The 57,671-nt window shown below is 45.3% G+C and carries 46 protein-coding genes, 1 riboswitch and 1 other annotated feature (1 of these 48 running past the window's edge); of the genes, 14 read left to right on the forward strand and 32 right to left on the reverse strand.

What is annotated here, in order from left to right; translation table 11 throughout:
* Positions 1–407: 407 nt before the first annotated feature.
* The 4 genes from serS to AC6H04_RS03725 form a co-directional block, all read right to left on the reverse strand.
* On the reverse strand, positions 408–1,682 hold the full coding sequence (gene serS, locus AC6H04_RS03710; protein WP_497570413.1) for a serine--tRNA ligase: 1,275 nt from the start codon (positions 1,680–1,682) through the stop codon (positions 408–410).
* A gap of 276 nt (positions 1,683–1,958) precedes the next feature.
* A complete protein-coding gene (locus tag AC6H04_RS03715; protein WP_497570414.1) occupies positions 1,959–2,597 on the reverse strand; it encodes a deoxynucleoside kinase in 639 nt (212 codons plus the stop codon).
* Between the two features lie 372 nt (positions 2,598–2,969).
* Complete coding sequence (locus AC6H04_RS03720) at positions 2,970–4,436, reverse strand: amino acid permease (RefSeq protein ID WP_497570415.1); 1,467 nt, start codon at positions 4,434–4,436, stop codon at positions 2,970–2,972.
* An 84-nt stretch (positions 4,437–4,520) separates the two neighbouring features.
* Positions 4,521–4,698: riboswitch (Lysine riboswitch) on the reverse strand.
* Positions 4,699–4,739: 41 nt separating this feature from the next.
* A complete protein-coding gene (locus AC6H04_RS03725) occupies positions 4,740–5,270 on the reverse strand; it encodes a GNAT family N-acetyltransferase (protein ID WP_497570416.1) in 531 nt (176 codons plus the stop codon).
* A 114-nt stretch (positions 5,271–5,384) separates the two neighbouring features.
* Between AC6H04_RS03725 and AC6H04_RS03730 the strand changes: the two genes are divergently transcribed.
* The 4 genes from AC6H04_RS03730 to AC6H04_RS03745 all read left to right on the forward strand — a co-directional run bounded on the left by AC6H04_RS03730 (position 5,385) and on the right by AC6H04_RS03745 (position 9,468).
* Positions 5,385–6,185: a lp_1002 family arylesterase gene (locus AC6H04_RS03730; protein ID WP_497570417.1), complete on the forward strand. Its 801-nt coding sequence runs from the start codon at positions 5,385–5,387 to the stop codon at positions 6,183–6,185.
* Between the two features lie 120 nt (positions 6,186–6,305).
* Positions 6,306–6,533: a binding site (T-box leader), on the forward strand.
* Between the two features lie 30 nt (positions 6,534–6,563).
* Positions 6,564–6,689 carry a hypothetical protein gene (locus AC6H04_RS03735; protein WP_497570418.1) on the forward strand — a complete coding sequence of 42 codons (126 nt, stop codon included), beginning with the start codon at positions 6,564–6,566 and terminating at the stop codon, positions 6,687–6,689.
* Positions 6,690–6,716: 27 nt separating this feature from the next.
* The gene (locus AC6H04_RS03740; RefSeq protein ID WP_497570419.1) at positions 6,717–8,348 is read left to right on the forward strand and encodes a peptide ABC transporter substrate-binding protein; all 1,632 of its coding nucleotides are present in this window, start codon (positions 6,717–6,719) and stop codon (positions 8,346–8,348) included.
* Between the two features lie 13 nt (positions 8,349–8,361).
* Entirely contained in the window at positions 8,362–9,468 is a 1,107-nt protein-coding gene (locus AC6H04_RS03745; protein WP_497570420.1) for an amidohydrolase, read from the forward strand.
* A gap of 60 nt (positions 9,469–9,528) precedes the next feature.
* Here AC6H04_RS03745 and AC6H04_RS03750 read toward each other — a convergent pair whose 3' ends face one another.
* A complete protein-coding gene (locus AC6H04_RS03750; protein WP_497570421.1) occupies positions 9,529–10,194 on the reverse strand; it encodes a phosphatase PAP2 family protein in 666 nt (221 codons plus the stop codon).
* Positions 10,195–10,421: 227 nt separating this feature from the next.
* On the opposite strand from AC6H04_RS03750, the gene AC6H04_RS03755 reads away from it, so the two are divergent.
* Positions 10,422–11,264 (forward strand): sulfite exporter TauE/SafE family protein, encoded by an 843-nt coding sequence (locus tag AC6H04_RS03755; RefSeq protein ID WP_497570422.1) that lies wholly within the window; start codon positions 10,422–10,424, stop codon positions 11,262–11,264.
* A gap of 4 nt (positions 11,265–11,268) precedes the next feature.
* Positions 11,269–11,658, forward strand: coding sequence for a DUF1634 domain-containing protein (locus tag AC6H04_RS03760; protein WP_497570423.1), 390 nt, complete (start codon positions 11,269–11,271; stop codon positions 11,656–11,658).
* 224 nt (positions 11,659–11,882) lie between these two features.
* Here AC6H04_RS03760 and AC6H04_RS03765 read toward each other — a convergent pair whose 3' ends face one another.
* Positions 11,883–12,365 (reverse strand): threonine/serine exporter family protein, encoded by a 483-nt coding sequence (locus AC6H04_RS03765; protein WP_497570424.1) that lies wholly within the window; start codon positions 12,363–12,365, stop codon positions 11,883–11,885.
* Between the two features lie 10 nt (positions 12,366–12,375).
* On the reverse strand, positions 12,376–13,125 hold the full coding sequence (locus AC6H04_RS03770) for a threonine/serine exporter family protein (protein WP_497570425.1): 750 nt from the start codon (positions 13,123–13,125) through the stop codon (positions 12,376–12,378).
* Between the two features lie 162 nt (positions 13,126–13,287).
* Between AC6H04_RS03770 and AC6H04_RS03775 the strand changes: the two genes are divergently transcribed.
* Positions 13,288–13,620: a hypothetical protein gene (locus AC6H04_RS03775; protein ID WP_497570426.1), complete on the forward strand. Its 333-nt coding sequence runs from the start codon at positions 13,288–13,290 to the stop codon at positions 13,618–13,620.
* Between the two features lie 116 nt (positions 13,621–13,736).
* On the opposite strand, the gene AC6H04_RS03780 is transcribed toward AC6H04_RS03775, so the two are convergent.
* From AC6H04_RS03780 to AC6H04_RS03800, 5 genes are all read right to left on the reverse strand, one after another.
* Positions 13,737–14,384 (reverse strand): metal-dependent transcriptional regulator, encoded by a 648-nt coding sequence (locus tag AC6H04_RS03780; protein WP_497570427.1) that lies wholly within the window; start codon positions 14,382–14,384, stop codon positions 13,737–13,739.
* 16 nt (positions 14,385–14,400) lie between these two features.
* Positions 14,401–15,324, reverse strand: coding sequence for a cation diffusion facilitator family transporter (locus AC6H04_RS03785; protein WP_497570428.1), 924 nt, complete (start codon positions 15,322–15,324; stop codon positions 14,401–14,403).
* 110 nt (positions 15,325–15,434) lie between these two features.
* Positions 15,435–15,980 carry a GNAT family N-acetyltransferase gene (locus AC6H04_RS03790; RefSeq protein ID WP_497570429.1) on the reverse strand — a complete coding sequence of 182 codons (546 nt, stop codon included), beginning with the start codon at positions 15,978–15,980 and terminating at the stop codon, positions 15,435–15,437.
* 676 nt (positions 15,981–16,656) lie between these two features.
* On the reverse strand, positions 16,657–17,982 hold the full coding sequence (locus AC6H04_RS03795; RefSeq protein ID WP_497570487.1) for a cytosine permease: 1,326 nt from the start codon (positions 17,980–17,982) through the stop codon (positions 16,657–16,659).
* Positions 17,983–18,211: 229 nt separating this feature from the next.
* Positions 18,212–18,622: a hypothetical protein gene (locus AC6H04_RS03800; protein WP_497570430.1), complete on the reverse strand. Its 411-nt coding sequence runs from the start codon at positions 18,620–18,622 to the stop codon at positions 18,212–18,214.
* A 194-nt stretch (positions 18,623–18,816) separates the two neighbouring features.
* Between AC6H04_RS03800 and AC6H04_RS03805 the strand changes: the two genes are divergently transcribed.
* On the forward strand, positions 18,817–19,761 hold the full coding sequence (locus AC6H04_RS03805) for a dihydroorotate oxidase (RefSeq protein WP_497570431.1): 945 nt from the start codon (positions 18,817–18,819) through the stop codon (positions 19,759–19,761).
* Between the two features lie 73 nt (positions 19,762–19,834).
* Here AC6H04_RS03805 and AC6H04_RS03810 read toward each other — a convergent pair whose 3' ends face one another.
* The 5 genes from AC6H04_RS03810 to AC6H04_RS03830 all read right to left on the reverse strand — a co-directional run bounded on the left by AC6H04_RS03810 (position 19,835) and on the right by AC6H04_RS03830 (position 24,665).
* Positions 19,835–20,557, reverse strand: coding sequence for a DUF1003 domain-containing protein (locus AC6H04_RS03810; RefSeq protein WP_497570432.1), 723 nt, complete (start codon positions 20,555–20,557; stop codon positions 19,835–19,837).
* 175 nt (positions 20,558–20,732) lie between these two features.
* Complete coding sequence (locus tag AC6H04_RS03815; protein ID WP_497570433.1) at positions 20,733–21,431, reverse strand: B3/B4 domain-containing protein; 699 nt, start codon at positions 21,429–21,431, stop codon at positions 20,733–20,735.
* Between the two features lie 229 nt (positions 21,432–21,660).
* Positions 21,661–21,852 carry a hypothetical protein gene (locus AC6H04_RS03820; protein WP_098823952.1) on the reverse strand — a complete coding sequence of 64 codons (192 nt, stop codon included), beginning with the start codon at positions 21,850–21,852 and terminating at the stop codon, positions 21,661–21,663.
* Between the two features lie 171 nt (positions 21,853–22,023).
* Entirely contained in the window at positions 22,024–22,896 is an 873-nt protein-coding gene (locus AC6H04_RS03825; protein ID WP_497570434.1) for an RluA family pseudouridine synthase, read from the reverse strand.
* Between the two features lie 17 nt (positions 22,897–22,913).
* Entirely contained in the window at positions 22,914–24,665 is a 1,752-nt protein-coding gene (locus tag AC6H04_RS03830; RefSeq protein ID WP_497570435.1) for a thiamine pyrophosphate-dependent enzyme, read from the reverse strand.
* Between AC6H04_RS03830 and AC6H04_RS03835 the strand changes: the two genes are divergently transcribed.
* Positions 24,664–25,155 carry a hypothetical protein gene (locus AC6H04_RS03835; RefSeq protein WP_497570436.1) on the forward strand — a complete coding sequence of 164 codons (492 nt, stop codon included), beginning with the start codon at positions 24,664–24,666 and terminating at the stop codon, positions 25,153–25,155. The two genes, AC6H04_RS03830 and AC6H04_RS03835, sit on opposite strands and share 2 nt — an antisense overlap.
* Positions 25,156–25,216: 61 nt before the next feature.
* Here the strand turns inward: AC6H04_RS03835 and AC6H04_RS03840 are convergent, their stop codons facing one another.
* Positions 25,217–27,751: a M1 family metallopeptidase gene (locus AC6H04_RS03840; RefSeq protein ID WP_497570437.1), complete on the reverse strand. Its 2,535-nt coding sequence runs from the start codon at positions 27,749–27,751 to the stop codon at positions 25,217–25,219.
* Between the two features lie 136 nt (positions 27,752–27,887).
* Positions 27,888–28,643: a sulfite exporter TauE/SafE family protein gene (locus AC6H04_RS03845; RefSeq protein WP_497570488.1), complete on the reverse strand. Its 756-nt coding sequence runs from the start codon at positions 28,641–28,643 to the stop codon at positions 27,888–27,890.
* A 75-nt stretch (positions 28,644–28,718) separates the two neighbouring features.
* Between AC6H04_RS03845 and AC6H04_RS03850 the strand changes: the two genes are divergently transcribed.
* Positions 28,719–29,285: a TetR/AcrR family transcriptional regulator gene (locus AC6H04_RS03850; RefSeq protein WP_497570438.1), complete on the forward strand. Its 567-nt coding sequence runs from the start codon at positions 28,719–28,721 to the stop codon at positions 29,283–29,285.
* A 127-nt stretch (positions 29,286–29,412) separates the two neighbouring features.
* Here the strand turns inward: AC6H04_RS03850 and AC6H04_RS03855 are convergent, their stop codons facing one another.
* The 8 genes from AC6H04_RS03855 to AC6H04_RS03890 all read right to left on the reverse strand — a co-directional run bounded on the left by AC6H04_RS03855 (position 29,413) and on the right by AC6H04_RS03890 (position 38,349).
* Entirely contained in the window at positions 29,413–30,372 is a 960-nt protein-coding gene (locus AC6H04_RS03855; RefSeq protein WP_497570439.1) for a serine hydrolase, read from the reverse strand.
* Between the two features lie 208 nt (positions 30,373–30,580).
* Positions 30,581–31,999 (reverse strand): NAD(P)(+) transhydrogenase (Re/Si-specific) subunit beta, encoded by a 1,419-nt coding sequence (locus AC6H04_RS03860; protein WP_497570440.1) that lies wholly within the window; start codon positions 31,997–31,999, stop codon positions 30,581–30,583.
* Positions 31,999–32,310: an NAD(P) transhydrogenase subunit alpha part 2 gene (locus tag AC6H04_RS03865; RefSeq protein ID WP_497570441.1), complete on the reverse strand. Its 312-nt coding sequence runs from the start codon at positions 32,308–32,310 to the stop codon at positions 31,999–32,001. The genes AC6H04_RS03860 and AC6H04_RS03865 overlap by 1 nt, the downstream gene beginning before the upstream one ends.
* A gap of 1 nt (position 32,311) precedes the next feature.
* Positions 32,312–33,526: an NAD(P) transhydrogenase subunit alpha gene (locus tag AC6H04_RS03870; protein WP_497570442.1), complete on the reverse strand. Its 1,215-nt coding sequence runs from the start codon at positions 33,524–33,526 to the stop codon at positions 32,312–32,314.
* A gap of 183 nt (positions 33,527–33,709) precedes the next feature.
* The gene (locus AC6H04_RS03875; protein WP_497570443.1) at positions 33,710–34,831 is read right to left on the reverse strand and encodes an NAD(P)-dependent alcohol dehydrogenase; all 1,122 of its coding nucleotides are present in this window, start codon (positions 34,829–34,831) and stop codon (positions 33,710–33,712) included.
* A 420-nt stretch (positions 34,832–35,251) separates the two neighbouring features.
* Complete coding sequence (locus tag AC6H04_RS03880; RefSeq protein ID WP_497570444.1) at positions 35,252–36,538, reverse strand: MATE family efflux transporter; 1,287 nt, start codon at positions 36,536–36,538, stop codon at positions 35,252–35,254.
* A 163-nt stretch (positions 36,539–36,701) separates the two neighbouring features.
* Complete coding sequence (locus AC6H04_RS03885; protein WP_497570445.1) at positions 36,702–37,382, reverse strand: type 1 glutamine amidotransferase; 681 nt, start codon at positions 37,380–37,382, stop codon at positions 36,702–36,704.
* A gap of 40 nt (positions 37,383–37,422) precedes the next feature.
* Positions 37,423–38,349 carry a LysR family transcriptional regulator gene (locus tag AC6H04_RS03890; protein WP_497570446.1) on the reverse strand — a complete coding sequence of 309 codons (927 nt, stop codon included), beginning with the start codon at positions 38,347–38,349 and terminating at the stop codon, positions 37,423–37,425.
* A gap of 240 nt (positions 38,350–38,589) precedes the next feature.
* Between AC6H04_RS03890 and AC6H04_RS03895 the strand changes: the two genes are divergently transcribed.
* The gene (locus AC6H04_RS03895; RefSeq protein WP_497570447.1) at positions 38,590–39,453 is read left to right on the forward strand and encodes an NAD(P)H-dependent flavin oxidoreductase; all 864 of its coding nucleotides are present in this window, start codon (positions 38,590–38,592) and stop codon (positions 39,451–39,453) included.
* 71 nt (positions 39,454–39,524) lie between these two features.
* Here the strand turns inward: AC6H04_RS03895 and AC6H04_RS03900 are convergent, their stop codons facing one another.
* Together AC6H04_RS03900 and AC6H04_RS03905 are read right to left on the reverse strand one after the other, a co-directional pair.
* Positions 39,525–40,307, reverse strand: a complete 783-nt coding sequence (locus tag AC6H04_RS03900) for an ABC transporter permease (RefSeq protein WP_497570448.1) — start codon at positions 40,305–40,307, stop codon at positions 39,525–39,527.
* On the reverse strand, positions 40,300–40,956 hold the full coding sequence (locus AC6H04_RS03905) for an ABC transporter ATP-binding protein (protein WP_497570449.1): 657 nt from the start codon (positions 40,954–40,956) through the stop codon (positions 40,300–40,302). The genes AC6H04_RS03900 and AC6H04_RS03905 overlap by 8 nt, the downstream gene beginning before the upstream one ends.
* 293 nt (positions 40,957–41,249) lie before the next feature.
* Here AC6H04_RS03905 and AC6H04_RS03910 point away from each other — a divergent pair, with 293 nt between their 5' ends.
* From AC6H04_RS03910 to AC6H04_RS03920, 3 genes are all read left to right on the forward strand, one after another.
* Positions 41,250–42,296 carry an ornithine cyclodeaminase family protein gene (locus AC6H04_RS03910; protein WP_497570450.1) on the forward strand — a complete coding sequence of 349 codons (1,047 nt, stop codon included), beginning with the start codon at positions 41,250–41,252 and terminating at the stop codon, positions 42,294–42,296.
* Between the two features lie 12 nt (positions 42,297–42,308).
* Complete coding sequence (locus AC6H04_RS03915; RefSeq protein ID WP_497570451.1) at positions 42,309–43,433, forward strand: aminotransferase; 1,125 nt, start codon at positions 42,309–42,311, stop codon at positions 43,431–43,433.
* A 230-nt stretch (positions 43,434–43,663) separates the two neighbouring features.
* Positions 43,664–44,440 (forward strand): MBL fold metallo-hydrolase, encoded by a 777-nt coding sequence (locus AC6H04_RS03920; RefSeq protein WP_497570452.1) that lies wholly within the window; start codon positions 43,664–43,666, stop codon positions 44,438–44,440.
* Between the two features lie 319 nt (positions 44,441–44,759).
* On the opposite strand, the gene AC6H04_RS03925 is transcribed toward AC6H04_RS03920, so the two are convergent.
* The 3 genes from AC6H04_RS03925 to AC6H04_RS03935 all read right to left on the reverse strand — a co-directional run.
* Positions 44,760–45,236 carry an AP2 domain-containing protein gene (locus tag AC6H04_RS03925; RefSeq protein ID WP_497570453.1) on the reverse strand — a complete coding sequence of 159 codons (477 nt, stop codon included), beginning with the start codon at positions 45,234–45,236 and terminating at the stop codon, positions 44,760–44,762.
* A gap of 44 nt (positions 45,237–45,280) precedes the next feature.
* Positions 45,281–46,246, reverse strand: coding sequence for a glycosyltransferase family A protein (locus AC6H04_RS03930; RefSeq protein WP_497570454.1), 966 nt, complete (start codon positions 46,244–46,246; stop codon positions 45,281–45,283).
* Positions 46,247–46,403: 157 nt separating this feature from the next.
* Positions 46,404–57,671 carry the 3' portion of a KxYKxGKxW signal peptide domain-containing protein gene (locus AC6H04_RS03935; protein ID WP_497570455.1) on the reverse strand. The gene runs 468 nt beyond the window's last position, so only the last 11,268 of its 11,736 coding nucleotides appear in the window; the start codon falls outside the window, past its right edge — the gene reads right to left on this strand; the stop codon is at positions 46,404–46,406.

Raw genomic sequence — 57,671 nt, forward strand, 5'->3', positions numbered from 1 at the left:
ATGCTCAAAAGGTGAACAATTACGATCGACCTCTTTGAAACAACTATTATAGTTTATCATCCAGCAAAACTGCTGTCAACAACTTTTTTAAAATTGGTGAATAGTTATTCAGAGCAAAGTGTTCTGTGTTTCAACTGCAAAAACTATATTACACGTAATCTCCAAAAAAAGCTACCCCTTTTTCAAAATTATTTAAACTATTTTAGAACGCGTATTAGTTGCTCCGTATTGTTTTCAAACTTCAACCATCTTTTCACCGCACACCATTCTTTCATGCTGATGCTTGCTAATACCATCCTCAGTCCCAATGTATAAGTTATCCATTTAGCTTTATAAAAATGTATTTATCGGTAAACAAATAGTCGACACCAGCTAAATTGCTGGTATCGACTATTGAATTAACACGCTTATTCTTTAACGATCTTCGTTTGACCACCCATGTAAGGTTGCAAAACTTCTGGGATATCCACTGTACCGTCCGCATTTTGATAGTTTTCCAAAATTGCAGCAACGGTCCGGCCAACTGCCAGTCCAGAACCATTCAAAGTGTGGACATACTGCAACTTACCATTCTCGTCACGATATTGAATATGTGCACGACGGGCTTGGAAATCAGTACAGTTAGAACAACTTGAAATCTCACGATACTTGTCTTGGAATGGTAACCAAACTTCAAGGTCATGGGTCATAGCAGCAGTAAAGCTCATGTCACTGGTGGTCAACGTGATCACGTGGTGAGCTAAGCCTAATTGCTTCAGTAAGTCTTCAGCATGGTTAGTCATCTTCTCCAAGGCGTCCCATGATTGTTCAGGTTTTGTAAATTGAACCATCTCAACCTTGTTAAATTGGTGTAACCGAATCAAGCCTCGGGTATCACGACCAGCACTACCAGCTTCTGAACGGAAGGCAGGCGTTAACGCTGTAAACTTCACTGGCAACTTTTCAGTATCGATTACGTCATCACGGTAGTAGTTTACTAATGGTACTTCAGCGGTTGGAATCAACGTTTCATCCGCTTCCTTCAACGAATAAACGTCTTCGGTAAACTTAGGGAACTGACCGGTACCAAACATCGAAGCACTGTTGACCATGTAAGGTGGCAATACTTCAGTAAAGCCGGCCTTTTCGTTTTGATCCAGGAAGAAGTTATAGATGGCACGTTCCAAACGCGCACCCTGACCAATGTAGTACAGGAAGCGACTGCCTGAAACTTTAGCACCACGTTCGAAGTCTAAAATTCCCAGTGCTTCACCAATCTCCCAGTGAGACTTTGGCTTAAAATCAAAGCTTGGAATTTCACCCCATTTACGTAACTCAACGGAGCCATCCTCAGTTAATCCAACTGGCACGTTGTCATTAGGAATGTTTGGCAAACGCGAAGCTTTATCGTGAACTTCCTCAGCAATCTCAGTCAGCTGTTCATCCATGGCCTTGATATCGGCACTCACCTGCTTCATTTGGTTGATCTTATCTGAAGCATCTTCTTTATTGCGTTTCAGTTGAGAAATTTCATCAGAGACTTGGTTACGTGTGGCCTTCATGGTTTCACTCTTAACGATCAAGTCACGTCGCTTTTGATCAACTGCTAGCAGCTCATCAATTTCAGCTGCCTCAACACCACGGGTAGCTAACTTTTCCTTCACAAAATCAGTTTCGTTTCTAACTAACTTTAAATCAATCATGATAATACCCCTCTCATTATTCTGGCCCGCAAAAAAAGCTTCCGCCCCAAAAAATTGGGACGAAAGCTCGCGGTACCACCCAAGTTTACAGACTAGCTGCACACTCAATTTCGGTAACGGTGATTAACCGTACAGGATTAACTGTCCGCTTTAATGTACTGGAGTTTCGATGAACGGTTCTCAGCAACCCGTCTCTCTGCGCATCTACTAAAAGGTACATCGCGTTTTATCATTGCATTCATTGTAAAATATTTACCCGTTAAAAGCAACTCACGGTTAAAGATTCAGTTCAGCCATCTTTTCGTCAACCAATGACAGCACCTTTTTTTGCGCCGTAGGATCCTCAACAAAGTCTAACTCATCCCCATTGATGCTCATCTTGGGTGACTTGTCGTAATTCTTGTACCAGTCGATGTAACGAGCGTCCAGCTCTTTGTAATAATCGTATAACTCAGGATCCTTATCAATTTGTTCATATGACCGGCCACGTTTTTGAATACGTGACAGCATAGTGTCAAAGGAAATATTGATGTGAATCAGTAAATCTGGATTCTTCTTTTCCTGAGTATTCGGTAATTCTTCCATCATGTTTTGAAGTAGAGAATTATAGATATCAGATTCAGTCTGAGTTGCACGCCCTAAATCAGCATTCAACTTGAATAACAGGGAGTCCTCAAAAATCGAGCGGTCTAAAACGGATTCGTCATCTTTAGCAGCGGCTTTGATACTATCTAAACGCTTGTTTAAGAAGTAGATTTGCAGTAAAAAACCGTATTTTTTAGGATTTTGATAGAACAACGGTAAAATTTCGTTATCCTCTACTGATTCATAAAAAGCTGGTTTATTCAAGTGACGTGCAAGTAGCTGGGTTAAACTGGTTTTACCAGCCCCAATGGTTCCTGAAAGTACGATCATTAATAATTTCTCCTTTAACCTCAAAAGTCAGTACTTCATATTGTATCATTGCTGACGGTAAAAGCAATATGTTGTGGGTAATTTTAAAAAGAGTGTGAGAACAAGCGTTTAGAGAGTGAAAAATAAGGGCCAAACAACGGAAATCCTGGTTTTGGATTTCTGTTGTTTGGCCCTTATTTGCAACTCTCTGCTTGTTTGAGCACGTTTAAACAATGTAAAATTCTGAAATCTACCGAATCGTGCCACACTCATAAACGTGCTCAAATAAGCAAAGAGTTGCATGTAAAGGGTCCCAGCACAAATCCCAAACCCATGGATTTATGCTGGGACCCTTTACACTCCACTCTTTAAACGCTTATTTTCACACTCTGCTTAATCTTCAACTTCCTGCCGCTTATGAGGTGCAACATCCACCTCATCCAGCGGAATCATATGCGTATGGTGTCGAATCTTATAGTAGAAAAACAGAATGAAGAACAATGGCACACTGAGGTACGTCACTGCAATCTGTTCCCAATCAAAATGCGCAAAGGCAGAAGTATTCTGTCCCACGATGACTAACACACAGAGTACTAACGCCAGAATAGGTCCAAATGGGAACATTTTAGCGTGAAACTTCAATTCTGATAACTGATGTCCCTGCTTGATAAAGGCTCGCCGGAACCGGAAATGAGAAATGGCGATCCCTAACCACGCGATAAAACCAGTCAAGCCTGAAGCGGCAACCAGCCAGGTATACACTTCTGGCCCCGCAATACTTGTAATAAAGGCAATCGCGCCCACCACCGTTGTTGCAACCTGAGCTCGTAATGGCACCCCATTTTTAGTGGTGTGCTGGAAATACTTAGGTGCAAAATCATCCAGTGATAACGAATAAAGCATCCGTGATGATGCATACATCCCTGAATTAGCTGCTGAAATAACGGAAGTCAAAATAACGGCATTCATCACACTCGCTGCTGCAGCTAGCCCTGCACGTTGGAAGACCAGCGTGAATGGACTAATGGCAATATCGCTTGCGGATGACCCCAGCAATTTTGGACTGGTATACGGAATCAAGCACGCAATCACAAAAATGGCCAAGATATAGAACAGTAAAATTCGCCAGAACACTTGGTTGATTGCCTTTGGGACACTCTTCTCCGGCGTAGCAGATTCACCGGCTGTGATGCCGACCAATTCAGTTCCTTGAAATGAGAATCCAGCGACAACGAACACACTCAGGATAGCTGGCGCGCCACCCACAAACGGTGCTTGCTTATAGGTGAAATTACTTACACCCACAGCGTGACCACCCATAATGCCAAAAATCGTTAAGAAACCAACAATCAGGAAGACGATAACGGTCACGACCTTGATCATGGCCATCCAATATTCTGTCTCCCCGAAGGCTTTGACGGTCAGTGCGTTAATCAGAAAGATGATGACTAAGACTGATGTACTCCAAATCCATCCCGGTACGTTTGGTAGCCAGAACTTCATCACCAAAGCAGCGGTACTGATATCCACCGCTAATGTAATCGCCCAGTTAAACCAATAATTCCAGCCCATAGCAAAGCCTAAAGCCGGATCGACATACTTTGTTGAGTAGGTCGCAAATGACCCTGATACTGGCATATTAGTTGCCATTTCACCAAGGGAGGTCATCAAGAAGAACACCATGACCCCTAAAGCAACGTAGGCCAGTAGACCACCGCCGGGACCTGCCTTTGAGATTGCTGATCCGCTGGCAACGAATAGTCCCGTACCGATACTACCGCCCAAGGCAATCATTGAGATGTGGCGCGTTTTCAGTGAACGCTTAACCTCATTGTCGTTGCCGCCTGTTTGATTCGCCATTTATTTACACTCACTTTCACATTTATTTTACGCAATAAAAAAGGCCGCCTGCAGCTACCTGCGAGACGACCTTAAAGTCATTCTACCGTAGGAAGCTCTCCGCAGCACATCACTGCGACAGTCCTAGTTTTATTAAAACTAGTCCCAGCTCCCCGTGTTATCAGTCACGTCGAGCTTCGGCAAATTACCCTTTCACTTTCAATCACAGAACCTGACCGTTCTCCTGAAAGCTACTCTTTCAATTCGCGCCTCTTCTTAATATCATTCATATTAAACCGGTGTCCCATAAATTGCAAGCAAACATCAATCTTCACGGTCTCGTCGAAAGATGATTTCCGTTTTCCCCGGTTGATACAACGCGTGTTCTGGATGCGTAAAAGTGTCAACATAATGGAACCCGCTTTTTTCTAGAACGCGCCTTGATTTGGTATTATCGTCTAAAATGCTGGCCCAGATTGTCTTTAATAATTGCTGATCAAAAACCACCTTGAGCAACTGCTGAACCGCCTCAGTCATATAACCCTTTCCCCAATACAAACGGTTTAACACGTATCCCAGTTCGGCTGTGTCTTCTGCTTGTTCACCGTTGGGGGCAATTTTCGGATAAAAACCAATACTGCCAATCACCCGCTGCGTCGATGCTTCTACAATTGCGAAGACCATGCCTTGCACGATTGCGGCGTGCAGTAAATAAGCTGCATCCGCCTTGTGATGCGCATACTGAAACCCAGCCGCTTTTGCATTCTCACGGTCTTTAACGATAGCGTAGTAGTCATCTAAATCAGACTCTACGAACTGACGAATCATCAAACGTTCTGTGTGGATAGTGATCATTATTATCGTTCCCTTTTTCTCGAAGTTCAAAATGCGTTAAACTATTAGTATTCAGCGTGAGTAAAGACGTTGTTCGTGTTAATTTTAACATAGATTACGATTAGGATGATGACAATGCAAATCATTAAAGAATCACTTGGCAGCAATACCGCCGCCTACTTACAAGGCTACCTCAGAGAAAAGGATCCCGAAAATCCAGATCACACCTACCCAGCAATGATTGTGGTTCCTGGAGGCTCCTATACTCATATTCCTGAACAGCAGGCCGAAACGTTGACAATGGCCTTCGCTAATATGGGCTATCAGGCGTTTTACCTTCGCTATAGTTTCGTCGACGAGAAACAGCCGCTCCATCCCGCACCCTTGATTGAGTTAGCTCAGGCCGTGTCGTTATTGAGGAAAAATGCTGCTGATTGGCTGATCGATCCAGAAAGAATCGCGATTGCCGGTTTTTCCGTTGGTGGTCACATTGCCGCCCTCTACAACGATTACTGGCACTCCGACTGGTTGGCTAACCAAGTGGCAGTCACTGCGGACGAACTCCAGCCACAGGCCATTTTACTGGGTTATCCGGTAATCAGCCCCAGACTAGGCTTCCCAGTGAAGGCAGAGATGTTAGCGCAATGGACTGATGATCCAGACACCCTTGCAGCGGATGAACACGTTAACAATCAGAATGCGCCAACGTTTATTTGGGCAACCACTGATGATCCGCTGGTGCCATCGGCTAATAGTCTGGCCTACGCCAACGCTTTAGGCCAAGCCCAGATTCCCTTTGAACTGCACCTGTTCCGTCATGGCCCTCACGGATTAGCACTGGCTAACCATTTAACCGCTTGGAAACGTGACGCTAATCAGCCACACGTTGCCCACTGGCTCAAACTAGCTGAAGAATGGTTGAATGATACACTCTGATAATGGGTTTTAGTGACAGTCTAGGAGATTTCTCAGGCTGTTTTAATCCATTTTCTGTGAATCCAAGCTAAAATACTCCTTGACAATCAACTTATTCATCTCTAGAATGAAAACCAAATTACAAATGCTATGAGTAATCAAAGTAGATTCTAATTTTAGAGATCATTCGCAAGGCTGAAAGAATGAACCGAATCGAAACACAGTTACTAGCAGTTAACCTGAACGATTGAATTTATTAGGGATGGCCGGTCACCCACCGTTAAGCGGGGCAAGTTATTTAACTTGCTGAGGTAGTTATTGTGAGATAGCTACGAACAGAGGTGGCACCACGAGATCATCGTCCTCTCAAAGATTAATTTCTTTGAGGGGATTTTTTATTTGGAAAGGAAGCTGACGACCATGTTTCAATTGATGATGTTTCACGATAATACACCCATTGCAGGAACCAAGGAACATCACCTGCATTTGCGTCGACATAGTCTGCACACGGAATTGTCGGAATAGAGAAGTTCAATTTGGAGGGAAACGCATATGCAAAAATCAATTAAAGGTTTTATTGGAACAGCACTTATTTTAGTCAGTGGTATTGCCTTAGCTGGCTGCGGTAAATCAACTTCAGAGGTTAAAACCACCGCTACAATTATGGAACAAGCAGATATCTCATCGTTAGATTCATCAGAGATTACTGATGTGGGTGCCCTGGAAACCGTCAATAACTCACAAGAAGGGCTGTACCGGTTGAAGAACAGTAATACAGTGGAACCCGGAATTGCCAAGGCCATCGTAAAACCAACGAATGGTCAAACCGTTTACACGTTTAAGTTACGGCCCAACCTCAAGTGGAGTAACGGTGATCCGTTGACCGCTGCCGACTTTGTCTACGCTTGGCAGCGGGCAGTTAATCCCGCAACTAAGGCAGCTGATGCCTACATGTTCTTACCAATCAAAAATGCTAAACAGATTGAAAATGGTCAATTACCCGTCTCTCAACTCGGTGTCAAAGCGGTTGATAAGACGACGCTAAAAGTGACGCTGGCACAAGCAACTCCCTACTTTAAGTACTTAGTAGCGGCCGTACCGTTCTTACCACTTGATCAAAAAGTTGTGAATAAATATGGCAATGCCTACGGAACCTCCGCAGCCAAAACCGTTTTTGATGGCCCGTTCACCGTTCAAGACTGGACCTCTTCATCCGTTAAATGGACCCTTAAAAAGAACCCTAAGTACTGGGACAAGAAATCAGTCAAGTTAAATAGCGTGAAGTTTGCTGTAACTAAATCACCTGAAACCGCCCTTTCGCAGTATCAATCAGGGGATCTGGATAACATTGTACTTGCCGGCCAACAAGCCGCTCAGGAGAAGGCCAACAAAGGCTACCTCAGCTATCCAAGTGGTGAAACCGACTACCTGGCCTACAACTTCCGCAGTAAAGCCATGCGTAATGCTAATATTCGAAAAGCCATCTCACTGGTTATCAATCGGCAGAGCTTGACTCAAAACGTGCTGAAAAACGGTGCCAAAGCCCCCTATGGACTGGCACCAGAAGCAATTTCAAAGAACCCTAGTACCGGCGCCGACTTTGCCAAAGACTCCAGCGTAAAAGAATCTGTTGCTTATAACCCAACTCTGGCTAAAAAGTACTGGGCCAAAGGATTGAAACAACTGGGCGTTAAACAGTTAAATATGAAGCTGGTCTGCTACAACGTTGATTCATTCAAAAACTCGGCTGAATACGTTCAAGCCAACGTGAAAAAATACCTTAAAGGCGCCAACATTGATATCAACGCCCAGCCAAAAGTACAGGCCATCACTACCATGCAAAAGAAACGTGGTTATGATATTGGTTTTACCAACTGGATTGCTTCCTATCCTGATTTAAACGAATTTTTCCAACTACTGAACACAAATAACGTGAACAATGCAGGTAACTACTCTAACAAGACCTACGACAAGCTTTACTCAAACGCTAACGTCAAGGATGTTACGAGTACTCAAAAACGTTACGATGACTTCAAACAAGCTAACCAAGTTGCCATGAAAGAGCAAGCCATTTCTGCCCTAAACCAAGGCCAAATTGCTCGGTTGAACAAGCCCGGCTTAAAGGGAATCACCTACGCAGCTGCACAAGGAATTTCACTAAAGAATGCCTACTGGGCAAAGTAAAGGAGCGTTTTCGATGACAGCATTAATTAACGAAGAACAGATCTTAGCAGACTTTAAGTACCTTCACCCCCGTGGCGAGACAGCGTTTAACGAAGTCAACACGACTAATTATTTAGCTAAACGCTTAGATGAAATGGGCGTCAGTTATGAGCGTTTCGATGATTTCACCGGGCTAATTGCGACAATCGGCAACGGTACCCCCATCATTGGCTTACGCTCAGACATTGATGCTTTGAAGCAGGAATACCAGGGCAAAACTCAGGTCTTACACTCCTGCGGTCACGATTCCCACATGTCAATGGTGCTGGCGGTAGCAGGTTATTACGCAGCCAATCCAAAAAAAGTTCCCGGCACACTAAAAATTATTTTCCAACCCGCTGAGGAAACCGTTACCGGAGCTGAACGCGTGATCAAGAGCGGTAAATTAGGCAAACTAGATTATCTTTACGGACTGCACGTTTGCGCCCAAGCCGAAGTTGCTGGCAAACACGCCGAACCCATCATCCCAGATATTGCAACACGGACGTATTGGGTCACGATCACCGGAAAAACTGCCCATGCCGGTCGACCAGAATTAGGCGCCAACGTGATCGACGGCTTCAGCACGTTGAACGAAAAATTTAAGCAAATCAAACTGGATACCAAGCTCCCCTATTCGGTAACGACAACCATGATTCAAGCTGGTGAATCCTCCAACATCGTTCCCGATAAAGGCACTTTTGCGGTAGACTTGAGAGCCCGCACCAACGACATGATGGACGAGCTCCAAGCACAAGCCTTTCAAGCAATGAAAGACGTCTCCGTCAACGGTATCAACGTCATTTTAGATGGCAACGACCTTTCTCCAGCCGCAATTCCAAGTGAACCTGCCATTAACAACATGAAACAAGCAATCACTGAAGTTCTGGGGGAAGACGGTTTGGTTGAGCCAGCACCGACACAGGGTGGCGACGACTTCCACTTTTACGCTTATGATGGCGTAGCAAAAGAGTCAACCATGCTTGGGCTTGGCTGTGATTTAACCCCCGGATTGCACGTACCCGGGATGACCTTTGACCACACAGCAATGTTTGATGGTGCCAAGATTTTGATTAACGTTATTCAAATGACAGGAAAGTAACCCTTCATGAAACACAAAAAAGGCATTGGCACGAGCCAATGCTTTTTTGTTACATAATTGCTAATAAATTGAACGATTTAATAAATGAACCTGTAATAGTTTCGGTGCCAGCCAGCGGTACAACCACTCACTGATCTGTAACCAGGCATAAGCCAGTAACATGGCACCAATGGTATCAGTTGGATAATGAGCGCCGAGGTAGACCCGCGATAAGGCCAGTAAGATCAACCAAACGATCATCACAGTCCGCAGTACAATTACCTGCCAGTCTTTTTCAATCGTTGGTACGACGACAATCCATAGAATGGCAATCACCAGTGTCATGCCAAACACGTGCCCACTTGGAAAACTAAAGCCGTTGTCGCTGGCTAAATGACCGATTGGCCGTTGTCGTTGAACGATGTGCTTTGCCAGTGTCGCAATAACATCTCCGCCAAACAACGTACAAAGTGCCCATAGCGCGGGAATTCGGAACTTGAACCCCCATAACAGAAAAGCAATAATCAGCACCCAGATAATATCAAACGTGGGACTGCTTAAAAACGAAATGCCCTTCATGATGACTTCTTTGGTACCAGATTGGTGTTTTTGAACCACTTGAATAATAACACCATCAATAAATTCCAATAACCCAGATTGAGCCATGACGACAGCTGCTAAAAAAGCGAATAAGCCACCGCTGACAAGCAAGCGAAACGGCCGGTCACGCTCTTGTTCAATGATCATTGTTGCTTCCTCCCATTTGTCGATAACGATTTTAACATTGCGGAATCGAGTATAGCATACATTATTGCATGCTTGATATTGGAATATAATTGTTAGTAGAAAATTTAGAAATCAAGTAGGCCTTGAAATGTATCCGGATACACCGATTTTACGCATACAAAGTTAGGGAAAAGTATGCTAAAGTTGTTGAGGAATATTTTACTGATTGTTCAAGAGAGGATATTATCATGATTCAAACAATGCTCATAATGATGGCTGTCGGCCTATTTGCTGGAGTTGCCGGTGCAATTCTTGGCCTTGGCGGCGGAATCATCATTACACCAGTCCTGACCTTAATGATGGGCTTAGATATCAAGTATGCCATTGGTGCCAGCATCATCGCTGTCATTGCCACCAGCTCAGGTTCCACCATCGCTTACCTGCGAGATGAAGTGTTAAATCTGCGGGTTGCCATGTTTCTTGAGATTGCCACCACGATTGGGGGTATTTCTGGTGCGCTGTTAACTGGCGTCCTCAACCCGAAGTATCTGTACCTCTTATTCGGTGCGTTACTGGTCTTTTCCGGTTGGAACATGTGGCGGAAATTACGTCGCGGACAAGAAGTCATGACCAACGTCAAGCCTGACCCGATTGCCACCAAACTTAAGCTAAACGGTTCTTACATTGATAAGTCCGAGCTTAAGCGTGTGGACTATCAAGTTGAAGATGTCCCCCAAGGCTTCTTAGTTATGCTAGGTGCTGGCCTTGCTAGTGGGATGCTGGGTATCGGGTCAGGTGCCTTCAAAGTCACTGCCATGGATACGTTTATGAAAATGCCGCTGAAGCCTTCTTCAGCCACCAGTAACCTCATGATGGGTGTTACCGCTGCTGCCAGTGCCACCGTTTACTTCTTCAACGGTTCAATTTTACCCAATATCGCAGTTCCACTCGCTTTAGGAATCCTGGTTGGGGCAGTCATCGGTTCACGCGTCATGCAAGTTTTACCTGCTCGCGTCATCCGGATGATTTTCATCCCAGTGATTTTATTTATTGGCCTGCAGATGCTGTACAAGGGAATAATCGGAGGTTAATGACATGGATGATCAATCACATCAAAATAGCGCAACCGAAAACGAAATGGCCCACATCGAAACCATTATCGGTAGAATTCTACAAATTGGCGTGGTGATTGCCGCAATCATCATGCTGTTTGGCCTGATTCTCTTATTGATCAATGGCGGTAACGGTGGTTATTCAGTTGGCCATCAGCCAACCACGATCAGTTCGATTCTTTCCGGCACTGTGGCTTTAAAACCATACGCTGTCATGATGGTGGGCATGTTCTGCCTGATCATGACGCCCGTTTTACGGGTCGTGGTTTCAATCTATGCTTTCTATAAGGAACGCGACACACTTTACGTTTGGATCACCTCTATTGTTTTAGTGATTTTATGTATTAGTTTTGTTATTGGGCATACGGTTTAAGCTTATCTAGTCGAAACGCGTTCAAGGGCTCAGAGTCTGGCCATGTAACAAAAAAGCAGGTACGTCCCCAAGTTCAGGGACATACGCGTTTAAGTTTATCTAGCTAAAACGCGTTCAAGGGCTCAGAGTCCGGCCATGTAACGTAAAAGCAGGTACGTCCCCAAGTTCAGGGACATACCTGCTTTTTCGTTACATTCTGGACTCTACCCGAGCCCTTTCACGCTCTACAACTTTGGATTATTCCTATTCTCATGACTCCACCTACTCGAAAACATCACCATCAATCTTGTTTGCATCCTATTCACCATTTCCGCCAACAGAAAGCCAAACGCAATCGATCCCGCTATAATCGCCACCTGCAACAAGAAGCTAATGGCCTCCCCCACGTTCCCCAACGCAAAGTTTTTTATCATCTGGTAGGCTTGGCCCCCCGGCACAAAAGGCACCAACGCCGGAATATTGAAGTTGATCACCGGCATTCCCTTATACCTGGCAGCCTGCATACTCAAAATCCCAATAATCAGGGTCCCCAGCAGATTCCCAACGGCAATCCCCAAGTTAGCCGCTATACATAACCGGTACGCAAGAAAGCTAATCGTCCCGATCCAGCCCCCAAGATTAAGTGAGCGTCGCGGCACGTTCATCAACACACCAAAGGTAACGGTACCAATATAGGTTAAAATCAAATCAGTTATTAATTTCAGCATTTATTCACCCTCACACAGCCTGCAGGATCATCGCAATCCCGCTGCCGATGGCAATAGCACTCATTAACGCTTCCATGCCACGGGCGATGCCGCTAACCAAGTCACCTGACAAAATATCTCGCACCGCATTAGTAAGTGGCACACCGGGAACCAACGGCATGACACAGCCAATAATGATATCATCGGCATTCGTCCCCAAATGAAATTTAACCGCTAAAATCGCTAAAGCACCAATGGCTGCAGAGGCTAAAAATTCACTCAAAAAACGGATTTTAGCGACACGATTGATCACGTAAAAAATACCCCAACCAATCAGACCAATGACGCAGGTCACTAGAAAGTCTGGGTAGTTGTGCCTGAAAACCACTTCCAGGGCACCACTCACTATTCCAGCTGAAAGTAACTGGATCCAGAGGGGAAAATAATGGGAGTGGTGATCCAAAACTGTTAGCTGCTCCTCAAACTGTGCCAAGGTGATTTTATGATCAGCAAAGTCACGTGATAAGTCATTCACCATGGTAATTTTCTCCAAATCGATCGACCTTGATGTCACCGGTTCGATTTGGGCGTTCTCTTCACCCGATACTGACATCATAATACCGGTGATTGTCACATACACCTTACTATCAGGATACCCGGCATTCGATGCAATTCGGCTAATCGTATCGCTCACCCTTGCGACTTCCGATCCATTTTCAATCATGAGTCGACCTGCATGAAGTGCCGTTTTAATCATTAAATGACCTTGATCATTTGTCAATTTCAGTATCCTCCGTTCACTATTTCTCAACTAGATTATACGTTCATCAATTCACTTACGCTATCCTTAATTACGGGATTGATTGAATTTTACTTTAATTTGACAAATCATTACCAATAGTTAATGCTTAATATAATGTTTTAGAAATGAGGAAATCTCCAAATGACCTACTATCTGTGTGCCATTTTCACTTTAATTAGTGCTGCTGTCAGCTTTGGGTTTGCTATCGAAGCCTATAATACCGCAAAAAAACGGTCAAATCATTCATCGACTACCGCACAATATGCCGTTTCCAGAAGTCTGGCCCTGCTAATTGTTTCAATCGGGCTGGTGATTTTTGTTTCGAAACCCTATCTCATTGCACTGGCAGTGGCAATGATCCTAGTTCAGCTCTTTGATGGCCTTATTGGCCTAAACGTCAGCCGGTTTAAAACCGTTGGTCCGTTACTGACCGCTTTAGTAAACGGTATTTTGTTACTAATGTTAATTAAATAAGGGCTGTGTCCTACAACTTTTCGACCACTTAACGCAAATACCCCCATCCCGACAAAGTGTCGGAATGGGGGTTATTCACGTTAAATTCTGGAATCTACCGCGTTTTGTCACACACTTTATTCCACAAAAATATAATGTGCCGCCTTATAGCCAATCGTCAAATCCTGCTTATCAGTTAAATTTGTTACCAGCACGGGGCCCTCAAAAGGATCATGCTTGTTAACTTTCAGCTTGTCACCAATATCCAGTTTGATATCACCCAGATACGTCAGCAGATCGTGATTATCAATAAAGCGCGTTACCGTGACGGTTTCGCCGTCTTTAACATCGTTTAAAATCAGGTGGGACTCGCTGTCAAAATGACCGTTACGATCTGGAATCGTGCCACCATGAGGACACTTCTTCGGATGATCAAGCGCGTCATCCATAGCGTTAGCCAATTTTTCACTGGTAACATGTTCCAATTTTTCAGCTTCCACATCCAAATCTGGTAAGGCAAAATCCAACTTCTTGACCAAAAACGTTTCCCACAAACGGTGCTTACGTACTAGGGTAACCGCCTTTTCACGACCAGTATCCGTCAGTGAAATTCCCGCATAAGGTTCGTGGTTAACAAGCCCTTCCTCAACCATTTTGTTGATCATCTCGGTTACCGAACCCGCCGCGATGTTCAAACTGATGGCGATTTGTTTATTGGATACCTTTTCACTTGCGCCACCAAGTTCAAAGATAATTTTTAAATAATCCTCTTTCATGGGTGTCATGCTAAATTACTCCTTGTTATTCTTCATTTTGCCGTTTTAACAGTTGCTGATCAAGATCTTCATTCAAAATCATTTCTTCACCACGCCCGCGAACATCCTCAGCTTGTAATGTCACGTGGCAAACGCCGTACTTTTTTGCCAAGATTTCTTCTACTTGATGATAAATGGGTTCCGCCTCACTCAGCAACATATCACGCATATTGATATGAGCCGAAAACATGATGCGATTTTCATCGATCATCCAAATATGAATGTGGTGAACACTTGTGATACCATCAATTTGCGTTAAATCGTGTTTGATCGCATCGTAATCCATTTGAGGTGCACCCTGCATCAAAATCGTGATGGTGTGACAAACGATCGGCCACGACTCAAACGTAATATAAGCCGCCACGATAATGGTAATAATTGGGTCAATAATAGTGACATTGTACCACTGAATCATAAAGGCACCGAAGATAACACCAACTGACGATAAGGTATCACTCAGCAGGTGAAGGTAAGTTGCCTTCATATTTAAGTTATGTTTGGAACCCCGATGCATCAAAATCGCAGACACTAAGTTAGCCGCCAAACCAACGACAGCAACGCCCATCATCAATTCACCATTGATGGTTTCTGGATGACTGAGTCTTTTAATGGCTTCAACCACCAGAAAAACGGAAACGACGATCAGCAACAATGCATTGAGCATGGCTGCCAAAATCTGTGCACGTCCATACCCAAAAGTATTGCGCTCATCCTCATCCCGTAAACTGATCCGGTGTGCTATGTAGCTAATCACAATAGAGAAGGTATCGCCGAGATTATGAAACGCGTCAGAAAGTAGCGATAAACTGCCAGATAGCAGACCACCAACTGCTTCTACAATGGTAATGGCGCCATTGAGTACGGTCACCGTGAAAAATTTTCTACCCGACATGTGTTTGTCTTCAGCCATACCAATCCCCCCTAGAGGATAATACTATCACATTTTTAGGGAAAATCATTCAAGAAGTTAGGCAAGCCAGCAAAAAAACGTTCACCAATTTGGCGAACGTTCTTAATGATTTAATGGGTCTTAACAAGTGACCCGGTTTTAGTGAGTTTTTCATAGGCAAAATCATGAACTGACGTCTGTTGATCAGCAAGCACTTCAACGGTGCCAGTTTCACTGAAGCCTGCCTTCTTAATAACGTGTTGCATTCCCTTGTTATCTGGATGCGTGTCGATTCGGATACCTTTAATAGAAGAGTTAGCTTCAATTTCCGCAAAAATTGCCGCGAATAATTTGCCCGACAAACCTTGACCGCGATGGTTGGCGGACACTGCTACACGGTGGATGGCAACGTACGTATTGTCGTGCGTCAGCCACTCGCCATCGATTTCTTCATAACTTTCGTCTGGTGCTGGAATAACTGCGGCCGTGCCTAATACTTCGTAGCCTTCAACAAGCACTACCGTATGGCCGTTTTGAATGTCATCAACCAGCACATTGGTATTGGGATATCCCCCCTGCCATTGATCAATGTTTTGAGCCGCCAGGTGAGTTTTTCCATCCTGGATGATTGATTCGATTTGTGGTAAATCCTTCATTTCTGCGCGACGTAAATACATTTGTTCCACCCCTTTATTTTTCACAAGATTTTGATATCTTAAACCCTATATTCAATTATGTCTAGCAGAATCACTCCGAAATTTCCTAATAATTTCATTAAGAAATTTCTAATTTTAAAATCTTGATTTGGTGGGGATGGAAGCGGGTTACAAATGGAATTTCTTAGGAAGATTGTGGGGTAACTTTTGCGACTGTGCGTTTGTTGAAGCGAGTTGCGGAAGACAAATCCAAGTCTGGTGGCTACATTGCCGAAACGTGTTGCACCAGGCAGGGACTTGCATCTAAGGGCAACGCAACAGAAATCCAAGCCCATGATTTCCGTTGCGTTGCCCTTAGACTCCAGTCCCTAAACGCCTGGTTCCACACTCTGCATCAAAAAAGCCCCCCCAGTTTTTAACTGAAGGGACTTTCCCAGTAACAGGGTGGCTAGCTAGCACTGAGAAAATCAATTTCTTAATTTTCACTTACCCGTCATTCAGATACGATTACTGGCTCAGCTTTACACTGAGCACTCAAAGCGCATTGTAGCGCCATCCATGGCAATTTTGTCAAGTTTAGCGACTAGCGACGTTTATCAAACTACATTTAAAGACAAACTTCAAAAGTATTTCCAGTAATAGCCAGCCATATCCTGTCACTATAGTAAGAATAACATTATCAAACCCCGTTGGAAACCTATTTAACCTGCTTTTGCGTGAATTTCATCAGAATACCGTACAGCACCATACTTAGTAAAATAACCACGAACGTTGCCCCAATGGTATTCGCAATGATTGCCACGTGTTTGAGTCCGATGTAACAAGCCACCGATACTGCCCACACTAGAATAGCGATCCAGTTAACGCCGCCTTGGTACCAATACTGCCCGTGCGCCTTCGAGAAGTCATCAATTTGATAGTTCCGCCGCCGCAGCCAGAAATAGTCTGCCAGAAAAATACCAATTTCTGGTCCAAGCACCATGCCGATACCATCCAGAAACGCTGTAAAAATCGTCAGGAACGATGCGACAAAGATTGGCAAAAACGTGACGGCCGTTGCAATCAACGTCACTACCCATAAACTTACCGTCAGACTTAGCCGACGCGTCATGTTGGTCAGCGCCGATCCAGCTGACATGAGGTTCACCGCGTTAGCAGTGGTACTGGTCAAAATAATCACGATCATGGCTAAGAACCCTAAACCTAACTTGCTAGCAATCGTACTTGGATCAGAATTATTCGGATCAAAGTGATTCAGCGTAATGGCGGTTCCAATGGTGGCAATCAAGCCGATAAAGGCGAACCAGAACAGGCCCAAGTTCGCACCAAGGAAAGAAGCTTGGGTGGCATTCTTCTTCACACCGGTAAAGCGAGAAAAATCACTGGCTGCAGTTACCCAAGCTAAGTTAAATGCTGCCAAGACATCAACCGCAGCGCCTGGCGTCATTTTTAAATTGTGAGGCGGCTGCCAACTCATAATTTCGTGGAAGGAAACCGTCTTAAAGACCACGATTGATTCCCAAATCACAAAGATGAAAACTAAAACGATTCCCACCCGTTCAATCATCTGTACGGATCGCTGCCCTACCGAAATACTCAGAAGGTGAAAAATACTCATCACGATGATACCCACTGCCAAGCCCATCGTACCGCCGGGCTTGCCATAGACTGGCCAACCAAACAGATCATGAAATAAATAACTCATTGAGGTTGCGGCAATAAAGGTATTCACCGCAGCCCAGCCGATAAACTGTACAAGATTAATCACTGATGGTAAAAGACTGCCACGCAGCCCAAAGGATGCCCGGGTCAGAGTCATGGCAGTTAGCCCCGTTTTATAACCCATATAACTAGCAGCTGCCAACAACAAATATGAAATAATACCAGTCACAATCAAAGTCGTTGAAGCCGTTAAAAAGCCACAGGCAGCAATCACGCCGCCAATGTACCAAGTCCCGTTATTGGCATTGGCACCAACCCAGGTGGCAAACATATCCCAGTAAGACATGTGCCGCGCGCTCATAGGAATTGCGGGCACCCGTCCTAACCCATTCTTTGCCAACTCAACCACTCCTCATCTCGAATTATAGTAAAAAAACACCCCTATGCCCGCAGGTATAGAGGTGTCGTATTTTGCTGTCGCCAGCGCCGACCCTTTATTAGCCTCACGGGACTAAATTTAAAAGGTTTATTAATTTCATCCAGTATAGATTTCCGCACGCGTGTTGTCAATACGCTCTTGAAAACAAATCTTAGTCAGCAATCTCATGCCACTCGGCTTCGTCAGCCCGAGAAATATCGTTCAAAAACTTCAAGACGCGTTGCGCACGCTTGTCTTGTTGTGCAAACAAACTGTTCAAACCGGCCCCAGTGGTTAACGGTTGACCCAGTTTCAGCTGTTTATCCTGCCGGGTGCCTTCCGCAAAAGCCACCACCATTTCACCAGTATCAATCGTGGTAAACAGGAAGAATAGGCTGTACGGATCATCATCCGTCAAGTATGCGGGCATTGCCCAGATACCTTCCTGCAGTTCACGAAGTTCAGAATTACCAAACTTATAGTCTAGGTGATTCTGCTGGTTGATTGGCGTTTTTAAAAACAACATCATTTTAGCGAACTTATCGTCACCAAGCTTTAATGCTACCTGATCATTTTCACTCATCATTGACCCCCTCTAAACATTTAAGCTCTATCTTACCAGTTTTTGACCACAATTGTCTGCTGAAACTTTCGGTAAGCGTTAAGTTGTTCACCCGAAATAGCTTGTTTGAAATCTCACTTGACGCTGGCAAATTTATACTGTAAAGTTAACGGCAATTGAAGACCAAATAAATTCAGACAGGGAGCTGATTTTTGATGACGAGTTTAGCAACGACTATTGGTGGCAGAACTTTTGACAACTGTATGATGAACGCAGCGGGAGTCCGTTGCCAGAATAAACAGGATTTGGACGCACTGGTGGCCTCTAACGCTGGTGCATACGTCACTAAGAGTGCTACGCCACAGAAACGAGCGGGCAATCCGTCACCTCGGATGCACACTTTGCCTAAAGGCAGTATTAACTCCATGGGGTTACCAAATAACGGCTTGGATTATTACTTAGATTATGTGATTGATGACCAACGTAAACGTCCTGACGCTACCAATTTTCTTTCCGTAGCCGGCACAAGTTTGGAAGATAACTTAGCCATGCTGCACCAGATTCAAGAATCTGAATACACGGGTTTCGTCGAGTTGAATTTGTCGTGTCCTAACGTTCCTGGCAAACCGCAAGTTGGTTATGATTTTGACCGGGTCAATACCGTACTGGATAAGGTTTTTGAGTTCTATACTAAACCACTGGGTGTCAAACTACCGCCTTATTTTGATCTGGTTCACTTTGACCAAATTGCAGCGATTTTGAACCAATACCCACTTACCTTTGTCAACTCCATTAATAGTATCGGTAACGCACTAGTAGTTGACCCCCAGACTGAACAAGTAGCCATTCGTCCCAAGGGTGGCTTCGGTGGTATCGGTGGCGCTTCAGTGAAACCAACTGCTTTAGCCAACGTGCGTGGGTTAGCATTACGCTTGAAACCAGAGATTAAGATTATTGGTACTGGTGGTATTTTAAACGGTGTCGATGTGTTTGAACACATTTTATGTGGTGCTTCAATGGTTCAGATTGGGACTCAATTCGGCTATGAAGGCACGCCACTATTCGACCGGTTAGCGAAAGAACTCAGAGAAATCATGAACCAAAAAGGCTACACGAATATCAATCAATTCCGTGGCAAACTTAAAACTTTTGATAATTAACGTCATCAATTTTAGAATATAGCGTAAGAAAGCGCTGTTCCGGCAATATTTGTCGAAACAGCGCTTTTTGAGTTCATTCTTGATGCTCCCGCAACTCCGCTAACTCAGAGCGAATCTCCGAGAGAATTTCAATCTGTAACTTCTCAATCTCTAGGGTATGAGGAATTTGATTTTGAGAGAGGTGATCTAGCTTAGCATGTAAGATTCGTAATTCGTGCTCTGATTTCAAGTTGACGTGGTAGTCGTTTTCAGCGGCCATCCGGTCACGATCAGCTGAACGGTTCTGACTCATCATAATGATGGGCGCTTGAATCGCAGAGATACAGCTTAGAACCAGATTCAACAAAATGAAGGGAAAGTGGTCAAAGTGGACACCAAATAACTGTAATCCGTTAACCAGCATCCAAGCAATCAGGACGAACACGAAGATCCCGATAAAGCCCCAACTCCCACCAAAACGAGCCACGTTATCCGCCACCCGCTCGCCAACAGTCAGACTATTCGTCAGGGTCTCGTTCACATCCGTGATTTCGTAGTCATCGCTTTGCATGGCCCGTGTCAGCTTACGATTGATTTTTTGACTTTGTTTTAAATCCGAGTTAATCATGGCATCTACGTTGGCCAATCGATACTTTAACAAATGGTGACCACAAATAAAATCCGTCACCTTCGCTTTGGGATAATCGTGCTTGACCCGCTGACGAATCGCCGTGGATAAATCTGCAAGGTACAGCCCCTCATCGATGTGGTAAGCTTTGCCATCCACAATGCATTCAACCGCTTCGTTCTCCGCCATGATGTTCACTCCCTTTCCCTAGTATTTTACCGCAAAACACCGGTGCAACAAAACTCAAATTCCAGAATCTAACCTAAAACAAGCCCCTCTCGGCGAACTTCGTCGGGATAGGCTTGTTTTGCGGAATCTGGTTTTTAATGAGTAATTAGGTTGTACAGCCATGCTAATTTGAATCTTAATCATAATTAACAGTGCTAAGATCACGATCCATAAAGACCGTTTCGGTTTTGGCACCCAAATACTTTTCGATCTGATCAGTTAGCTCTTTGACAGTCTTCTCGTGATCCGCTTGCCATTCTGGCTTCAGACATTCAATATACATGGTCGCATCAGTAGTGTCATCACGAGTCTCAACCCGTTCAGCATCACGCCAGCACCAGCAACGGCTAATCACGCCGATCTCGTCCTTATAAATCACCTCACCTGGCAAAGCTGGTTCAGGCTCTTCTTCACTGATTGCATGAAAGGGCTCGCCACCTTTGGCCACTGTCAACCGAATATCACCTTTTAAAGACGCGGTGTCCATGCTGCCACAAGGATATCCGGTTCGTAATGAGAATGCATTATAAAGATCCACTAACGGATTAATGGAACGTACTGGGTTGCCATTTTTTGCCCGTTTTAACAGGTTCTCAACGGCATAACGAGCTCCCTTTTTGGTTTTGAACTTACGGAAAGCCTCCCGCCACTCCTGTATAAATGGGTTGGCGCTGATGGGATCTTCCGGTATCAAATCGGCCGCATGTGCGTTGGCTTCTGCCAAAATTGAAGCTGGAATCTGAGCGTGATTATTCAGACCATTGACGCGGATCAAAGCGATCCGAACCTCTGGAAATATGTCCCAAAATGGTTTCTCAATAACAAACTGACTCATTGCTCTCGTCCTCCTAGATATACATGATATGTATATTGTACACCATAAGCGTCAGGTGACCCACCTTTTTTGAAAGGGCTATCATTAGCTATTACATAAGCGTTTAGCTTCTTGAAGGAAACTAAAAACACCCCCAACAAACGCGCGGTTTGTAGGAGGTGCTATTTGAAAATTGTCTGAGTACGGTGTTTCAAATTAATGGCGACAAACTGATGTCTCCAGCAACGGTCTATTCTGTAACTAAGTCCTTGTCAACAAACGGTTTTTTGGCAGCCTTTAAAGATGCCTTCATTTCAGCCATGTGCTTAACAAACTTGTCGTCCTTAAGGTCACAGTCAAACCACGATAATTCAGAAAGGTTTTCGTCCATCTGGTCCAAAATCTTTGCAATCGCCTGCTGTGACTCATCATTAGTTGTCATCAAATTCACTCCTTAGTAGTTTTTACAATTGCCATAATACAGAATTTCTAGGGAATAGCAAGCGTTTTACACTAGAAAGTTTATTATGAGATGAATTCTTAATTTAATCTGTTTTTTCAACATCATTTACTCAGATAATCATGCATTGGGTTGCATCATTTTTCAAGTTACTCACTTAATTATTTTCAACATATCGGCCGGTAAATCAGCTTCAAAGTGACGGACTGCGGTTGTAACTGGATCTTGATAATCTAATTGGTATGCGTGTAAGGCCTGCCGTTTGATTTGATCCAGAGGACCACCGTAAAGTGCATCACCAAGCAGTGGATGACCAATGGATTTGAAGTGGGCCCGAATCTGATGGGTGCGACCAGTGTGTAGCAACACTTCGACCAACGTCCAGCCCTCACTGCGCTGACGCACCCAATACTCGGTTTGCGCTGACTTACCGTCTGCTGCAACGATCTGATCAAAGCCATCATCTGAACGTCTCAAAGGGGCATCGATCATGTCGTGGTCTTTTTCTAATTGACCGCTAACGATCGCCAAATAACGCTTTTTCAATCGGTGATCCGCTAGTTGCTGATTGAACCAGGAATTAGCTAGCCGATGCTTGGCGACCAGCACTAGGCCGCTGGTGTCTCGATCCAGTCGGGTAATCATATGAGGGACGAGGTTTTGGTCACCCATAGCGACTAAATGGCCCTTCACTCGGTTGACCAGTGTATCGGTTCGGTTACTGGGACCGGGGACTGAAGTGAGCCCAGCAGGTTTCAAGACTACCATGGCGTTTTCATCTTCACTAATGACCTGCAAGGGCGCTGAACTAACGGGTACCTCTGGATCAGCTGATTCCACTGGCACCACCAATGTTACTTGATCATCCGGCTTCACCTTAACAACCGGCTTCACCGAAACGCCGTTGACCAGTATTTGTCCGTTACTTTGGTTCAGTTGCGTAAACATCCGGTGACTGACGCCATGCTGCCCCAGCACCTGTTTGGCTGACAAACCAGGTTCGTCCACCGTCCACGTAAATTCCATTTAACTTTACCCCAATCTTATTTATCGGCTTCAAGCCGGTTTAAAATTCTTCTTAATGACGGATAACGGTCACCATCTAGATGATACTTAACCCGAAACTGCCCAACCATCCGGTCAGAGTACTTGTCTGGATCCAGCTTCATGGTATTGGTATCCAACGGTGCTTCATCCGTCACTATGGCATCCAGCACGATTGGCTTTTTATCACCTGCTGCCAAGTGCTGCTTAATGGTTTCAACAGCTGCTTTCAGCGTCGCATCGTTGGTAACTCGTAGGCCAATAGCCCCCATATTTTCAGCGACTCCAGCCCAGTTAGCATTCATGAACTTTAGCGCATAATCACTTTGACCAGCCTTGGCCTTTTCCTGACGAATAAAGCCGTAACCACCGTTTTCAAGAACCACGTTAATCACGGGCAGCTGATACTGAACTTGGGTCAAAATATCTTGGACGACCATTGAAAACCCACCATCACCAGAAACCGTGATCACCCGGCGATCTGGATAAGTTAACTGAGCCGCAATCCCAGCAGACAAAGCGTAACCCATGGCGCCAAACCATGATGACATGGTCATGACCTGCCCATCACCAAACGGCAGCATCCGAGTTGACCACACGGTATTATTACCAATATCCAAGCCATAAACGGTATCGGCAGTAACCAGTTGAGACACTTGACGCAACACGGCTTCAGGTGTCAACAAGCCATCAGGACGCGCGGCCACCCGTTCGTCCAAGTACCCGTGCCAATTTTCCCGTGCAATATGACAAGCTTTCAAGAAATGACTTTCTGGCAAAGCTTCAGCCTGAGCTTGAAGCACTTGGTTTAAGTACGTTTTGGCATCCGCCCGAACCATCTGCGTCGCTGGGAACTGTTCACCAAGTGCCTGTCCATCGTTATTGATCTGGATCGTTTTAATCGTTTTTGGCATAAACCGCATGAACGGATAGCTGGTACCCACCATCACAACCAAATCGGCCATGTGCATTGCCTCGAAGGCGGGTTGCGTCCCAATCGTTCCCTGGGCACCCAGATTATTTGCGAAATTAGTGGGAACATAACCCACTGCTGGTGCCGTTGTGACCACCGGCAACCCAAACTTTTCGGAGAAGGCCACGACTTCTGACTGCGCGTGGCGAATCCCAGTACCCACCAACATGACGGGATGTTGCGCCTGCTTAATCAGCGAAATCGTTTCAGCGACTTGCTCATCGGTTCCAGCTAAAATGGGTTGTGCCTGGCTTTGAATCGGTAATGCTTCATACTCAATTTCAACGTTAGCCAAATCGTCTGGAATAATGACTACCGATGGGGATTGCGTATCATAGGCCGCTTGAATTGCCGTCCGAATCGTCCCCGGAATCTGTTTAGCGTCACTGACCTGCCGATGAAAGGTATCTAAGCCCGCAAACAGTTCATCTTCATCCATATCTTGCAGATAATGGGTGTTCATCATACTGGTGGCGACGTTGCTGATGATGACTAACATTGGCGTGTGATCCATTTTAGCGTCGCATAAACCGTAAATGAGATGAATAGCACCCGGACCCACTGCGGCCAGCGCCACGCCAATTTTACCCGTTAACTTAGATTCAGCCGCTGCGGCCAGCGCACCAACTTCTTCGTGGCGAACCTGAATGTAACGGACGAGATCCTGCTCAGCTGCAAAACCATCAATCAGTGAATCTGCCGGAATACCGTAGACGTGATCAACCTGCCAATTTGCTAATTCTTTTACCAGTGCTTCGGATGCCTTCATCTGTGTCATGACGATTCCTCCTACATATAAATTACCTTCATTTTACCATGTTTACACCGTAAAATATTTTTTGGCTGATACTTGTTATCTCAGCGGTCAAATCAACAATCCGCTATTTAACTCTGCTGAAGTTTCAGCTATACTAGTAAAAAAGAACATTTGTTCTGAAAGTGATGTGAATCAGTTGAATCCCACAGAGTTACAAGATTATCTCACTGCTAATAGTCAAGTCGAAGCGCGCTTCATGGAAAGGGCACTCCCTTATTTAAATGCTGAAAACCTTAAGCGCGCACCAGCACGTCGTTACAACGACACCATGGTGCAGCGTCAAGCAGACAAACTGTACAGCCAATTCGTTGAACAAGTCCACGGCAAGATTACTCAGCAGCTGCGTGGCGAGCAAAACCAGCAGGCATGGCTCAAACTCATTGAGCAAAATAACTTACTGGAAGAACTAGAAGATTCCATGTCAGAACTTAACTTCGGTGACGAAGAATAGTTCGTACAATAAAACAGACAGCATCTCAACTGAGATACTGCCTGTTTTTTTGTCTATTAAACTACTTAATCTCACCGGCAACTGCTTGATTCACAGCGCCTTTTTCAGCTTCAATCAACGCTACCCGGCTTTCAATCACCTTAATATCCATGGTGATCTCACGGGTCAAACCTGGCGTATTAAGTTTGGGTTCGAAGAAAGCCTTGAATTCAGCTAATCGATCAGCTGTCTTGAAGACACCGGCTGTAACGGTGATGTAAGTGGAGAATTCCATGTCGCCACCAACCGTGTCTTCCAGCCATTGCCAATCCGTGCGAAGCCAATCCCACGCCGCCTGTTCGCCGTGAGAATTTGCCAGCACCCCTCTGAACCAGCCACGAAGATCTTGCGGTTTGATCACATCCGCATTTTCAAACTGCCCAATAGTTTTCTTGATCAACTCAGCGTCTGGCGTACTGGTCAAAGCACCACGAATATTGGCTTTGTAACTGCCATCTGCGGTCTGTTGATAATCAGCTAATAACTGATCAAACAGTTTTTCGTTACCATAATGCTTCACTTCATTGGTCAGAATCAAGCCACGAATATCAGCCGACAACGTTGCTAACTGCGTCTGATTATCTTGGAAAATTTGGTGAGCAGCCGCAATGGCAGCCGCATTTTGGGCGTATAATGCCGCGCTCAAAATCATCGGCCGTGACAGCTGATCATCGATAGATTCACCAGCTACTGGTAACCAGCCGAGACGTTCAACTTGAGCAGCACTGAGTTGATCAAACAGTTGCTGCAGCTGCTTTTCTGCCGTTGAATCAGGTAGCACAAATTTCTTTAAATTATTCGCTAACGTATACAAGGCGGTGATGACCACCGCTTCATGACTATCAGCAAATTGCTTCAACAGTGGCACAACACTAGCGTAGGAAATCTGCCGACCCTCTGCTAATAAACGCAGATCCTGCATCAACTGCAGCTGAGTAATAGCATCGAACTCATCCACGTGAGCTAAAATATCGTTCAGTAATGTCTCATCGTAATGTACGATAAAATGAGAATTATTCCCCACGTTCACACGGAATGGTTCCCCAAGACGTTTACGAACGTCATCATAATTACCTAGAGACAGTTTAGCATCTTTGAAAATAGCCGGCGACTGTGAATCATTACTATTCAACGGAATTTGCCATTGTCGCCCAGCATCTTTGCCGTCGCCAATAAAGAATTGGTGCTGTTTTAAGGTCAGCTGACCATCGACAACTTGCGCATCCACCACTGGATAACCTGGTTGTTCCAACCAAGAGTTCATGATGGCGCCAATGTCTAAATCAGAGGCGTCACCCAGTGCTGACCATAAGTCGGCACCGGTGGCATTGCCATACTGGTGAGCTTCAAAGTATTTCTTTAGCCCCTTACGCAGTGCATCGTCACCCAATAATGAACGCACCATCACCAGCATCCGAGCACCCTTGGCGTAAACGATGGCACTGTCAAACAGCGCATCGATTTCTGCGGGGTCCTCCACTTGCACGTGAACGGATTGAACACCATCAGTGGCATCCCGGTTCAGTGCCATTGGTGCCTCACTGGTCTGGAATAATTCCCAGATGTGCCAATCAGGTTCAAGGGCGTCCACCGCCACGTATTCCATCATGTTGGCGAAGCTTTCGTTAAGCCAGAGATCATCCCACCACTTCATGGTCACTAAATCACCGAACCATTGGTGGGCTAATTCATGAGCAATGACTGTGGCGACCTGCTGTTTCATTTCCAGCGAGGTGTTGTCAGGATCTAACAGCAAGTAGGCTTCCCGATAAGTGACCAAGCCCCAGTTTTCCATAGCACCGGCTGAAAAGTCAGGTAGTGCCAATTGCCATGAGTGTGGCAGTGGGTATGGGGTTTGATAGAAGTCTTCGTAAAATTCAATGGAGCGCTTGGCAATATCCAAAGCGAAGTCCAGTTCGTTGCTCTTATGCGCTTTAGTACCGAAAACGCCCACTGTCACACCACTTTTGGTCTTGGTTTGCTTTGTTTGTAGCTCACCGAAGGCAAAGGCAATCAAATAAGTGGACATTTTCATGGTAGTGTCGAAATAATGGACACCATTTTCTGTGCGAACTTCCGGCATATTACTGATAATGGTTTCACCAGGATGTTCGTCAAATTTGATGGCTAAATCAAAGGTGGCCTTAGCTTCTGGTTCGTCAATTCCTGGGAAGGCTTGACGGGCAAAGGTCGTTTCAAACTGAGTGCCGATGATTTGCTTCTTTTCGCCGTTAACTTCATAGTAAGAGGGGTAAATCCCCATCATGGAATCAGTTAAAGGTGCGGTATAGGTCACCGTCAGCGTGGTTTCCCCAGCTTGTTTGAGGTTGATGCGAATGGCTTCAGCAGGTTGATCTAAGTTAAATTCGACTGCTTCCCCATCCGCCTCAACAGCAGACACGTTGAGAAATTTCTGATGCAGGGAAATCGCTGTTTCAGAAGCGTTTCCTGTAATCGTGGTTTTACCGGAAATCAACTTTGTTTCCCGGTTAATATCTAGATATAAGTCATAATGACTTGGTTGAAAGGTCTCATAAAAATGATTTGTTTCTGTCATGGATTGGCCCCCATTTTTGGTAGAATACATCTATTATACGACTTTCCCTGCTCAGCAGGTGATTTGAACGCTTCCTTAGTCAAAAGGGATGATGATACTTGAGCTTCGTCGATACACAAAGCTCCTCAAACCGGCGTTAGCGAATGGTATTAATCCCCATAATCACCATCAAAACAGCCATGATGACCTGAACCATCGCCGCATGTGATGATCTGGCGATTCGCTTCATTAACAACGGCGCAATCAAGGCGCCAACTGCAGCTCCAAGCATCAATGGCAACCCTAACTGCCAGTCGACTTGACCCCCACTGATGTGCATCAGCGCACCAATGATACTTAAACCAACTAAAACATAAGAAGACGTGGCAACGGCTTGAAAGGTATTTAAACCAAGAACTAACAGACCAGCCAAAACCGGACCGCCACCGCTCATACCGGCAACTCCCACCATCAGACCACTTAACACACCGTACATCGAAGCCATCAGTAACGTATGGGTCGTGTGTGAAGTTCGGTCACCTTTTCGGATAATGATTCTGAGCCCTAAAATAACCAGAATCAGCCCCAGCGCCCAGCGGTAGATCACTTCTGGAATATACGGTGCCAATAACGCGCCAATCACAACAGCCGGAATAGCAGAAATCAACATCTGATTGCCAATCCGAAAATTAATTTGTTTTTGCCGATAATAGCCCCATGAACCGATAATCACAGAGGGCAGCGAGGTCACAAGCGAAGTGGCAGCTGCTGATAGCGGTGAAATTTTAAACACGGAAGCTAACAACCCAAGATAAATGGCACCTCCACCACCGCCCAAGGAGATAACGATGACACCGATGATTAAACCAACAAATAGTAAGATGACCGTATCCACATTAACGTCTTCTTTCATGACCAAATTTTAGTATTTACACCTTGTAATTATAAATGACTGTGTGTAAAATTCAATCCAAAGGGGCGAATATTTTTGACAAGTCGAACTTTGAATAAAACAAAAATCATCAATACTGCCATGGAGCTGATTGCCCAACAGCAGCCGTTAACCTTCTCTAACATCAGCAGGCGATTGGGCATCCACTCGCAGGCACTGTACAATTATTTTCCTGATGTCACGGCACTGAACGCTTCCATCGATGAGGCTTATAATGCCGATTTACTGGCTAAATTACAGCAGCAACTCCTAGGTCTATCGGGTGAAGTGGCCGTTCTTAAGTTTGCGTTTGTTTGCCGGCAATACGCACTTGAGCGCTTTAAACTCACGCAGTTCGTACTGGCAATCCCCCGTGAACTATTAAATCATGATCCCAATCAAGTACCAAGTTCTCAAGCATTGAGACAAATTCTGTATCAGTTATTGCTGAAACTCGATATGCGTGATGAGCGCCGTTTGAATGTCACCCGAATGATCCGTAATCTCATTATTGGTGAAATTGTCAACGTTGGCCGTGGTTGGTTTAAAAACAACGCGGTTAACGAAACCGATAGTTTCAAACAGATGCTGTTGGTGGCGCTGCATCATTTGGAGGAGTTATAAGTGAGCTAATAGCAAGTACACGCAGATTCAAAACGTTGCAAATAGGGCACAGCCAGTAGAAACCCCAAACCAGGATTTCCGTTGGCTGTGCCCTATTCTCCACTCTTTAAACGCTTATTTTCACACACTATTTAACACCATACAGCTGATCAACCTTATTCGTAGTCGTTTTACCATACACAATGGTTTGGATATTCTTCGTGATCCGAGCAATCTTCGGAAAACCACTGAATCCTGATTGACCATGGCCGTGAGTCATAATGGCGATGGCGTATCGCTGCCCATTTGGTAAAGTCACGATGCCCGCATCGTTGTTATACGACCAGAGCCAACCAACTTTGTCGGCAGTCTTTGACCCCTTAGTAGCTTGGTTGGCGCCAGCGGGAATACCGGAGCGGTAGACCTGGCGACTCATCAGTGACAACACCTGACTACGATTTGACGCATTATTGAATGGGGAACGGCCCTGATCTAATTTACGCATCACGGAAACCAACGTTGCGGAAGTGGTTCGGGCTGCTCGACCCGCAACAAAGGGATGTGAGTACCAGCCCTGTTTCTTAACAAAGCGATTCATGTTGCTTAATCCGTATGAACTTAAATAACTTTCCGCAAAACCGTTTTGACTGTGTAAAATCATTTCTTTAAATCCGGTTGACTTCAGGACGCTCTTGCTCAGCGTTCCCGAATTAATCCGAGATAGAATATTAGTCACAATAAACATTTTATAAGTGCTTGCTGACGTGTAAGCTTTATGCGCATTAGGACTCTCCACAGCTAACTGACCCGCTTTGTAAAAACTGGCAGTACTGCTGGCACCTGCGGGAGTGGCAGACTTAGCCCCCAGGTTATAAAAAGAAACACTGACTGTGCCATCTTTAGTGACCGAATTAATATACTTCTGCAACTGCTTTTTAACTGCTTTTTGCTGACTACTAACTTCTTCTTTAGCGGGTGCGGCATGTACGGAAGTGCTGACAAAACTCACACTAAGAAATAGAACAACTGCGGCAACGATAAAAACGAACGCTCGGAAATGTCTTTTTAAAAATTGCTGATAGCGCGTCATCCTCGTCTGTCTGTCCATGGCTGGTCATTCCCTTCAGCTTATTTTACTGTTATTATACACTTTCGCTCGCTAAATTAGTGGTTCTGTGATCGTTTGAGCGTGCCAAAATTTTTAAATAAGATCAAATAAAAGCAGCCTGCCCGCAATCAATAAATGACAACGGTCAGGCTGCTTTCAATCAAACCTTGAAACATATCAGTAAACCTATTTTCAACCCAAATTAAACTTATTGATCCAGATACTCTTTAGTAGAAGCCACAATTTCTTGCAACCCCTTCTTCGCATCCGAGAAGAACATACTAGTCTTATCATCAGAGAACAGCGCGTTTTGAATACCCGCATAACCGGTACTCATCGAACGCTTGATGACGACCACCGACTTCGATTTATCAACGTCCAAAATAGGCATCCCAGAAATGGCCGTATTTGGTTCACGAGCAGCCGGATTGGTCACATCGTTGGCACCAATAACCAGCGAAACATCCGTGTTTTCAAACATGGCGTTCGCTTCTTCAAGCTGCTTCATTTGCTCGTACGGCACGTTAACTTCGGCCAGCAGCACGTTCATATGACCCGGCATCCGTCCAGCAACTGGGTGAATGGCGTAGTTAACATTGATGCCATTATCGGTTAATAATTTCGCCAATTCTGCCACTTCATGCTGTGCTTGGGCAGCGGCAAGCCCATATCCGGGAACGATCATAACGTTCTTGGCATAGGCCAGCTGAACGCCAATATCATCAGCTGAGGTTTCCTTAACGTTAACGGGAACATCATCAGCTGCACTAGCGCCGCCACTATCACCCGTACCGAAACCACCGGCAATGATGTTCGCCACTGAACGGTTCATGGCAGCGGCCATCTGCAAGGTCAAAATAGTCCCTGCAGCACCAACTAAGGCACCGGCAATGATCAAGACTTGGTTATCGATAACGAAACCAGCCATAGCAACCGCCAGGCCAGTAAAGGCGTTTAACAGCGAAACAACAACTGGCATATCGGCACCGCCAATTGGAATAGTCATTAAAATACCAAAGACCAGACTGGCAACAATGGCGGTGACCAACGTCCAAACATTAGTTGGAAAGCCAACCGTCAAAACAATGGCAGCAACAATAATCAAAACAACGATGCCGTTCAGTAGTTTAGCGCCTGGGAAAGTAATTGGCTTACCGGAAACCTTCCCGGCTAATTTTCCCGTGGCAATCAGTGAACCTGAGAAGGTAATGCTACCAATAATCAAATCCAAAATAACGGGCAGTGAGAAGGCAACGGACAGCGAACTGCCATTTGCCTTACTCAGATAATCAAAAGTCCCGATTGCGGCGGCAGCACCACCACCAACAGCGTTGAACAGACTAACTAGTTGCGGCATATCCGTCATTTTAACGGTTCGAGCTCGGTAAACACCATAGCCAACACCCAGAACCAGGGCAACCAGCAAGACCAGCCATGCGGTTATCGTGGTATCGTTCTTTTCCAAAACGATTAAGAAAGTCATCAAAACGGCAATCATCATGCCGACAAATGATAACCGGTTACCATTACGGGCCGACTTGGGTGTCCGCATCATGTGCAGCCCCATGACATAGCAAACCGCACTGATCAAGTAAGCTAAGGAAACAAGTGTCATTAATCCAGACATCACTTCTCGCCTCCTTTGTTGTCCTTGTCCTTAGGTTTCGAGAACATTTCAAGCATCCGGTCAGTCACAACATAACCACCGGAAACGTTAATTGCACCCAAGAAAGCGGCAATAAAAGCAATCACATACGAGGTAGTACTATTAGCTTCCAACGCAACTAAAATGGCACCCACAACAACCACCCCATGAATGGCGTTAGCACCAGACATCATTGGCGTATGCAATGTTGCAGGGATTTTACTGATCACTTCAAACCCAACTAATAAACTTAAAACAAAAATGGCAAGATTCGTATATAGTTCCTGACTCATTCTACTCAGCTCCCTTCGACTCAGCTGATTGATCAGTCTTTTCGTCCTTTACCGGCTCATCCGTTGGTAGCGGATCCAGCTTGAGGGCTTCACGTAGCCGCGGATTAATAATTTCACCGTCCGTTGTTGCAGTGAGACCACTAAAGACATCATCTTTAGGATCGATGGCCAAATTACCCTCTTTATCAACCATGGCATTGATCACCGACTGCACGTTCTTGGCGTAAAGTTGCGACGCTGAGTTGGAAAGCTCACTGGCGAGGTTATTACCACCAATGATCGTCACTTGATTCTCAGTCGTCACCGTTTCGTCAGGTTTGCTACCGGCAACGTTGCCGCCTAAGTCACTAGCAGCCAAGTCAACGAAGACGGTGCCTGGCTTAGCGTTATCGACACTTGTTTGAGTGACCATCAATGGTGGCTTGTGACCTGGCACCTGCGCCGTAGTGATGACGATATCATTACTAGCGATGAAATCTGCTAATTCTTTTTGCTGTGCGGCCGTTTCTTCTGGGGTCAATGCACGGGCATACCCGCCGGAACCAGCACCATTGGAAACCGAGCTGGTTAAGAAGGTGGCACCTAAGGATTCCACTTCACCCTTCGAGGCCGGCCGAACATCGTAACCGGAAACAATTGCACCAAGACGCTTAGCGGTCCCAATAGCTTGCAACCCAGCAACACCGGTACCCAGTACGAGCACTTTTGCCGGCTTAACGGTCCCAGCAGCGGTGATCATCATTGGGAAATACTTCGAATAGGCATCACTGGCAACTAAGGCAGCCTTGTAGCCCGCAACACTGGATTGCGAGCTCAAAACATCCATGGTCTGCGCACGACTGATGGTCCGCGGCAATAGTTCAAACGATAGTGCCGACACTTTTTTATCAGCCAACTGCTGCATCTTTTCCGGTTTGATCAGTGAACTCAGTAGCCCTATCAGCACTTGTCCAGATTTCAGTGCCGCTAGTGTCTCATCACTAGGTAGATTAATGACCGCAACCACGTCAGCTTGAGATAATGCCGTTTGCCGGTCCACTACTTCTGCACCAGCTGTTTGATAGCTGTCATCGTTGTAGTAAGACGCAACCCCCGCGCCCTTTTCAATCAGAACTTTCATGCCGGCTTTAATTAGCCGCTTGGTAACATCTGGATCGATGGCAACCCGTTTTTCGTGGGGCTGCTCTTCTTTTAAAGCAGAAACCACAATACTCATGAATAACTACCTCCACTTCAATGTTTGGAAACGTCCGTATGACGATTGGTTTTTCACAATCATTTAGGCGATTAAATAGAAACACGCCGTTCATGAAACCGTTTCCATTTTCAGCTTAACAGAAAAGGCACCTAGAGACAATCACCCCTAGATGCCTATTCTGTGTTATTTAACTGAATTCAATTATTTGCCTGGTACGTAGTCTGGATCAATGACCAGGATTGGCTTGATGGTCTTACCACTGCCTGAGTCAGCGTTAGCTTCGTTGATTTGATCGAACTTGTAGAACTTCTCGGTCTTATCGAAGTCGAACATGCCGGCCTGGTAGAACTTGATCAAACGTGGAATATCGATCTGTGGTACAGAATCGCCCATGTTGACACCGATAACTTTACGGTCATCCACACAAAGGTCGTTCCAAGTATCCAAATCGATGTGGTTAGGGGTAACGGCGATGCAAGCTGACGTCCCACCTTGTGCTAAGGCTTGGATAGAATCTTCCATTACGGCCGTAACACCAGTCGTATCAACCGCAAAGTCAACACCGTGGCCGTCCGTTAACGCCTTGATCTTTTCAACAGCATTTTCACTCTTGCTGTTGATCACATCAGTGGCGCCTAATTCCTTGGCAAGTTCTAGCCGTGAGTCAACAACATCGACGGCAATCACAGTGGTACAGCCAGAAATTCTACCTGCCATCATAGCTGCTAAACCAACGGCACCAGTACCGAAGACGGCGATGGTCTGACCTGGACGAGGCTTCAATGTGTTAAGAACGGTACCACTACCAGTCACGTAGCCGCAACCCAGAGGTCCTAATTTACGTAAATCCAAATCCTTAGGCACTTTAACCGCGTTAGATTCACGCACAATGGTCGTTGTGGTAAAGGATGATTGGTCAAACATGTCATCGACTTGCTTACCGTTTTCAGTGAAGTGCGCACTGCCATCTGGACGAACACCTGATAGGTTATTAGCAGCGTAGTTCAAGCACTGTGTCGGAACACCCCTCAAACAGTTGACACAACTTCCGCAACCATAGAAGGAAAGGACAACGTGATCGCCAACTTTGAAGTTTTTAACCTCTGGACCGATCTTTTCAACGATTCCTGAGCCTTCGTGACCGAGAATAATCGGATAACCGATCTCGGCGTCACCTTTACGTAAAGCTTCGTCAGAATGACAAATCCCTGAAGCAACCATGTGAATCTGCAAGTCGTCAGCTTGCATTGGTGCTAATTCAATGTCATCGCGCATTTCAAATGAAGCGCCCTTTTCTTCAACAACTGCTGCTTTAATACGCATAACTCCATCATCTCCAAATGATTTATTTTTTAAAATATGAATTGAAAGCCGAAATGGCAACTAATTTACAAATCATCCTTGAAACATCATACTATAACTCAAATATTATAGTTCTACGTATGTCTAAGGATTGCTTGTGAATTGATTTTCATTCGCTTATATATCTGTTATAACCTATTTTAGCTAAAAATTAAAGCGTTTACATTATTCTTTTCGGTTATACTTCCTATGAAAAGTGTGAGTTTGTTATCTTATCACGTGATAGATTCCAGTGCGTTGCACGTTTATTTTCATCGTTAAACGTGCTCAAACAAGCAAAGAGTTGCAAATAAGGCGTAGGCAACAGAAATCCCAAAACCAAGATTTCCATTGCCTACGCCTTATTCTCCACTCTTTAACCGCTTGTATTCACACTCTATTTTACCAATTTGCAACAACTTTCCCCTTAGGACCGAATTCTCGGTAATAAAGACCCACACCAATAATTGCAGTGATGACATCCGCGATTGGTTGTGAAACGATAACACCCTGATAGCCCATGACTGATGCCATGATGAAAATCACGATGGCAAACACCACACCTTGGCGGGAAACCGACATCAAGAAAGCATCTAGCGGCTGGTTCACAGCTTGGAACATGGTGGTGAACACCATTGACGCCCCAATGAACGGCGTGGTGATCAAGAACCAGCGCAACATGTAACTTGCAGCGTGCACAACGTTTTGGTCCTTCATGAATAATCCACACAGGGCTGGTGAAATCACCATTAATCCCAGCGCAATAATAAACGCGAACACGACGTTAACTAACAGGTCAAACTGAATAATCTTGGTTAACCGTTCTTTATTTCTAGCACCATAGTTGTATCCAATCAGCGCTTGTGAGCCGAAGCAGAAACCAACGAGTACCATGATAACAATGGTTTCAACCTTGATTGCAATCCCGAAGCCAGCAACTTTGGTGGCACCATAGATGATCAAAAAATTATTCATGAGTGCCGTGCCCAGCATGGTCATAAAGTTCGTTACCGAAGCTGGTAGGCCAATCATCAGTACGTCTTTAACCTCACTAAGAGGAATCTTCATTTTGTTAATATGAACATGCAAATAACGCGCGCGTCGCACAGTGTACCCAATCAAGATAGTATCCGTAACTAAGTATCCGAACACGGTTGCCAACGCGGCCCCCGCTGCACCTAAATGAAAGCCAAAGATAAACAGCGGATCCAAGAAAATTTTCAATACGGTACCTGTTGCCGTCCCAATCATCGACTGAGTGGCAAGTCCTTCAGTACGAAGCGTATTAATGGGAACCAAGGAAATAATAATCAGCACACTAGCTGCCGCCATAATTTCATAAAAAATATTGGCATATCGATATGTACTAGGTGTGACCCCCAACAGTGACAAGCCTTCTTTTCGAAACACAAACAGGCCAATCATCACAATGATGCCAAGTGCAAGCGCACCATAGAACGAAAAACTATTGACGCGGCCGGCCAGCTTGTACTTTTTCTGGCCAAGTAACCGCGAAATCGCTGAACTAGCCCCTAGACCAAACATATCCCCCAATGCAATCATCATTGAAAACAACGGGGTACACAGCGTGATCCCGGCAACCAGATTAGCGTTTTGCGTCTGCGCAATAAAAAAGGTATCCGTTAAGTTATAAATCATGGAAATAACGGTCCCAAAAACTACGGGCAAAGCTAAGGTAAAGTAGGCTTTTGGAATCGGTGCTTTTTCGAAAAGCTCAATAATGTTATCATCCCCTGTTTAAATTCATAACAATTATGATATCACAAGATAAGTTTAATTTGGAGTCAATTTCGAACAAAAAACCCGTTTGAATGGGCTTTCAAACGGGTTTTTACTCATCAGTTTTGGTTAAAAAATCAAAAATAGCGGCAATCGCCATTTTGTTTTCTACAGGTACCGGTGCTTGGAGAATTTCCGCAGCAGTCTGGTGCAGATCATTCCCCTCATTGGCATACTGACCATCATTAATCGCCATGGTACGTACGTCGATTGTCTTGGGTTCTAAATGAAACTGTAAGCCAATCACGTTATCGCCCAGTATAAAGCCCTGATTCTGCACTAAATCACTGGTAAATAACAACTGTGCTTCAGTGGGAACTTCAAACATCTCTTCGTGCCAGTGCAACGCAGTCAACTGTTTGGGTAATCCTGGCACACGGTTACTTTGAAGGTATACCGGCGCCCAGCCGACCTCTTTATGCGGTGCTTTTAAAACTTGATACCCCAGCGTTTTGGCAATTTGCTGGGCACCGTAACACGCACCAAAAATCGGTTTATGCTGTGCTAGTAACTGTTTGATCAATTGCCGCTCGTTCTTAACCCATTCCACGTCATCATTGGGACTCATTGGCCCACCTAAAATTACCAACAGGTCCGTGTCATCCGCCGTTGGCAAAACGCCATCGAACTGATACGGGTGGTAAATATAGACTTCATGGCCCCGGTTGGCCGCCCAATCAATAATGCTGCCTGGGCCTTCACTTGGTGTGTGCTGTAAAACGTTTATTCTCATTAATAACGACCTTCATTTCAAATTGGAAGTATTGATATCATCATACCATTAGTGAATGATCGTGGGTTTGCAGTAACTGCTTAATGTATTGGGCAATATTGACAAACGCGTCATCCGCTGTATCGCGATAATTGATGGTTGAGGCGAGACTCAGTATGTTTGCTGGTAGTGGCATTAAATTAAAATTCCGTTCTGGAAAAACCTTTTCGGCAGTATATAACGTGGTTACCGTCGCCGAGTTAGGAATATGATCGACAGCTCTAAGGGCATCCGCTGCCGTTGGCACAGTTAGAGCGGTCGACAACGCCACATCTTCCTTTTTAAAGCTCAGGTTCACGTAACGTTGAAAAGCATCATAACCCGCGAAGCCAATATATGAATGAGTCTTCAACGCCTTAATTGAGTCATACTCAAAGTCTTGATAGAGTCTGTCAGGGTCGTAGTAATTACAATGGCTCGAAATGAAAAAGCACAATTGTCGGTCAGGAACGTGAATTTGTTTAAAATTGGTATCGAGCAGACGCTTACCGACAAAGATATCGATATTTTTAGTATCAATCTGGCTGCTAACTGGTACATCGTTTAACAGCTTAATATTAATCGGCTGGTTAGGATGCGCTGCATAGTACTTGGACAACCCATCCGTTACGATGTCGCTCAAAAACGGATCAGTTACGGCAACTTGAATCGGCTGGTTCTCCTGATTAATATGTGCCAGTAAGCTTTCATTAAGTCGGTTTTCTTCATCTACTACTGCCTGTAAGCCATTAATCATGATAATCCCGGCATCAGTAAGTTCGATGGGCTTGGTACGAGTGACCAAAGTGACGTGATATTCCTGTTCAGATTCTTTAAGTAATTTACTAATATAGGGCTGACTAATAAACAGCCGGTTAGCAACGTCCGACAAAGTTTGTGAGTATTCAACCGTTTTTAAGATGTTCAATAATGTTCGATGGGTGCTCATGACAAACCTCCTTATTTAAAATTATATCTATTTAGTAATAATTTTCATTTTAATAGTTAATGGCAAGTTTCGGTTTCTGCCACTATAATAACATCTGTAAGTGAATTGTATCACAAAAATTATAACTGGAGTGAATAATCATGACGAATCGTGTTGCTCAAATTTTGAAGATTGAAAAGCCAATCATTCAAGGCCCACTACTTTGGCTAACTGACGCTAAATTAGTTGCTGCTGTTAGTAATGGTTATTGGTTTTAACGCTGGCCAAACAACCGTTACCCGTTCACTGGACGAAACCATCGAACGCACCCGTAACGAAATTCGGAAAACCCGTCAATTAACCGACAAACCATTTGGCTTAAATTTGGCAATGTCTAATAACCCAAATGACACCTTCTTCGAACCAACCCTTCAACTCATGATTGATGAGCAGGTTCCCGTTGCCATCTGCGTTGGTGATTTTAATGCTGATCAAGTAACTAAAGTTAAAGCAGCCGGGATTACCGTTGTCTTTCGTCCCATCACACCCACAGTTGAAATTACTAAGCAGGCTGAAGCTGCTGGCGTCGATATCTTCGTTGCCACCGGCTTTGATGAAGGTGGCACTATCCCTACAAAGGTTATCGGTACCCTTTCAGCTGTCCCAATGGTTGTCGATGCTGCTAACGACATGCCCGTGATGGCAGCTGGCGGTATCGTGGATGCACGAACCGCTAAGGCCGTTTTTGCGCTTGGTGCTGAGGGTCTGTATGCTGGTACTGCCTTTATGATGTCTGAAGAAAGCCGTTTGGCTGAAAATATCAAAGCACTAGCACTCAAAGCAGATGCGGATGACCTGGTGATGTACCGAACACTTCCAGCCTATTACCGTTCTTTACCAGGCGAATTACCAGATAAGTTAGTTCAAATGGATAACAAGGGAGCAAGCCGGGAAGAAATTTCCAAAGCCTCATCTGCTGGTGATGGTATGCGGATTGGCATGCTTGAAGGCGACCTCACTAAGGGTTATGCCTCATTTGGATTAGGTATCTCACAAATCAAGAAGATTGAACCCATTTCAGTGATCATGGACCGCCTTAACGCAGGTGTACCAGTGGAAAACTAAGCTTTCAATCATAAAAGCAACTTTACTATCAGCGACTAACTGAATGGTAAAGCTGCTTTTATGTTATCAGCTTATTTAGCCGAATTTGACGATTTGTCTCTCAATTGCATATCACTGTTGTAATACCGCGGATAGGCCAGATAACAGGCAATGACGCTACCAATACTAGTAGCCGCTAACAGCATAAAGGTGACCATGATTTGGTACATGATGGCCTTGGTGGGGTCAACGCCGGCAAAAATCAAACCCGACATCATGCCAGGTAAACTAACGATTCCCACCGTTTTGGCTGAATCAATCGTCGGTGCCATCCCCGTCCGAATCGCCATTTGAACGATGTGCTTGGAAGCCTGCTTCAGATTAGCACCGAGGGCCAGTCGTTCCAGCACGCCCTGCCGCTGATCGTGGAAACTGGTATTCATGCTGCGGTAAGCCAGTCCAATAGCCACCATAGCGTTACTAGCAATCATCCCCGAGATGGGTACGATTTGACTAGGCGTAAACCGCACCGCACCCGCTATAACCAGCAACAGAATCGTAATCAATGTGGCAGTGGCAATCGCTAACAGACTAATGGCAAACGCGTGAGGGATGCCATTAGCTCGCTTATTCGCGTTCAAAGCGGCGTTAAAGATAATAATTGCCACCATTAAGCCTGTCAGCCAAATTCGATTGACCTTAATGATGTAGGTCAATACGTAACCAACCACCGTCAGTTGAATGACCGCCCGAATCACGCCAATGATCATATCGCGTTCCAGGCCAATTTTTTCCTTTAAGTTAATCGCTAAGGCAATCACAACCAGAATAACCGCGAAGGCTAACGCTGTGGGACTGACAATTAAATTATTCATGAGCAGCCACCTCGATCTTTCCGTCACGGATCCTCATCAAATCATCCGCAGCCGCAATTTCCGACTCATCGTGGGTGACAGACAGCACGGTAACCCCACTTTCACGATAGGATTGAATCAAGCGGTGAACCACACCCTTGGTATCGACATCCAGTCCTGCTGATATTTCGTCCAGCAGCAAGACTTGTGGCTTAAACAGCAGGTTTCTCACCAGCGCCACTCGCTGCTTCTCACCACCTGATAACTCGATGATGGGCTGATCCAGCATCTCTGCTTTTAACTCAACCGAATCCAGTGCAGCCAAAGCCTTCGTCTCATCAAAGGTTTGATTGCGAATCTCAAACGGAAACTTTAAGTTGTCCCGCACGGTTTCACCAAACAACGTTGGCTGCTGGAAACAGTAGGAAACTTGCTGCCGGTAGACTGGTTTAGGATACGTGGCCTGTTTTTGACCATTGAACTTCACCACCCCAGCCGTTGGCGTCAGCAGCGTTGCTAAAATACGCAAAAACGTACTTTTCCCCGAACCGGATGGACCCGCAATAGTTAAATTCGCCCCCTGTTCAATTTGGACCGTAATACCTTGCAAGATCTGATTGCTACCATTTCGATACCCTAACCCCTGAACGTCAAAAATTGGTTCTGTCATCATAATCCCCCCAACTATTTCATTGACCCAAGTTTAGCCTAGAAAGCGCTTTTTTTCTAGCAACTTGTCGTGGATAGCTAAGTGGTCGATTAATAATTAAAATTGACATTCAAATTTGCCAATGCTAAACTAACCCCAATTGAACAAACTTGGTCGATATGTCACCGGATATATTAGACTATAAGAGTGATGGTATTCATTATTCTACCCGTAGGTACGGCGCTGTAAAGCGTTACAAGGGTTGAATAGTGGATACCTTTTTTCTTTTAAACAATCCTGAGGAGGTTTTTCTCATGCGTGTATTAACTGCATCCGATTTAGAGCAAGTACTAGATTTTCCGAGTGTCATCACCGTGGTCGAAGATGCTTATCGCGAAAAAGCCACTGGCGACGGCACCATTTGGCCGATGATCTACCATGAATTTATTTCAGATCAGGCCGACATGGATATTCGTTCCGGTTACCTGAAGTCACAGGGCGTCTATGGTATGAAATTACTGTCCTGGTTTGCGGGAAACGATGCCAAACAACTGCCAGAACTCAACGGTACCGTTAATCTGTATGACGACCAAACTGGTTTGCCAAAGGGAATCGTCAACGCGGCCGCCCTCACCGGTTACCGGACTGGCGCTGCTGGTGCAGTGGCTTCCAAAACACTAGCCAATCCAGAGGCTACTAAGCTCCTGCTGGTGGGCTCCGGTTCACAGGCCGCCTTTCAAGTGATGGCTGAACTCACCGTGCTGCCAAAGTTACGTCATATCACCATTGTGAACGTGGTGTCACCGGAGAATGCTGAGGCACTGGCTCAATCATTAGTTAAGACGCTCACCAACCAATTTCTGCCAGCGATTGATAGTAACAGTGAGGAACATCAACGACTTGCCAAGCAATTAGCTGCGCTTAAAGTCAGTGCTAGTGATGATCTTAAAGCAGCAACTCAGCAAGCCGACGTCATCGTTACCGCGACGCCTTCAACCAAACCGATGATCAAAGCTGATTGGGTCAAGCCTGGTACTCACATCAATACCATTGGTGCCGATATGGCCGGCAAACAAGAAGTAGACGAACAGTTATTCAGCTCCGCTAAGTTCTACGTGGATGACCGTACACAATCAGCTAGCGTTGGGGAAGCCCAAACGGCCGTGAAAGCCGGTATCGTCATCGAAGAACAGCTACCAGAAATTGGTGAATTGCTCGCCAAAACGACTGAAAATCAGTGGGACCCACAAGCCGTAACGTTATTTGACAGTACGGGCATTGCGCTGCAAGACATCGCAGCCGCAAATCTCGCATTGACTAATGCCGCTAAATTAAACCTCGGACAAACTATCAATCTTTAGGAGAATACGATTATGAAAATAAAAACCTTTGGCGTCGAACATTGGATGAACGAATACGAAGAAGATGCAACCTATAACTTAGGCGAAACCTGCGTCTCACCACTGTCCTTACACGCGCTACTCAGCTTAACCGATACTGATGAAAAAGCTTTTACTCAGAAAATGTTGACTACCCGACTAACTTACGGCAGCATTGTAGGTGCTCCAAAATTACGTGCGGGCATCACGCAGCTTTACCAAAACTTGAGCCCTGAAAACGTGGTCACTACTCATGGCGCAATCGGTGCTAACAGTCTGGTACTGACAACCTTAGTTGACCCCGACGATGAAGTGGTGGTCGTGACTCCCACGTACCAACAACTCCAATCGATTCCAGAAACCATTGGCGCAACAGTCCGGTTGCTGGCTCTGAAGCCGGAAAATGATTACCTGCCAGACATCGCCCAATTAAAGACCTTGGTCAACGATAAAACGAAGCTGATCGTCCTAAATAATCCGGATAACCCTTCAGGCTCATTAATGCCGCAGGAACATCTGCAACGGATCATTGAGGTTGCTAAATCAGTTGATGCCTACATTTTGTGTGATGAAGTTTACCGTCATTTGACTCAAACTGATACCTACTCCCCTTCAATCATCGACCTATACGACAAGGGAATTTCCACCAGCAGTATGTCAAAGGTCTTCTCACTGGCCGGCTTGCGGTTAGGCTGGGTGGCAACTCATGATGAAGCCTTTATGCAAACCATCCTGTCGCACCGTGATTACAACACTATCAGTTGCGGCGTCCTGGATGAAATGGTGGCGGAAGTTGCCCTGAATCATAAAGATATCTTATTGAAACGAAACCGCGGTATCGTGCGGAAAAATTTAGCTCTCTTAGACGACTGGGTCAATTCTCAGCCGCATATCAGCTGGGTCAAACCCCAAGCTGGGACAACGGCTTTACTGCACTACGACTTCGCTCTGCCAAGTGAGCAGTTCTGTGACCAATTATTTAAACAGACCGGCGTACTGCTAGTCCCTGGCGCTGAATTCGATGAGGAACACGCACTACGGATCGGGTATGCTTTTGAAAGCAAAGAACTGCAAACCGGATTGGATAAACTAAGTGAATTCATGACTGGTTTGAATTAACAAAGCGAGTCTAAAGTTGATCAATACTCAATATTAAATAAATTCAGTTAATCTAACATTTGCTTAACATTGTTCAAATGATTAAGCTGTTTTAGTGTATTGACTAACGTGGCAATGAGTCTAATAATTGAGGTATGATTGAATAGAGTCGATGATAAAATACGGATGGTTGCTAGTGGCTATTTTTGTGATGATTAAACTCGTCATTTAACAGAAAAGAGATTTTTACTTTGAGTGAAGACAATCTTGAACCTTTATCAATTACTCAACTGGAGCCTGACTTATGGCAGCTGCAGCTGTGGTTCGTCCACGCTTTTTTGATCCACGATGATCATGACGGCTGGATTTTAATTGATTCTGGTTATCCGGTGAAACCCGGTCACCCAAATATGGTGGTCCGTGCCCTAGACCAACTAGGCTTGAAGACTACTGATATCACTCAAATTCTGATTACGCATGGCCATCCAGATCACATCGGTAACGTTGCCTTAGTAGCTGCACAATCCCACGCACCAATTTGGATGGGTGCCGCTGATGCAGGCATTTTGGAAAAATCATTCCCAATGCCACCCGTTCATCGACACGATGGCAGTCCTGGTAAGGGTTGTCCCTATTTTGAACCAGCTCCGGTCACTCACCGCATTCATGGTGATACTCAAATTCCGTTAGCTGGGGGCATTACAGCGATTGAGACACCTGGTCATAGTGCTGGACAGGTAGCCTATCTTTGGAACCGTCACAACGGCGTCTTATTTGCTGCCGATAACTTAATTAATGAAAACGATGAACTCGCTATTGCGCCTGGCAACATTGATTTTGATCAAGTACGTCATAGCCTTGAGAAGTTGAGTTACTACGAATTCGATAAGCTGCTCGTCAGTCATGGCAATGATTTACTTGCAAATGCCAGCTTTATTTACAGAAACCTTTGGCTACCAAATCTGATACCACAAACTTTTGATAGTGTTGATTCGAAAAATTATCAACCGCAAAGTATTCACGCGTAACCACGGTCAAAAGCGAAGTTAAAAATCCTGAAGATTATAAAAAACTGTAACATCAGGCTATATTGATAAAAGTTTCATCTAAATTTTTAACTGAAAAACAACTTATAATCTAGTCTAAAACACCAAAATGCGTCTTCCGACGACAAAGTTCGACGGAATACGCATTTTGGTGTTTAATTCTGGAATCTACCGGGTTGTATCACGCTCTTTAATTGGGTGGCTGATCACTTACTCCGTCAACTCCAAGAAATGGTTTCTCACCAAAGAGAGCCCCAGCAGCTATCACCGCTGAGACTCTCTCATTCCTATAAGATCACACCTATTGCTTTTCTTTCACTGCATGCTTAAAGTACTGTGCTTCAGCTTCTTTCCGTAACCTCACTGCTTCGTTAAAATCATAGGTCGCGTGATTCAACACGTACCTGCCGTGAAACATCAACCGGGCAACGAAGCAATGCGATTGCTTGTCGTAAGAAACACCGATGACGCCAGTGCGGTTACGCTTCCCCTTATATAAGCTGGAGTAGCCGATGCCATCTTCATTCTTTAGCGGATTCCCCTGATTGGCGATAAACGACGGATTTTGCTTCGCTGCTTTGCTGGATAGTTCTCGGCGTAAACATCCGCAGCTACGTGTTATCCCGTGTCGCAGCGCATAACCGTCTGCTTCCACGTAATTGCCGCAATCGCAAAGGCACTTCCAGCGAGCGTTACCATTGTTCGTCTTGTTCTTAGCTCTCCCAAGTACCAATAAGCGACCAAATTTTTGATTCGTGATGTCGATTAGTCTACTCATAACCATCATGTCCCCTTCATGATATTAATTAGTTTGATACTCGCTCAGTTACGCGTTGCCGCAACTTTGCCTAGCGCCTGAATGTAGCTGTCAAACTGCACTTGTTCTTTGACCCAAGGTGCTTTCGGATTCTGGTCCGTCAGCTTCAGATGATCCACTAGTGCCTGGACGTTTGACCAAATATCGGCGTTGTGCTGAACCAGTAACCAGAATGCCTGATCCACATGAGCACGCTCAATATCTGGGACCTGCTTGATCAAGGTATAATACCGCACGCAGGCTTTGGCGAACTCGTCGATGTAGATCTTCGGGTCGATCATCCGCAAAGTTTCAAAATACTGACTCAGCATGGTGATCTGCTCAACGGAAACCGTCGACGGCATCGGCGCCATCACTTCGGACCGGATATCGCGGCTCATAAACTGCGCGTAGGCAATCTCATTAACTTCAATATCCGATTGGGACAGACTGTTGACCAGTCGGCTGTAGAATTCATCCGAGTACTTCCCAACCGCTTGCCAGTGAACGCGGTATTGGTTCAGGAAATTACGCTTGAACCAGCGCCCCCGTGCCGTCATGAAGTCACGGCCAACTTTGTATTCAGTGGTTCGCGTCCGAGTCATGTCCTGCTCCAACACTAGCCCGGTCAGCACATCCGCAGCAGGATTCTGGTCGGCCATGGCACTGAACGTCTGGATCACGCTGGTCTGATTCAGTAACCCATCCGGCCCCATGAACATCACGTAGTCACCGGTGGCAGCTGCCACCCCTTGTTCGAAGGCTTCTTCCCATGACAAAACGTTATTGGGATTTTCATAGTGAATATCGATATTTTTGAACAGTCTGAATTGGTCCACATCCCTCAACCGGTACTGTCCGTTATCTACCAAGATCACCTCAACGTCACGGAAATCAATCCCCATTTGATTATTGATCGATGATAGCGGAATCGCTAAATCATCTTCCCGTGCATCGTCCACCGCAATAATAGTACTGATTCGTTTTGCCATAGTCTTCTCCTCCTTGTATTTTTACTATGTATGAGAAGGCGGCTGATTCGCCGTCTTCCCTATAAGAAAGACTGCATTATCGCGGGGGACATTGCGATATGCAGCCTCTCTCACTATGAATCCGAGCTAGTAGTCATGGGGGTTAAGTTGGAAATGACTAGTAGAGGGACTCGTGATCATTATCGTCACTATCATGACGCTTGCGACGAGTGATGCCGTAAGCCAAGGTAGCTTCCATAATAGTCATGCCGACACCCAGCATTACGAGTGCTGAAGCCGATGTTTCATTGGTTTGCGGCAAAGTGCCTTGAGCAGCAGCTTTACCGTTACCAGTTGCCAAACCATTACCGTTGGTAGCATCAACAGCCGTACCGCCTGCGACAGCTTCGTGGATGGTTGAAGCACCGCCGTTACCAGCTTCGCTTGTTGGAACCATGCCGCCGTCAGTATCAGTAGTCGTGTCACCACCAGTTTCGGTAATCACACCGGTGTTACCACCTGGAGTCGTGGTTACAGCAGTGCCACCGTCAGTACCAGTGGAAGTTCCGGTACCATTACCGTTACCAGTATTGCCGCCTGGAACAACCGTACCAGTACCAGTCGTCTTAGTGACGTCGTTGTCACCGCTACCGCCATTGTTGGTGTTATCGCCATTATTGGTTGTACCACCGTTGTTGCCGCTACCGCCGTTATCAGTTGTACCACCATTGTTGTCGTCACCGCCGTTACCAGTATTACCACCATTATTACCAGCTGGAGTAGTCGTCGTGGTAATCGTCGTGGTTGTGGTCGTCGATCCATCCGGATGAGTAACAACCGTCACAATCTTAATCACAGTGGTCGTTGAACCATCTGGATTATTAGTGACTGTCTCTGTCTTAGTGGTGGTTGTAGTATCACCAGTATTGCCAGTGTTACCATCATCGCCACCTGGCGTCGTCGTGTTCTTACCACCGGCTGGAGTAGTGACAACGTTGATTGTCGTGGTTGAATCTTGACCATTTTCACCTGGAGTAGTGGTCGTCGTCGTGGTGGTCGTAATCGAACCGTCCTTGTTAGGAACAATCTTGATGATCACTGTCTTAACCGTCTTTGAACCGTCAGGATTAGTCGTGGTCGTCGTCGTGGTCTCAGTCTTTGAACCATCACTGTTAGTAGTCGTGGTCTTCTCGGTTGTGGTATTAGTCGTTGTGTTAGTGGTTGACGTCGTAGTTGAACTAGTCGTGCCTTGACCATTATCACCGCCACCGTTGACGTTTACAGTATTATTGTTGGTAATATCTGGAACATCGCTACCTGAACCGTTGTTACCAGTAGTGCTGTTACCACCGTTAGGAACAGTGATTGAACCAGCGTTGCTGCCATCTGGGTAAGTGAAGTAGTAAGTGGTGGTGCCGGTGTCCTTATCGACAACCGTCTTTGAAGGATCAATCTGTGGTGTTTGACCATCCTTACCATCTTTACCATCAACACCATTCTTACCATCCTTGACGGTGTAATCGACACCGTTCAGTGTGTAGGTCCAGCCATCAACGTTGCCGTCAGCATCGTAGTGTGGCGCAACGGATGGCGTTTCACCATCTTTACCGTCCTTAGGCGCATCCACTTTACCAACAGATACTTTTTCACCAGCATCGTTAGTGTAGTAGAAGTTGTAAGCGACCGTGTTGCCGTCAGCATCTTTGACAGGTTCAACGTGAGGCGTCTTGCCATCGACACCGTCTTTAGGTGCCTTGACAGTACCAACAGAGGTTTCCTTACCATTCTCGTCAGTAACGTAGAATTCATAAGAAGTGGTTCCATCGTCGTTCTTGACAGCTTTGACTTCAGGCGTTTGACCGTCCTTGCCATCTTTACCGTCTTTACCATCAGCACCCTTAGGAACTGTGACCGTTGAGCCATCGCTGAAGGTAAGCACAATGTCGCCATTCTCGTTAGGAACTTGGCTAAGAAGTGTGATGTCTTTACCATCTTCACCATTCTTAACAGTGTAATCCTGATCACCAAGAGTGAAGGTCCAGCCATCGACGTTACCATCACTATCAGTGTGTGGTTTAACTGAAGGCGTTTCACCATCCTTAGGTGCTTCAAACGAACCAACAGTCTTGGTTGAGCCATCTGGATTAGTGATGTAGAACTCGTATGACTTAGTACCATCAGAGTTCGTAACTTCCTTAAGCTGTGGTGTTTGACCATCTTTAGGTGCTTGAACAGTACCAACATTCTTAGTCGAACCGTCTGGGTTAGTGGTGTAGAACTCGTAAGTGGTCGTTCCGTCTTCGCCTTTAACAGCTTTGACTTGTGGTGTTTGACCATCTTTACCGTCTTTACCATCCTTGCCATCAGCACCCTTTGGAACAGTGACTTGTGAGCCATCGCTGAAGGTAACAACTGTGTTGCCCTTATCATCAGTAGTGGTTCCAGTAACTTTGATGCTGTCACCGTTCTTAACAGTGTAATCCTTACCATCAAGGGTGAAGGTGTAACCAATGACGTTACCTTTATCATCCGTCAATGGCGTTACCGTTGGCGTCTTGCCATCCTTAGGTGCATCTACTGTACCAACATTCTTAGTCGAACCATCTGGGTTAGTGATGTAGAACTCGTATGACTTAGATCCATCAGGGTTCGTAACTTCCTGAACATTTGGTGACTGACCATCTTTAGGTGCCTTAACAGTACCAACAGTCTTAGTTGAGCCATCTGGGTTCGTGGTGTAGAACTCGTAAGTGGTCGTTCCGTCTTCGCCCTTAACAGCTCTAACTTGTGGTGTTTCACCAGGATCACCTTTGTCACCTTTGTCACCCTTGTCGCCTTTATCAACAGTAACTGTTGACTTGTCGCTGAAGGTGATGACAGTGTTGCCATCTTTATCGAGTGAAGTGCCAGTGACTGTCAATGGTGTTGCATCTTTACCATTCAAAACAGTGTATGGAACATCATTCAATGTGAAGGTGTAACCGTCAACCTTGCCGTCAGTGCCAGTGTGTGGGGTAACGGTTGGTGTTTTGCCATCTTTAGGTGCTGGAACGTTACCCATATCACTGGTAGAACCATCTGGGTTAGTGACGTAGAACTCGTATGAAACGGTGTTGCCGTCAGCATCCTTAATAGGTTTAACGGATGGCGTTTGACCATTAGTACCATTGATACCATCTTTACCATTCTTAGGTGCTGTAACAGTACCCATATCATTGGTAGAACCATCTGGGTTCGTGGTGTAGAAGTTATACCCAGTGACGTTGCCATCTTTATCCTTTACTTCCTTAACAGAAGGTGTAGCACCATCTTTACCATTAGCTACTTGAATAACTTGTGTGCTATCCTCGCCACCTGGCGTAGTACTTGGCGTAGTGATGGTGATCGTAGTGCCGATAACCGTCTTACCGTCTTTGTCCAATTCAGGTGTAGTGGTAATCACTGGTGTAACACCGTCTTTACCATTGGTTCCATTCGTGATAGTGCCGACAGTCTTGCCATCTTCAGTAATGGTGTAACCAGTGACCTTACCATCTTCATCCTTGATTTCGGTAAATTCAGGTGTTGTACCATCTTTACCATTGGTGATGGTACCAACTGGCTTGCCATCAATCGTGATATTGTAGCTAGTGTTGCCATCTTTATCAGTAACTGGTGTCAGTACTGGTGAAGAACCTGGATCACCCTTGTCACCCTTATCACCTTTTTCACCATTCAAGACAGTGTAGTCAACGCCATTGAGAGTGAAGGTGTAACCGTCAACCTTTCCGTCAGTGCCAGTGTGTGGTTTAACGGTTGGGGTTTCACCGTCCTTAGGTGCATCAACTGTACCAACTGGGACTTTTTCACCCTTATCATTGGTGTAGTAGAAGTTGTAACTGAGCGTCTTACCAGTGTTTGGATCCTTGATAGGTTCAACCGATGGCGTTTGACCATTAATACCATCTTTACCATCCTTAGGTGCTGTAATGGTACCTTTATCAGTGGTAGAACCATCTGGGTTAGTGATGTAGAACTCGTACCCAGTGACGTTGCCATCTTCATCAGTTACTTCCTTAACAGAAGGTGTAGCACCATCTTTACCATTAGTTACTTGAATAACTTTATCATCGGAACCTGGCGTAGTGATGGTGATCGTAGTACCGATAACCGTCTTACCGTCAGTAGCCAATTCAGGTGTAGTGGTAATCACTGGTGTCTTGCCATCAACACCATTCTTGATATTGCCGACCGTCTTGCCATCGATCGTGATGGTGTAACCAGTAACATTACCATCTTCATCCTTGGTTTCGGTAAATTCAGGGGTTGAGCCATCTTTAGGATTGTTGAGCGAACCAGCTGGCTTACCATCAATTGTGATAGTGTAGCTAGTTACGTTGCCATCTTTATCAGTAACTGGTGTCAATACTGGTGATGAACCATCTGTACCATTCAGGACCGTATCGCCATCTTTACCATCAATCACAAGGGTGACACCGATTTGGTGACCTTTGTCGTCAAGAGCTGGCTTAGTCGTGACAGTAGAACCATCTGTACCATTCTTAAGTTCACCGGCTGGCGTGCCGTTGATGGTGATTGCGTAACCAGTAACGTTACCGTCATCGTCTTTTTCAGGCGTCAATACAGGCGTTGAACCATCTTTACCATTAGTAACGTTAATGGTTTGAGTTTTATCAGAACCTGGAGTGGTAATGGTGATAGTTGTACCAATGGTATTACCATCTTCATCTTTTGTCGGCGTTTGGGTAATGACTGGTGTAGCACCATCTTTACCATTGGTGATAGTGCCAACAGTCTTGCCATCTTCAGTGATGGTGTAACCAGTGACCTTACCATCTTTATCCTTGGTTTCAGTAAACTCTGGTGTTGTACCATCTTTACCATTAGTGATGGTACCAGCTGGTTTACCGTCAATCGTGATGTTGTAGCTAAGAACATTGCCATCTTTATCAGTGACTGGAGTGATGACTGGTGAAGAACCTGGGTCACCTTTATCACCCTTATCGCCTTGAGGACCATTCAAGATGGTACCGGAGTCTTTACCGTCAATAACAAGCGTAACGCCGATTTGTTTTTCGCCATCCATTAATGGCTTAGTGGTTACAACTGAACCATCTTTACCATTGGTAATGGTACCAACAGTCTTGTCACCAACCGTAATGGTGTAGCCGGTAACCTTGTCACCATCTTTAACTTCGGTGAATTGAGGGGTGGCACCGTCTTTACCATTTGTGACAGTTCCGACAGTCTTGTCGCCGATAGTAATAGTGTAGCCAGTGACCTTGCCTTGATCATCTTTAGTAGGTGTGAGGACTGGTGAAATACCGTCTGTACCGTTCATAATCTTAGCGCCAGGCAAACCGTTAATAACTATCTGGGTTCCGATGATGTTGTTATCCTTGTCGTAAACAGGCATCGTAGTAACCGTTGGTGTAGCACCATCTTGACCGTTTGTAACTTCGCCGACCTTGGTATTATTCACCATAATGTCATAGCCAGTTGCGGTCTTAACAAAGTTTGGTGTTGCACCGTCTTTACCGTTTGTAACCTGAATCGAGTTGCCATCGCCATCGGTAATGGTGTATGCACCAGTTGGTTTGCCATCTTTATCAAGAGTTGGTGTGATCTTGGCTGACTTACCAGCTTCACCTTGTGGTCCTTGATCACCATCCGTGACAGTAGCAACATCCTTACCGTCAATGACAATCGTGACACCGGTTTGGGCATTAGTTTCCGGATCAATGATTGGTTTAGTTGTCACAACTGAACCATCCTTACCATTGGTAATGGTACCCTTAGGTTCGCCATTAACAGTAATGGTGTAACCAGTGACCTTACCATCTTTATCCTTGGTTTCAGTAAATTGAGGAGTTGCTCCATCCTTACCATCGTGCAAAGTACCAGCAGGTTTACCATCAACTGTGATTGTGTAACTACCAGTTGGGTTACCATCCTTGTCTTTGTCAGCAGTGATAACTGGTGTAGCACCATCGTCACCCTTTTCACCTTTGGCACCAGTAGCACCGTTCAAAACAGTGGCAGTAACTTTACCATCAACCAGGATGTTAGTCCCAACCTTGGTGATACCATCTTCGCCGAAGGCATCTTCAGTAGTGACCGTTGAGCCATCTTTACCATTCTTAACTTCGCCGACCTTGGTATCATTTACCATGATATCGTAACCAGTTGCTGTCTGAGTAAAGCTTGGTGTTGCACCATCTTTACCGTTTGAAACAGTGACCTTGTGACCAGCGCCATCAGTAATGGTGTAACCAGTGACCTTACCATCTTCACCAACAGTTGGCGTGATAACCGGTGAATCACCCTTCTCACCTTGTGGTCCTTGTGGGCCTTGGGCACCATCAGCACCGTTTGAAACGTTAAAGGTCAGTGGTGCGGTATCGGTTCCTGGGTATGAGATCATGATGGTATTGCCAGTAACATTATCTTTGCCATCTTTGATTGGTGTGACATCAATCTTTGGCGTAACCCCATCTTTAGGTGCAGCGACAGTACCAATAGGGGTATCGTCAGTGCCATCACCCTTAGGGCCTGGAATGTAGAATACATAAGACTTAGTGCCATCGGCGTTAGGAACTTCCTTAACCTCTGGAGTTAGTGTTTTACCGTCATTACCATTAGTTACTGTAGCAATCTTTGCACCATCAGCAAGGATGTAGTAACCGGACTTGGTTGGGTTAGCTGTATCTTCACCAACGTTGAATGGTGTAGCAGTGATCTTAGGTGCCTTAGCAGTTCCACTTGAGCCATCGGAACCATTTGCAATAAAGGCATAGCTAACAGTACCATCGTTGCTGGTAATCTTAAGACTTGTACCACCATCAGGTGCAGTGTTTGGAGTCGTGTGATCACCAGTCTTATCAACGGTACCAAGCTTGTAAGCACCACCTTTTTCGACTGGTGTTGGCTCAATTGTTGGTGCCTTTGGAATAGTAACTGTAGCAGTATCGGTCTTGTCCCCAACTTTAAGTGAGAACGTCCCGTCATGATTATCAACAAGTGACAATGCTGGAACAACACCATCTTTACCGTCAGGAATATCCGTTTCGGTCATATTCTTAGGGTCTTTATTAGTGTTATCACCATCCGCATAAATGTAGATTGGTGTGTAACCACCTTTATCAGCAGTCTTGTCAACATGAGTACCAGCAACAATCAATGGCGTCTTGCCTGCTGGCATCGTGACAGGATCACCACTAGGTTTACCGTTGACCGTGAGTGTAAAGGTACCATCATGATTATCTTGCGTACCTACCAGTGGATCATCAACTGTAACGTGACCAACTTCTGTATCCTGATTCTTTTCAATATCAGCTTGTGTCAGCTGAGTACCTTCAGCAGGATCTGGAATCTTGGTGCCAGTATAGAAGTAAGTCGTGTGACTAGCTGGCGTGGTTACGTTGCCATTGGCATCAATAACGGCAGGTGTGTCCACATTAAATGAAAAGATTTGTGGCGCATCTTTACCATTCTTAACTGTGATTGAACCGCCATCTTTATCACCGTCAATTGTAACCTTATACGTTGTGGTACCATCTTTATTGTCAGTACCATTAGGATCAACTTTAATATCCGGTGTAGAACCATCGTTTGCAGTGATCTTCCCGATTTCTGCACCGTCTGGAATATCAGCATCAGTAAGTGGCTTATCATCATTGACTGGTGTCCCGTCCTTGTGAGTCGTCGGTACATCACCTGTATAGAAGTAAGTGGTGTGTGTGCCCTTGGCAGCATCGTCAACCGTAACTGCGTGAATTGGGGTCGCTGATGCGTCATATACATAGATAGGATCACCAACAGCTTTGTTACTGCTATCTAAAATAGTAACCTTAATGCCACTAACTCCTGGCTTATCGGTAGTTGCAGAGCGTTCAGCGGTAATTGTATCGCCATTCTTTGGAATTTCGACACTACCAGCTGGTTTATCGCTACCATCTTTATTGCCACCAACAATAAAGAAGTCAATCTTATTAGGATCGTTTGGATCAGTTTTAGCGGTCATATCTCCGGCACTGCCATCGATACCATTCTTAACAGTAACTTGACCAACCATATCATCCGTTGGAATGTCTTTGTCATCAATCACTTTATCATTGTTGGTATCGGTTGCCTTAGGACCCTTGTAGAAGTAAACCGTGTTGCCAGTTTCTTTACCATCAGTATCCGTATCAGGAACCGTCAATGATTGAATATCACTGGCACTTGGCGTATACGTTACCGTAGTCTCCAGATCTTCAGGGTTGCCTTCAACATCTAGCGGAACGTTTTGGTCATCGACCTTAGCGTTATCAGGTGTGTAACCATCAAGCTTAGGTGAATCGACAGAGGTAAAGATCTTGTGAAGGTCAGTATCAGCGGTACCATCACCATCTTCATCAGAAGACTTAACGTTGTATGACACAATCTTCTGACTCTTACCATCGTCACTCTTGATAACCTTCGTACCTAACGTCAATGTCTGAACGAGATCAGCACCAGCAGACGTACCATCATCCTTCACATAGTGAATCGTCCGCTTAACGGTTACATCAGGACCATCCACCGCTTGGGTCATGTCGACGCCTGGTTTAGCTGTGTAGATAACCCAGATATCTTGACCATCCGTACTGTACTGAGCATCTGAACCAGATTTATCAGGCATCGTATCGTACAAACCACCATTAGGATCAGCCGTTGCGTAGTAGTACAACGTGCTGGTGTCTAATGTACCATTGGCATCGTCAAGCTTCGTCGTACCATCAACTGCCTTACCAGGTGTTGTAGGTGGAACGACGAGATCCTTAGTGTAATTATCACCGGCATTGCCAGAAATCGTTACAGATGGTAAGACTTCAGTCCCACCAACTTGCTGGTAAACATAATGCACGGTAGCGGTTTCTTTTTCTGGTGCGTAGGTAACCGCCCGATCAATTTCAATGGGTGAGTTATCAGCATCTTTAGCAATCGTCAGTGCGATATCAGCATTGGTAGTCTTTTGATCATCCGTTAACTCAGCACCCGTTGCAGTGTTGGCAAAAGTTTGCGTGTAGCCAGGTTGTCTTTGCTGTTCAAGCGTAGTGAGCTTTGCGACGTTGATCGTGTCAGTTCCCTCAGTGAACGTACCGTTAGCATTCGTTGTCCATGCACCGTAAGTCACAGCTGGTTCGCCGTTGCCTTCAGTGTAAGTGACGGTAGCTGTCCGATAGAGATTGTAATCTTTCAGTTCTTCCTTAGTATCATTGCCAACTGGATCACCATAAGTGACATATTCAGTCACTGCTTTAGTCAGTGCATCGTGGTTGGTTTGGTCGGTATCGCCAGGGTTACCAGGTGTATAAGTGGTAACGGCTTGACGAACATAGGTGTAGAAGTCTGGCCGATCCGTAGCATCGTAGTTACCTGTAAATTCAGCGTTTTCTACCGCTACGTAACCATGACTAGCATAGTCATACAGTGTGGCACCGTCAGTGGAAATCGGATCACCAATCTTCCCGTCCAGCACAACTGAAGCAATCTGATTACCATCGTTTGGTGCAAAGTCGGTAGTCTTCTTGGTGTTAGAAACATCAATATAGTGAAGTTCAGCACCGGCTGAGGTCGTCTTCGTTAAAGTAATCGTGACCGCTTGGTTAGCTTTGCTAGGTTCAGTCACATCGGCACTCTCACCAACGGATGATGGACCAGCAGAACCAGAAGTTAAGGTACCGCCCTCTGCAGTAGCACTGTGATCAGCTGGAATCGTGAAGGTATCTGTGGCAGCATACTTAGTAGCAAGCGTAACTTTGCTAGTACCAGTTTTGTCCATGTCAGAAACGTAGGTCTTAGCCTCATCTTCACTGTTAAATGCTAACCACTTGTCAGTTGCCGTAACAGTATCCTTGCCTTGATCATCCTGCGTAATACTGTTGGTTGTTTGCTTTACCCAGTAAAGGGTTTGTTCTGGTAATTTGAGGTCAGTAGGATTGTCACCTGCAAATGCAAATGTCCGCTTTGATTGATGATCTGCATCATTAGGATCATCAGTATCAAAAGTGACTTTCTTGATCAGATCAACCGTAACGTTATCGGTATCTGCCGTAGATGATAACGTACCCGTATAGGTATAGGTGCCATCTGCATTGGCTGTAATATCAGTTTTAAAGTTGGCATCAGTCTGTTGATCAACAGGCTGTACCATATAACCATCAGGAATAGTTAAAGCTGTGTTACCCTTCGAACCGTCGTCACCAGTAACTGTTTGTGGTGACGCTGGCGCTGGGGCATCTGCTGGAGTACCCGGAGTGACATCCTTATACGTGATTGTTGCATCCGTGGTCTTGACCTTGTCCTGGGTTAGATTGAACGTGATATCATCACTGCTGTCAGAAACCACAGCTACGGTACCAGCGCCACTATATCTACCAACGAATTCTCCGTCTGTGTTTTTATCGGCGGTATCATTTTCTGATTTATCCACAGACTGCACATTATAACCAGCCTTATAATACGCTTCCAACTTTTCACTGAGATCGTATGGCACTTCTACACCAGCGGCATCTTGTGAAAAGGCACCATGGGAGAAATTCTTATTGCCATCAAAATGGACTGCAATATCTGGTGCTTTAACTTCTGAAGTTGAAAGCACTCCTTTAGTTTTCGAATCTGGGTCAACATCAACGAATGTGATAGCTGCGGTTGCAGCGACAGCGCCCGTATACTTAACATTTGCTTTAGTATTAATTGTTCCTGCATTCAACGCATACGAAATCGTGCCACCATTTTTGGCAGCCCACAGAAGCAACAACCCCATCTGCGTATTTTCTTCAGGACTAAAATCATAAAAATACCCACTACCCGTACCCGCTGCGGCTTCAGAAAATGAAATATCCTTATCCACCAGTGTACGTGCAATTGACGATGAATCGGTTGATGAAGTTCCGGTATATGTCAACGTAAAGTGTCCCTTAGTACTTTCATCATTGGCCAAGACAAATTGCGCATCTGGAAATGAGTAAGTAGAATCGTTATGTGGTCTAAGCGTATGGGAAGAATAAAGAGCTGCGTTATCACCAGTCGATGTACCATTCGCTTCACTAATAACACTGTACGCGGTCTTTGTAAACAACGCAGTCAAATCATTCGTTCTATATTCTTGTGATCCGTCCGCATGCTGAACGCCAGTACGGCCCACAGTTACTGCGTTACCTGGTATGGGCGTATCACCATCACCTTCAGTACCTAGTGATGCGGTAATCACCTGTGCTTTGCCAGTCTTGGCAAATTCAGCAGCAGCGGCGGTCTTTGCGGCATCAATTTGTGCAAGATCAGCGCTTCCTAAATCAGTCTTTTCAATATCAGCATCAGCACTCTTAGCTGAAGCATCAGTCTTGGTATCCGTTGTTGATTGCTGCGTGTTTGCGTCAGCAGTCTTCGTACTGTCAGTAGCAGGTGCATTCGTTGCATCCGT

The organism is Secundilactobacillus sp. MJ173 (assembly GCF_059704265.1).

Bases quoted from the DNA above. Each gene is read 5' to 3' on its own strand.
- AC6H04_RS03810 (WP_497570432.1), bottom strand. From the start codon at position 20,557: ATGGCGGAGAACGAAGCGGTTGAATGCATTGTGGATGGCAAAGCTTAC.
- AC6H04_RS03870 (WP_497570442.1), bottom strand. From the start codon at position 33,526: ATGAGTATTGTGGTTTCTGCTTTAAAAGAAGAGCAGCCCCACGAAAAA.
- AC6H04_RS03885 (WP_497570445.1), bottom strand. From the start codon at position 37,382: ATGAGAATAAACGTTTTACAGCACACACCAAGTGAAGGCCCAGGCAGC.
- AC6H04_RS03865 (WP_497570441.1), bottom strand. From the start codon at position 32,310: ATGAGTCAGGAACTATATACGAATCTTGCCATTTTTGTTTTAAGTTTA.
- AC6H04_RS03835 (WP_497570436.1), top strand. From the start codon at position 24,664: ATGACGATTCCTCCTACATATAAATTACCTTCATTTTACCATGTTTAC.
- AC6H04_RS03840 (WP_497570437.1), bottom strand. From the start codon at position 27,751: ATGACAGAAACAAATCATTTTTATGAGACCTTTCAACCAAGTCATTAT.
- AC6H04_RS03725 (WP_497570416.1), bottom strand. From the start codon at position 5,270: ATGATCACTATCCACACAGAACGTTTGATGATTCGTCAGTTCGTAGAG.
- AC6H04_RS03910 (WP_497570450.1), top strand. From the start codon at position 41,250: ATGCGTGTATTAACTGCATCCGATTTAGAGCAAGTACTAGATTTTCCG.
- AC6H04_RS03900 (WP_497570448.1), bottom strand. From the start codon at position 40,307: ATGAATAATTTAATTGTCAGTCCCACAGCGTTAGCCTTCGCGGTTATT.
- AC6H04_RS03760 (WP_497570423.1), top strand. From the start codon at position 11,269: ATGGATGATCAATCACATCAAAATAGCGCAACCGAAAACGAAATGGCC.
- AC6H04_RS03845 (WP_497570488.1), bottom strand. From the start codon at position 28,643: ATGAAAGAAGACGTTAATGTGGATACGGTCATCTTACTATTTGTTGGT.
- AC6H04_RS03830 (WP_497570435.1), bottom strand. From the start codon at position 24,665: ATGACACAGATGAAGGCATCCGAAGCACTGGTAAAAGAATTAGCAAAT.
- AC6H04_RS03875 (WP_497570443.1), bottom strand. From the start codon at position 34,831: ATGCGTATTAAAGCAGCAGTTGTTGAAGAAAAGGGCGCTTCATTTGAA.
- AC6H04_RS03905 (WP_497570449.1), bottom strand. From the start codon at position 40,956: ATGACAGAACCAATTTTTGACGTTCAGGGGTTAGGGTATCGAAATGGT.
- AC6H04_RS03720 (WP_497570415.1), bottom strand. From the start codon at position 4,436: ATGGCGAATCAAACAGGCGGCAACGACAATGAGGTTAAGCGTTCACTG.
- AC6H04_RS03855 (WP_497570439.1), bottom strand. From the start codon at position 30,372: ATGGACAGACAGACGAGGATGACGCGCTATCAGCAATTTTTAAAAAGA.
- AC6H04_RS03745 (WP_497570420.1), top strand. From the start codon at position 8,362: ATGACAGCATTAATTAACGAAGAACAGATCTTAGCAGACTTTAAGTAC.
- AC6H04_RS03715 (WP_497570414.1), bottom strand. From the start codon at position 2,597: ATGATCGTACTTTCAGGAACCATTGGGGCTGGTAAAACCAGTTTAACC.
- AC6H04_RS03795 (WP_497570487.1), bottom strand. From the start codon at position 17,982: ATGAGCGCGCGGCACATGTCTTACTGGGATATGTTTGCCACCTGGGTT.
- AC6H04_RS03750 (WP_497570421.1), bottom strand. From the start codon at position 10,194: ATGATCATTGAACAAGAGCGTGACCGGCCGTTTCGCTTGCTTGTCAGC.
- AC6H04_RS03890 (WP_497570446.1), bottom strand. From the start codon at position 38,349: ATGAGCACCCATCGAACATTATTGAACATCTTAAAAACGGTTGAATAC.
- AC6H04_RS03785 (WP_497570428.1), bottom strand. From the start codon at position 15,324: ATGGCTGAAGACAAACACATGTCGGGTAGAAAATTTTTCACGGTGACC.
- AC6H04_RS03825 (WP_497570434.1), bottom strand. From the start codon at position 22,896: ATGGAATTTACGTGGACGGTGGACGAACCTGGTTTGTCAGCCAAACAG.
- AC6H04_RS03790 (WP_497570429.1), bottom strand. From the start codon at position 15,980: ATGTATTTACGTCGCGCAGAAATGAAGGATTTACCACAAATCGAATCA.
- AC6H04_RS03805 (WP_497570431.1), top strand. From the start codon at position 18,817: ATGACGAGTTTAGCAACGACTATTGGTGGCAGAACTTTTGACAACTGT.
- AC6H04_RS03860 (WP_497570440.1), bottom strand. From the start codon at position 31,999: ATGTCTGGATTAATGACACTTGTTTCCTTAGCTTACTTGATCAGTGCG.
- AC6H04_RS03765 (WP_497570424.1), bottom strand. From the start codon at position 12,365: ATGCTGAAATTAATAACTGATTTGATTTTAACCTATATTGGTACCGTT.
- AC6H04_RS03800 (WP_497570430.1), bottom strand. From the start codon at position 18,622: ATGAGTGAAAATGATCAGGTAGCATTAAAGCTTGGTGACGATAAGTTC.
- AC6H04_RS03820 (WP_098823952.1), bottom strand. From the start codon at position 21,852: ATGACAACTAATGATGAGTCACAGCAGGCGATTGCAAAGATTTTGGAC.
- AC6H04_RS03775 (WP_497570426.1), top strand. From the start codon at position 13,288: ATGACCTACTATCTGTGTGCCATTTTCACTTTAATTAGTGCTGCTGTC.
- AC6H04_RS03740 (WP_497570419.1), top strand. From the start codon at position 6,717: ATGCAAAAATCAATTAAAGGTTTTATTGGAACAGCACTTATTTTAGTC.
- serS (WP_497570413.1), bottom strand. From the start codon at position 1,682: ATGATTGATTTAAAGTTAGTTAGAAACGAAACTGATTTTGTGAAGGAA.
- AC6H04_RS03780 (WP_497570427.1), bottom strand. From the start codon at position 14,384: ATGACACCCATGAAAGAGGATTATTTAAAAATTATCTTTGAACTTGGT.
- AC6H04_RS03925 (WP_497570453.1), bottom strand. From the start codon at position 45,236: ATGAGTAGACTAATCGACATCACGAATCAAAAATTTGGTCGCTTATTG.
- AC6H04_RS03730 (WP_497570417.1), top strand. From the start codon at position 5,385: ATGCAAATCATTAAAGAATCACTTGGCAGCAATACCGCCGCCTACTTA.
- AC6H04_RS03755 (WP_497570422.1), top strand. From the start codon at position 10,422: ATGATTCAAACAATGCTCATAATGATGGCTGTCGGCCTATTTGCTGGA.
- AC6H04_RS03895 (WP_497570447.1), top strand. From the start codon at position 38,590: ATGGTTATTGGTTTTAACGCTGGCCAAACAACCGTTACCCGTTCACTG.
- AC6H04_RS03815 (WP_497570433.1), bottom strand. From the start codon at position 21,431: ATGAGTCAGTTTGTTATTGAGAAACCATTTTGGGACATATTTCCAGAG.
- AC6H04_RS03915 (WP_497570451.1), top strand. From the start codon at position 42,309: ATGAAAATAAAAACCTTTGGCGTCGAACATTGGATGAACGAATACGAA.
- AC6H04_RS03930 (WP_497570454.1), bottom strand. From the start codon at position 46,246: ATGGCAAAACGAATCAGTACTATTATTGCGGTGGACGATGCACGGGAA.